Below are 43,253 nucleotides of genomic sequence, written 5' to 3'. Positions count from 1 at the left end.
GGCTTGACGCCTGGCCGCGCTGGCCCGCGCCCGGCAGTAGCGGCCGCGCCATTTTTTTGACGGGCCCAGGCGGTCCGTCGGGCGGGAAGCCTCGCCAGAACGGGCGATCCGGCCCTTCGTAAAACAATGCAAAGTCATCCTTAGGCGCTACTTCTGAAGAAGGACTTGTAGTGTGCGCCGCAACCTCCTGATTTATTAGGAGGTTTTTCTTTTTGCGGTTTTACATATTGGTCTAAGTCCTTGTTGTGATTGAAAAAATTGCAACCACGCGCTTGACCGCCCCTGTGCCATACCGTAGAGTGGGAAATAGTAGGAAATTGTGCAATTAAGTGGGGTAAAAGTGGTGTTTCAGGGAAGCAGCGCACTCACGCTGGATGCCAAGGGACGGATCTCGATTCCGACCCGGCATCGTGACGCGCTGATGTCGCAGGCCGATGGCCGGCTGACCCTGACCCGCCACCCCGACGGCTGCTTGCTGGTGTACCCGCGGCCGGAGTGGGAAAAGAAGCGCGAGCAGATCGCCGCCTTTCCCATGACGGCTCGTGCGTTGCAGCGGCTGTTGCTCGGCAACGCTCAGGACGTGGAACTGGATGGCTCCGGCCGGGTCCTGATCGCTCCTGAACTGCGCAACGCTTCCGGTATGACGCGCGATGTGATGCTGCTCGGTCTGGGCGCGCACTTCGAGCTGTGGGACGCCGCTACCCTGGCCAGCCGCGAGGCTGAAGACTTGGCCAAGGGTATGCCGGATGTGTTGAATCAGTTTTCGTTCTGAAAAATCTATGGAATTCGAACATCGGCCCGTTCTGCTGGAGCCGACGGTGGACGCACTACTGCTGCCCGACTTCGGCGGCAAAGGCGCGACACGGTCGCACATGCAGACCGAGCCGGATACGGCTACGCGGGCGGAACGCGGCGTGTTTGTCGACGGCACTTTTGGCCGGGGCGGGCACAGTCGCGAGCTGCTTGGGCGCTTGGGCAAGGAAGCCCGGCTGGTGGTGTTCGACAAGGATCCCGAGGCAATCGCTGTAGCCCGCGCGTTGGCGGCGGCGGACCCCCGGGTCACGGTTATCCATGGCGGCTTTGCCACCATGGCTGAAGAATTGGAGCAGCTCGGCATCGGCAAGGTCGATGGCGTGATGCTGGATCTGGGCGTGTCGTCGCCTCAGATCGATGATGCCGAGCGCGGTTTCTCGTTCATGCGAGACGGCCCGCTCGATATGCGGATGGACACCACTCGTGGTCCCACGGTGGCGGATTGGCTGGCGCAAGCCAGTGTGGATGAGATGCGGGAGGTCATAGCGGATTATGGCGAAGAACGGTTTGCTTTTCAGGTTGCAAAGGCGATTGCTGCTCGCCGCGCAACAAGGCCGCTGCGCACCACGCTCGAGCTTGCCGAGTGCGTCGCCAGCGCCGTCCGCACGCGCGAAAAGGGGCAGCATCCGGCCACACGCACCTTTCAAGCTTTACGGATTTACATCAATCGGGAACTCGAAGAGCTCGCGCGCACCCTCGCGGCAGCTCTAGACCTGCTTGCTCCGGGGGGGAGGTTGGCGGTGATCAGTTTTCATTCGCTTGAAGACCGCATGGTCAAGCAGTGCATCGTGGCGGCGGCTCGGCCGGCCGCCGCGCATGCACGCCTGCCGCTGCGTGAAAGCGAAATGCCCCAACCGATCCTGCGTTCCCTCGGCCGTGTCCAGGCCGAAGACGACGAGGTCTCGGGCAATGCCCGCGCCCGCTCCGCTGTCCTGCGCGTTGCCGAACGCACCGAAACGCCGCTGCCCCCCGAGGGCGGCTTCGCGTTCGTGAAGATCGGCTCGCTGCCCGGCAGCGACCTGGCCCCGCCGCCTCGCCGCGGCGGCAAGGGAGGGCGGCGCTAATGGGTCGTGTCAACTTGATCATTGCGGCTTTACTGATGCTGTCGGCCATTTCCCTGGTTACCAGCCGGTATCAGTCGCGTCAGCTCTTTGTGGAGCTGGGACGTGATCAGGCCCAGGAACGCGACCTGGAAACCAATTGGCGCCGGTTGCAGCTTGACCGCGCCGAACTCGCCCGCAACGCGCGGGTCGATGTGATTGCACGCGACGGCCTGAAGATGATCCCCATCGTTCCGGACCGCACGCTGTATCTGAATCAAGCGCCCGTCTCCACCGCTGGGGGCGCGCAATGAAACGCGTCCCCTTCTTCGACAACCCCGTGCTGCGTGGGCAACTGCCCACCTGGCGCGCGCGCCTGGTGCTGATCCTGCTGTTTGGCGGATTCACCGTGCTGGCTGGCCGCGCGCTCTTCCTGCAAGGGCTGTCGACGGAGTTTCTGCAGCAGCAGGGCGAACGCCGCTATGAACGCACCCTGACGCTGGCGGCCACGCGCGGCAAGATCATGGACCGCAACGGCGCGGTGCTGGCTTCCAGCGTGCCGGCGCGCGCCATCTGGGCGATTCCGGAAGACGCCAAGCAGGGTACGCCTGCGCAGATGGATACGCTGGCCAAGCTGCTGGACATGCCGGTGGCCGATTTGCGTCACCGGCTGGTCGATGAAGACAAGAACTTCGTCTACCTGAAGCGCCAGGTCCCGATGGACGTGGCCGACAAGATCAAACAGTTGGGCATGGCTGGCGTGCACCAGCAACCCGAGACCCGCCGCTACTACCCGGACGGCGACGTGATGGCCCACGTGGTGGGCTTCAACAGCGTCGAAGACCAGGGCCAGGAAGGCGTCGAACTGACGTTCAACCAGCAGCTGTCTGGCCGGCCCGGCAGCCGCCGCGTCATCAAGGACCGGCTGGGCCGGGTCATTGAAGACGTGCAGGCCGTGACGTTGCCGGTGGACGGCCGCGACTTGCGCCTGTCCATCGATACGCGTTTGCAGTACCTGGTGTTCAAGGAATTGAAGGACGCCATGGACAAGCACCAGGCCAAGGGCGCTACCGCCGTGGTCGTGGACGTGCATACGGGCGAAATCCTGGCGCTGGCCAACGTGCCGACTTTCGATCCGAACAAACGCGAGAGCTTTCACGGGTCCAAGCTGCGCAACCAGGCCATTACCGATACGTTCGAGCCCGGCTCGATCATGAAGCCGTTCACCGCCGCGCTGGCGCTGGACCTGGGCCGGATCACGACCTCGACGTTGTTCGAAACCGGCAATGGCCGCTTCAGCTATCAGGGCAGCACGATCAGCGACGTGAGCCGCAACGGCACGTTGGACGTGGCCGGCGTGTTGCGCAAGTCCAGCAATATCGGCATGACCATGATCTCGGAGAAGCTGGAATCCCGCGAAATGTGGGACCGCTTCACTGAATTGGGCCTGGGCCAGGCGCCTCAAGTGGGATTCCCCGGCGCGGCGCCCGGCCGCTTGCGCCCCTGGGACCGCTGGCGCCTGATCGAAAAAGCGACGATGGCTTATGGCTACGGCCTGTCCGTGTCGCTGCTGCAAGTGGCGCGCGCCTACACCGTGTTCGCGCGTAACGGCGACATGGTGTCGCTGACGCTGGTCAAGCGCGACAGCGACCCCACCAGCGTCAAGATCTATACGCCCAAGACGACCGCCATGGTGCGCGCGATGCTTGAAGCGGCCGCCGGCCCCGAAGGCACGAAGGCCGCGCAGGTGCAGGGTTACCGCGTGGCCGGCAAGAGCGGCACCGCGCGCAAGATTGTCGACGGCAAGTACAGCATGCAGCGTTATCGGAGCTCGTATGTGGGCTTCGCTCCGGTGTCGGATCCGAAGATCGTGGTGGCCGTGTCCATCGACGAGCCGACGGTCGGCGGTTATTACGGCGGCGCGATCGCCGCGCCCGTGTTCTCCCATATCGTGGGGGGGAGCCTGAGGCTGATGGGGGTGCGGCCGGACGCGCCATTTGAATCCACGATTGTTGCTGGTCTCAAGGAGCCAGGCAGATGAGCGCCAAAGGCTTCCTCTCCCACCCTGTCGCCACGGTTGCCGAAACCGTGGCGTGGTTGCATGCGCGCGTCTCGTTGACGGCGCACCTCAAGCTGGACTCGCGCGATATCGAGCCGGGCGACGTGTTCGTTGCCTGCCCGGGCCTGTCCAGCGACGGACGTCTCTATATAGATAAGGCGTTGGCGCTGGGCGCCAGCGCAGTGTTGTTCGAAGCCCCGGCCAGCGAAGCCATCCAGGCCGCTGGCGGCGATACGCCGATGTTGCCCGTGACCGGCCTGCGCGCCTTGCTGGGCGAGTTGGCCGACACCTGGTACGGCCGTCCGTCCGCCGCGTTGGCGGTGGTCGCGGTGACGGGCACCAACGGCAAGACTTCGTCGGTCCAATGGATCGCGCATGCGCTGAGCCGTAACGACAAGCCTTGCGGCACCATCGGCACCCTGGGCGCCGTACTGCCCGACGGCCGCACGCTGGGCGGCGACTTGACGACGCCCGACGTCCTGACCGTGCATCGCACGCTGGCGGCGATGCGCGACGCCGGCGCGAAGGCGGTGGCGATGGAAGCGTCGTCGATCGGTATTGAACAGGGGCGTCTGGACGGCGTGCGTATTGCGCTGGCCGCCTTCACGAACCTGACGCGTGACCATCTTGATTACCACGGCACGATGGAACACTACGAGGCCGCCAAGGCCCGCCTGTTCCGATGGCCGGGCCTGACGGCCGCCATCGTCAATGCCGATGACGCGGCCGGACGCCGGCTGATCGCAAGCCTGCCCGCCGGTACCGGCGCGATGGGCTACAGCCTGAGCGACGCGCCCGAGATCCCGGCCGCGATGCGCGCACGTGATCTTCAGGCGACGTCCCAAGGCCAGATCTTCACGCTGGTGTCGCCCCATGGCGAAGCCCAGATCGTGACGCGGCTGCTGGGGTCGCACAACGTATCGAATCTGCTGCTGGTGGCTGGCGTGCTGTACAAGCTCGGCCTGCCGTTCGCGCAGATCGCGCGGGAACTGGCCGCGACGGATCCGGTGGACGGTCGGCTGCAGACCGTGGAAACGTTGCCGGTCACGACTCAAGCCAATGCGGGCCGCGGCACGCTGGTGGTGGTGGACTACGCGCACACGCCCGATGCATTGTCGCGCGCCTTGACGGCACTGCGTGCAGTGGCGGTTGCTCGCTCTGGCCGCCTGATCTGCCTGTTCGGCTGCGGCGGCGAGCGCGATCCGGGCAAGCGCCCCGAAATGGGCCGCATCGCGGCGGAACTGGCCGACCACGTAGTGGTGTCCAGCGACAATCCGCGCACGGAATCGCCCGAAGCGATCGTTGAACAAATTCTGGCCGGCATCCCGAAAGCGGCAAAGGCCGATGTCCAGGTCGACCGCGCACGCGCCATCATGCAGACGATCTGGGCCGCATTGCCCGAAGACGTGGTGCTGCTGGCGGGCAAGGGGCACGAAACCTATCAGGACATCGGGGGCGAAAAGCTGCCTTTCGATGACCGCGAATGGGCGCGCCTGGCATTGCTGCTGCCGCAGGTCAAAGGCGTATCCACGGATACCCGCCGCATCGGCACGGGCGAATTGTTCGTGGCGCTGGTCGGCGAGAATTTCGACGCGCACAACTATCTTGATCAGGCCGAAGGCCGAGGCGCCTGCGCGGCTGTCGTGGCGCATGCCGTCGGCGACGCGAAACTGCCGCAATTGGTGCTGGGCGACACCCGCCTGGCGCTGATGCGCATTGGCGCGGCGTGGCGTTCGCAGTTCTCGCTGCCGGTCGTGGCAGTGACGGGCAGCAACGGCAAGACGACCACCAAGGAAATGATCTCGGCCATGCTGGCCGAATGGTGCGGCGAGGCGGGCCGTTTGGCCACCGCCGGCAACCTGAACAACGATATCGGCGTGCCGCTGACGCTGCTGCGCTTGCGTCCGGAGCATCGGGCGGCCGTTTTCGAGCTGGGCATGAACCACCCGGGTGAAATCGCCCAACTGGCCGCCATGGCGGCGCCGACGGTGACCCTGGTGACGAACGCGCAACGCGAACACCAGGAGTTCATGCACACCGTGGAAGCGGTGGCGCACGAGAACGGCGCCGCGATCACGGCGCTGCCGGACGACGGCATTGCCGTGTACCCGGGGGATGAACCGTATTGCGCAATCTGGGATGCGCTGGCGGAACCGCGCCGCGTGCTGCGCTTTGGTCTGCAACCCGGCCTGGATGTGTACGCGGAGAATATTCTTGCCGACGTGAGCGCCACGCGCTGTCGCGTCGTGACGCCTGTTGGCACGGCGGAGCTGTCCCTGCCGGTGCCCGGCTTGCATAACCTGCGCAATGCGTTGGCCGCGATCGCCAGCGCCATCGCGGCGGGAGTGCCGCTGGATAGCGCCGTGCGCGCCCTGGCGGGTTTTGTCCCCGTTGCGGGCCGCATGCAGCACAAGCAAATGAGTGACGGTACGTTGCTCATTGATGACACCTACAATGCCAACCCCGATTCGGTTCGTGTCGCCATCGACGTGCTGGGCCGCATGGCCGGCAAGCGCGTTCTGGTGTTGGGCGACATGGGTGAAATCGGAGACGACGGCCCGGCCCTGCATGCAGAGGCGGGCGTTTACGCGCGCGAGCATGGGCTTGACGCGCTGGTCACGCTGGGCGAAGCCAGCCGGGCGGCTGCGGCCGCATTCGGAGCTGGGGCGCACGCCTGCGCATCGGTAGACGAAGTGGTTGCCGCCTTGCGCGGTTTGCGCGCGTCCTGCGTATTGGTAAAGGGATCGCGCTTTATGCGCATGGAGCGGGTAGTGACGGCTTTTTCTTTGAATGACGGACAGGCGGCCAAGGCGCAGGGAGAACACCATGCTGCTTGAGATCGCCCGTCTGCTTTCCGATGATGTGCGCGCGCTGGGCGTGTTCGAATACATCACTTTGCGCGCCGTGCTGGCGTGCGCGACGGCGTTGCTGATCGGCCTGGTCGCCGGTCCGCGCGTGATCCGCAAGCTGACCGAGATGAAGATCGGCCAGGCCGTGCGTTCGTACGGCCCGGAGACGCATCTGGTCAAGACCGGCACCCCCACGATGGGCGGCGTGCTGATCCTGATTTCCATCGCCATCAGCACCTTGTTGTGGGCGGATTGGACCAACCGCTTCGTGTGGGTGGTGCTGCTGGTGACGTTCGGCTTCGGCTGGATCGGCTGGCGCGACGACTACCGCAAAGTCGTTTATCGCGATCCCGAGGGCATGCCCGCCCGCCAGAAGTTTTTCTGGCAGGCCACCATCGGCATGATTGCCGCGGTGTATCTGGCGTTCGCCGTGTCGGCTCCCGCCAATACCGAACTGTGGCCGCTGTTCAAGGCCTGGGTCGGAAGCGGCTTCACGATGGCGTTGCCGACGCGCGCCGACCTGATCGTGCCGTTCTTCAAATCGGTGAGCTATCCGCTGGGCGTGCTGGGCTTCGTGGCGCTGACCTGGGCCGTGATCGTCGGCACCAGCAATGCCGTCAACCTGACCGACGGCCTGGACGGCCTGGCGATCATGCCGACCGTGATGGTGGGCAGTGCGCTGGGCATCTTCGCGTACGTGGTCGGCCGTGTCGACTATTCCAAGTACCTGTTGTTCCCGTATATCCCCGGCGCCTCTGAATTGATGGTGCTGTGCGCGGCGATCGGGGGCGCGGGACTGGCATTTTTATGGTTCAACGCGTATCCGGCGCAGGTGTTCATGGGCGACGTTGGCGCGCTGGCGCTGGGTGGCGCGCTGGGCACCATCGCGGTCATCGTGCGCCAGGAAATCGTGCTGTTCATCATGGGCGGCGTGTTCGTGGTGGAAACGCTGTCGGTGATGATCCAGGTGACCTGGTTCAAGTACACGAAGCGACGTTATGGAACAGGTAGACGCATATTCCGCATGGCGCCGTTGCATCATCACTTTGAAGTGGGCGGCTGGAAGGAAACCCAGGTGGTCGTGCGTTTCTGGATCATCAGCATGATGCTGGTGCTGATTGGCCTCTCTACCCTGAAGTTGCGATGAATACGATGGAAACCTCCCGCGCTGACGCGCCGCTTGTCCTGATCCTCGGATTGGGCGAGACGGGTGTCGCCGCCGCACGCTGGTGCGCCCGCCTGGGCGCCCGCTTGCGTGTGGCCGACACGCGCGCCGAGCCGGGCGGACTGGCTGCGCTGCGCGACGCGCTGGCGCAGAGCGATGTGGAATACCGTCTGGGTTGCGACGCGTCTTTCGATACGGCGCTGCTGGACGGCGTGAATCAGGTCGTGCTCAGCCCCGGGTTGGCACCGGCCGAGGCGCCTGCTGCCGACCTGCTGCGCGAAGCCGAGGCCCGCGGCATTGAAGTGGTTGGCGAGATCGAATTGTTTGCGCGCGCGCTGGTCGACCTGGCCGAAACGCGCGAGTACCGTCCCCGCCTGCTGGCCGTGACGGGCACCAACGGCAAGACCACCGTGACCGCGCTGACGCGCGACCTGATCGACGCCAGCGGCCTGTCGGTCGTGGCGGCCGGCAATATCAGTCCCGCCGCATTGACGGCGCTGATCGACGCGCTGGACAACGACGCGCTGCCGCAGGTGTGGGTGCTGGAGCTGTCCAGCTTCCAGCTGGAAACGACCCGTTCGCTGATGGCCGACGCGGCCGTCGTGCTGAACGTTACGCAGGACCATCTGGACTGGCACGGCGGCATGGACGCCTATGCGGCGGCCAAGGCGCGCTTGCTGCAGATGGCGCGCATTGCCATCGTCAACCGCGACGACGCGCTGACCGTGCGCATGGTGCGGACGGTGAACGCGCTGAACGTGCGTACGTTTGGCCGCGACATGCCCGAATTGGTGGGCGACATGGGCCTGGAACTCGGGCAGGGCGTGTCCTGGCTGGTTGCGGCCGAACCCAGCGACTTCGATGAACCCGCGCCGCCCGTGCGCAAGAAGAAGGACGCGCCCGAACCGGTGCGCGCCAACGGGCGCATGAGCCGCCTGATGCCCGTTGATGCCTTGCGTATCCGCGGCATTCACAATGCCCTGAATGCGCTGGCTGCGTTGCAACTGGCGCGTTGTATGGACCTGGGCTGGGGCGCGATGCTGCGCACGCTGCGCGAGTACGCTGGCGAGCCACACCGCGCCGCCTTCGTTCGCCAGATCGGCGGCGTCGACTATATCAACGACAGCAAGGGCACCAACGTGGGCGCGACCGTCGCCGCGCTGGAAGGCCTGGGGCAACCGGTGGTGCTGATTGCAGGCGGCCAGGGCAAGGGACAGGATTTTTCGCCACTGATTCCCGTGGTGTCGCGCCATGCCCGCGCCGTGATGCTGATTGGCGCGGACGGGCCCGAGATTGGCCGCGTGCTGGCGCCGACCGGCGTCAATTGTGTCTTCGTCGATTCGCTGCATGACGCCGTGCGCGGCGCGGCGGAACTGGCGCAACCGGGCGACGCCGTGCTGCTGTCCCCCGCCTGCGCCAGCCTGGATATGTTCCGCAACTACCCGCATCGCGGGCAGGTGTTCGTGGAAGAGGTCGAAGACCTGGCCCGCGACCGTGGAGAGGTGGCATGAGCCTGATCGCCGACCTCACCGCCAGCGTCAATGCCGTACGGCCCGGCCGTACCAAAATGCGCAACTTCGATCTGCCGCTGGTCATCGCGGCGTCGACGTTGTTGCTGCTTGGCTTGCTGATGGTGTATTCGGCGTCGATCGCGCTGGCCGACGGCCCGCGCTACGCGTCCTACGGGCGCTACTACTTCGTGATCCGCCACGGCCTGTTCGTCAGTGCCGGGCTGCTTGCCGGCGCCGTGGTGCTGGCCATCCCGATCCGCGTCTGGCAACGCATGGCCGTGCCGCTGTTCGTGGTGGCGATGATCCTGCTGGTCGCGGTGCTGATCCCCGGCATCGGCCGCGAGGTCAACGGCGCCCACCGCTGGATTCCTCTGGGTCCGCTGAACTTCCAGCCGTCCGAACTGATGAAGCTGGCGGCGCTGCTTTACGCGGCCGACTACACCGTGCGCAAGCAGGAACACATGCAGGCGTTCGCCCGTGGCTTCCTGCCGATGGCTTTCGCCTTGGCTGGCGTAGGCATGTTGCTGCTGCTGGAGCCGGATCTGGGCGCCTTCATGGTGATCGTGGCGATCGCCATCGGCATCCTGTTCCTGGGCGGTATCAACGGCAAGTACTTCAGCAGCCTGCTGGCCGTGCTGGTCGGCACCTTCCTGATGCTGATCTGGCTGTCGCCGTGGCGCCGCGCGCGCCTGTTCGCCTACCTGGACCCCTGGAACGAAGACAACGCCTACGGCAGCGCCTATCAGCTGTCGCACTCGCTGATTGCGCTGGGCCGTGGCGAATGGCTGGGCGTGGGACTGGGCGCCAGCGTGGAAAAACTGCACTACCTGCCCGAAGCGCACACCGACTTCCTGATGGCGGTGGTGGGCGAAGAGCTGGGATTTGCCGGCGTCATGCTGGTGATCACGCTGTTCGCCATCATCATCTACCGTGGTTTCGACATCGGCCGTCAGGCCATTGCCATGGAGCGCACGTTCGCGGGCTTGGTCGCGCATGGCGTGGCCATGTGGTTCGGCGTGCAGTCCTTCATCAACATGGGCGTGTGCCTGGGCCTGCTGCCCACCAAGGGTCTGACCCTGCCGCTGATGAGCTATGGCGGTTCGGGCGTGGTGATGAACCTGTGCGCGCTGGCCATGCTGATCCGGGTAGACGTCGAAAACCGGGTCATGATGCGCGGGGGACGGGTATGAACGCCGTCCGCACCATCCTGATCATGGCCGGCGGCACCGGCGGGCACATCATGCCCGGCCTGGCCGTGGCCGACGTGCTGCGCGAGCGTGGTTGGCGCGTGCTGTGGCTGGGCAATCCCGACAAGATGGAAGGCAAGCTCGTGCCGCCGCGCGGCATCGAACTGGTGCCGCTGCGCTTTCAGGGCGTGCGCGGCAAGGGCGCATCGGCGCTGTTGAAGCTTCCGTTCCTGCTGTTGCGTGCCTTTGCGCAGGCGTGGTCGCGGTTGTCCGACGTGCGGCCGGACGTGGTGCTGGGCATGGGCGGCTATGTCGCCTTCCCTGGGGGCGTGATCGCTGCGCTGCGCGGCACGCCGCTTGTCGTGCACGAACAGAACGCCGTGGCCGGCACCGCGAATAAGTGCCTGGCCAAAATGTCGCGTCGCGTGTTGAGCGGATTCCCCGGCGTGCTGCCCAAGGGCGAAGCCATGGGCAACCCGGTGCGCGCGGACTTGTGCGCGCTGCCGGACCCGGCCGTGCGCTATGCCGGCCGCACGGGCCCGTTGCGCGTGCTGATCGTGGGCGGCAGCCTGGGCGCGCAAGCCCTGAACACGACGGTGCCGCCGGCGCTGGCGCGCCTGCCGCAAGACAACCGGCCGAAGGTCATCCACCAGGCCGGCGAGCAACATTTGCCCGCGTTGCAGCAGGCCTACGCCCAGGCGGGCGTGCAGGCCGACTGCCGCGCGTTCATCGATGACATGGCCGGCGCCATGGGCGACGCGGACCTGCTGATTTGCCGCGCGGGCGCCATGACGGTGTCCGAAGTGGCCGCGGCCGGCGTCGCGGCGCTGTTCGTGCCGTTCCCGCACGCCATCGATGACCATCAGACCGCCAACGCGCGCTTTTTGAGCGACGCGCAGGCCGCTTGGCTGCAGCCGCAAACCGCCTTGACGCCCGAGTGGCTGGCGGACTGGCTCGCCCAGCGTTCCCGACAAGAACTGGAAGCCGTTGCCGTCCGGGCCCGCGCGCATGCGCACCCGGAAGCGGCGGCTCATATCGCCGACGTCTGTGAACAAGCAGCGGGGCGTTCATCATGAAACACAGAATTCAACATATCCATTTCGTAGGCATCGGCGGCTCGGGCATGAGCGGCATTGCCGAAGTGCTGCTCAACCTGGGCTACACGATCAGCGGTTCCGACCTGAACGAGTCGGCCGTGACGCGCCGCCTGGCAGGTCTGGGCGTGAAGATCGCGATTGGCCACGTGGCCAGCAATGTCACGGGCGCGGGCGCCATCGTGACGTCCACCGCCGTGGCGGGCGACAACCCCGAAGTGATCGCGGCCCGCGCGTCGCGCATCCCGGTGGTGCCGCGTGCCATCATGCTGGCCGAACTGATGCGCCTGAAGCGCGGCATCGCGGTGGCCGGCACGCACGGCAAGACCACGACGACCAGCCTGGTGGCCAGCGTGCTCGCCGCCGGCGACCTGGATCCCACCTTCGTGATCGGGGGGCGCCTGAATTCGGCCGGCGCCAATGCGCGGCTGGGGCAGGGGGACTACATCGTGGTCGAGGCCGACGAGTCCGACGCATCGTTCCTGAACCTGCTGCCGGTGATGGCCATCGTGACCAACATCGACGCCGACCACATGGATACCTACGGCCACGACGTCGCGCGTCTGAAGAGCGCGTTCATCGAGTTCACGCAGCGCCTGCCGTTCTACGGCAGCGCCGTGCTGTGCTCGGATGACGCCAACGTGCGCGAGATCATGCCGTTCGTGTCGCGCCCCATCACGACTTACGGTTTGAATGAAGACGCGCAGGTGCGCGCCTATGAAGTGCAGCCGGAAGGCACGCGCATGCGCTTTAACGTGCAGCGCACGCACCTCGATACGCTGCTGCCGCCGTTGCAGGTGGAACTGAACCTGCCCGGCCTGCATAACGTGCGCAACGCGCTGGCCGCGATTGCCGTGGCGACCGAACTGGGCGTGTCCGACGAAGCGATTTGCGACGCGCTGGCCGCGTTCAAGGGCGTGGGCCGTCGTTTCACGCAGACGGGCGAATTCCCCGTGCCGGCCAGTCATGGTGGCGGCACGTTCACGGTGATCGACGACTACGGCCATCACCCTGTCGAAATGGCGGCGACGCTGGCCGCGGCGCGCGGCGCATGGCCGGACCGCCGCATCGTGCTGGCGTTCCAGCCGCACCGCTACACACGGACGCGGGATTGCTTTGAAGATTTCGTGCGAGTGCTGGGCACGGCGGACGCCGTGCTCCTGACCGAGGTCTACGCCGCTGGCGAACCGCCCCTGGTGGCGGCCGATGGTCGTGCGCTGTCGCGCGCCTTGCGTGTGGCCGGCAAGGTTGAGCCGGTGTTCGTCGAAGACGTGGCCGAGCTGCCCCAGGCCGTGGTGGACTTCGTGCGCAACGGCGACGTGGTGATTGTGATGGGTGCGGGGTCTATCAGCAAAGTCCCCGCCCAAGTAGGAGAACTGGCATGAGCGCGCAATTCGGCAAAGTGGGTGTCCTGTATGGCGGCCGTTCCGCGGAACGCGAAGTGTCGCTGATGTCCGGCAAGGGCGTGCAGCAGGCGCTGGCAAGCGCGGGCGTGGACGCGCACCTGTTCGATACGGGCGAACGCAGCCTGGCCGAGCTGGCCGCCGAAGGGTTCGACCGCGTGTTCATCGCCCTGCATGGCCGCTTTGGCGAAGATGGCACGATCCAGGGCGCCCTGGAATTGCTGGGCATTCCCTATACCGGCAGCGGCCCGATGGCTTCGTCGCTGGCCATGGACAAGACCATGACCAAGCGCGTGTGGTTGCAGCATGGCCTGCCCACGCCCCAGTTTGAAGTGGTGGATGCCGACACGGAACTGCGCCTGGTGCCCGACCGCCTGAGCCTGCCGCTGATCCTCAAGCCGCCACATGAAGGCTCGACCGTCGGCATCACCAAGGTGGTGGGCTACTCGGACATGAAAGAGGCCTATGCCGCGGCCGCCCGCTACGACAGCGAAGTGCTAGCCGAGCAGTTCATCACCGGCCGCGAGCTGACCGTGGCGGTGCTGGGTTCCGGTAAGGCCGCGCGTGCATTGCCCGTGATCGAGATCGCGGCGCCCGGCGGCAATTACGACTACGAACACAAGTATTTTTCGGACGACACGCAGTATTTCTGCCCGGCCACCTTGCCGCCCGAAGTGGCCGAGGAAGTCTCCGCGATCGCCGTCAAAGCCTACCGCGCGCTGGGTTGCGAAGGCTGGGGCCGCGCCGACTTCATGCTGGACCGCGACAACCGTCCGTGGCTGCTTGAACTGAATACCTCGCCTGGCATGACCAGCCATTCTCTGGTGCCCATGGCCGCGAAGGCCGTGGGGATCAGCTACGCCGAACTGTGCGTGGCGATTTTGTCCGAGGCCTCGTGCAAAGTGCACAGCGCCTCCCGTAACGCTTGACCTGGATACTCCGTGTGGAACGACGCTCGCACTACCAACCTGATCGCCAACACGCTAGCCGTGCTGGCGGTTTGCGCCATGCTCCTGGCGGGCGTGGTGTGGGTAGCGCAACGCCCGTTCTTCACGCTGTCGGCCATCGAACTGGAGTCCATGCCGGACACCGAGCTGCACTATGTGTCGCCGGGAGCGGTGCGGGCAGCGATCGCCGGCCGCTTCAAGGGCAACTTCTTCACGGTGGACCTGGACGACGCGCGCGAGATCTTCGAATCGGTGCCGTGGGTGCGCCATGCCACCGTGCGCCGGATCTGGCCCAATGTGCTGCGCGTCCGCATCGAAGAGCAGCAGCCTTTGGCGCTGTGGAACGAGAACCAGATGATCAACACCTGGGGCGAAGCGTTCACGGCGAACACGGGCGAGGTGGACGACGAAACCGTGCTGCCGCAGTTCTCCGGGCCCGAGGGCACCGAGCCGCTGGTCGTGCAACGCTACGCCGAATTGGCGCGCTGGTTCGCGCCGCTGGACATGCATGTCAAACAGCTGGAACTGAGCCCGCGCTACGCGTGGCGGGTCGTGCTGTCCAACGGCATGATGCTGGACCTGGGCCGCGATCCGGGCGCCGATGCGCCGGATCCGCACGGCTTGCCCGGCGCACTGCCGTTCGCGGCTCGCATTCAACGCTTTGTGCAGGCGTGGCCCGCCGTGTCGGGACGCCTGGAAGGGCGCACCATCACACAGGCCGACCTGCGCTATCCGAATGGTTTCGCCCTGGCGCTGGCTCCGTTGCCCGCGTCGGAAACCAAATCCAAATCCACACCGAAACCTCCCAAGAAACGCTAACGCCATGACCCGTGACATCAAGGACCTTATCGTCGCCCTCGATATCGGCACCAGCAAGGTGGTGGCTGTGGTGGCTGAAATTTTGCCCGAAGGGCGATTCGAAGTGCTTGGCCTTGGCCAGCACGAATCGCGCGGCATGCGCAAGGGCGTGGTCGTCAACATCGAGACCACTGTGAATTCCATTCAGCGCGCGCTTGAAGAAGCCGAGCTGATGGCAGATTGCAAGATTCGCGACGTCTACACCGGCATTGCCGGCAGCCATATCCGCAGCTTCAATTCCAGCGGCATGGTCGCTGTGAAGGACAAAGAAGTCACCGCCACCGACGTTGCCCGCGTCATCGAGACCGCCAAGGCGGTGAACATCCCGACCGACCAGCAAGTGCTGCATGTGCTGACCCAGGAGTTCATCGTCGACGGCCAGGAAGACATTCGCGAGCCCATCGGCATGAGCGGCCTGCGCCTGGAAGTGCGCGTGCACATCGTGACGGGCGCGGTCAGCGCCGCGCAGAACATCGTCAAGTGCGTGCGCCGCTGCGGCCTGGAAGTGCAGGATCTGATCCTGCAACCGCTGGCCTCCAGCCTGGCTGTGCTGACCGCCGACGAAAAAGAACTGGGCGTCGTGCTGGTGGACATCGGCGGCGGCACCACCGACGTCGCCATCTTCACCGGCGGCGCGATCCGCCACACCGCCGTGCTGCCGATCGCTGGCGACCAGATCACCAACGACATCGCGGCCATGTTGCGCACGCCCACGCCGGATGCCGAAGAAATCAAGCTGCGCTACGGCGTGGCCAAGCAGGTGCTGGCCAGCCCGGACGAGTCCGTGGAAGTGCCGGGCCTGGGCGACCGCGGCCCGCGTCAGGTCAAGCGCCAGGCGCTGGGCGCCGTGATCGAGCCGCGCGTGGAAGAACTGTTCACGCTGGTGCAACAGGTCGTGCGCGATTCCGGCTACGAAGATCTGCTGGCGTCGGGCGTGGTCCTGACCGGCGGGTCGGCGCAGTTGCCCGGCATGATCGAACTGGCCGAGGACGTGTTCCTGAAGCCGGTGCGCGTCGCGGTTCCCGAGTACGAAGGCAGCCTGGCCGACGTGATGCGCAATCCGCGCTTCTCGACGGTGATGGGTCTGCTGCAGGAAGCGCGCATGCAGCGCGTGCGAGGCCGCAAGGTCGCAGCGCAAACGGGCAATTTCAAGAGCCTGCTGGCGCGCATGAAGGAATGGTTTATGAATTAAAGGGTGCAGGTTGGGGCCTGCTCCTTGGTGCTATCCGCGGCGGTATTGCGGGGAACACCAGAAAGAGGAGGCGTCTCAAACCCGTGGCGGACCTATGTAGTCGGCATCGGCTTTGAGGCGATTCACAAAAGATAGGCTGTTGGGGAATTTTTGTGATTTGCAAAATCGGACTTGTGAGGGAGTCATCATGATGAACTTTGAGATGCTTGAGAACAACACCAAAGGGACCGTAATCAAGGTCGTTGGTGTGGGCGGTGCGGGCGGCAATGCCGTCGCGCACATGATTCGCAACGGCGTGCACGGCGTGGATTTCATCTGCGCCAACACCGATGCGCAAGCGCTGGCGGCAACCAATGCCCCAGTGCAGATTCGTCTGGGCCGTACCGGCCTGGGCGCGGGCGCCAAGCCCGAGCAGGGACGTGCGTCGGCTGAAACCGCGCGCGAGGAGATCCGTGCCGCGCTGAACGGCGCGCACATGGTCTTCATCACCGCCGGCATGGGCGGTGGCACCGGCACCGGCGCAGGTCCGGTCGTGGCCGAAGTGGCGAAGGAACTGGGCATTCTGACCGTGGGCGTGGTCACCAAGCCTTTCACGTTTGAAGGCAACAAGCGCCTGAAGATGGCCGAGGACGGCATTTCCGAACTGGCCAAGCACGTGCATTCGCTCATCGTGGTGCTCAACGAGAACCTCTATGAACTGATGGACGAGGACGCGACGCAGGAAGACTGCTTCCGTTCGGCCGACGATATCCTGCACAACGCGTGCGCGGGCATCGCCGAAATCATCAACGTCGAAGGTAACGTCAACGTCGACTTCGAAGACGTCAAGACGATCATGGGCGAACAGGGCCAGGCCATGATGGGCACGGCATCGGCTTCGGGCGCTGACCGCGCACGCGTCGCCGCCGAGCACGCCATTGCTTGCCCGCTGCTGGAAGGCGTGGACCTGAACGGCGCTCGCGGCGTGCTGGTCAACATCACCGCCAGCCGCTCGCTGAAGATGCGCGAAACGCGCGAAATCATGGAAACGATCCGCAGCTACGCTTCGGACGACGCGACCGTGATCTTCGGCACCGCCTACGACGAGACGATGGGTGAAAACCTGCGCGTGACCGTGGTGGCAACGGGCCTGGGCCGTGCGCAAGCGCGTCCGCAACTGGTTCAAAACACCGCTGAAGTGCTCCGCACCGGTACCGACAACATGCCCATGGGCACGATGCCGGCCGGCCAAGGTGGCGATTACCGCAACCTGGACATGCCGTCGGTCATGCGCAATCCGCGCAGCCAGGCGTCTGCCCAGGTGCGTGCGTTGGAAAGCTCGGGCATGGATCATTTCGACATCCCGGCATTCCTGCGCAAGCAGGCGGATTGAAGCAAAGAGCCGATTACAGGCTCTAAACGCACTCCCTCATCTCCGGCTTGCCTGTCCCCGCGGGCAAGCCGGAGGCGGAGCGGTCCGTGTTTCCCTTGCACGGTTCTAATAAGGGACGGAGGTATCGGTCGATCTCGCGCGCCTGATGGCGTCAAGGGTCGGACAGCGTTACAATACGTCAGTTACGCCGGCAATCTGTTCTCTTCGTGCCGGCTTCCTGGCTCTAACACCCAAGTCTCATGTTCCGACAGCGCAGCATTCAGAATCTAGTCCGCACGACAGGCGTCGGCGTCCACTCCGGACGGCGGGTAGAACTCACCCTGCGTCCGGCACAACCCAATACTGGCATCGTTTTCCACCGCGTGGACCTGCCGCAGGTCGTTGATCTGCCCGCGCAAGCCACTGGCGTGGGCGATACGCGCATGGCGTCCGTCCTGCAACAGGGCAATGTCCGCGTCTCCACGGTGGAACACCTCATGTCGGCGCTTGCCGGCCTGGGTATCGACAATCTGCATATCGACCTCACTGCCGAAGAAGTTCCCATCATGGACGGCAGTGCGGCAACGTTCGTTTATCTGCTGCGCTCGGCCGGTATCGTCGAACAGAACGCGCCCAAGCAATTCATCCGCGTCAAAAAGACGGTGGAAGTGCGCGAAGGCGAAGGCCGCAACGAAAAGTGGGCCCGCCTGGAACCGCACGAGGGCTATGCGCTGGCGTTCTCGATCGATTTCCGCCACCCCGCCATCGACTCCACGGCCAATTTCGCCGAGATCGATTTCGCGACGCACTCGTATGTGCGCGAGATCGCCCGTGCACGCACCTTCGGGTTCGTGAACGAAGTGGAAGCCTTGCGTTCGATGGGCCTGGCCCGCGGCGGCAGCCTGGACAACGCCATCGTCATGGACGAGTACCGCGTGCTGAACAGCGACGGGCTGCGTTACGACGACGAATTCGTGAAGCACAAGATCCTGGACGCCATCGGCGACCTGTATCTGTTGGGCAAGCCCTTGGTGGCGCGCTATGTGGCGTGCAAGTCGGGCCACGGCCTGAACAACCAGTTGGCCCGCGCGCTGCTTGCTCAGCAAGACGCCTGGGAAATGGTCACCTATGAATCGCAGGCAGAAGCGCCCCAGGCGTTTCGCCACGAGTGGAAGCTGGCGTAGGGGGCCACCCCTGCCTGCCTGCACCTGGAGGACGATGGCGGTTGCCATCCTCTAGCGCTTAAGGCGCAAACCGGCGGCAAGCCAAAGCATGACTCCGTCCGAGAACTTGGTTTCGCTTCGTTTCCGGGCGGGTTAGCCCCCGCACAACCCTTGCGCCTTCAGCTACTCTTGTGATGTCTCAAGAGCTTGGCGACCGCGTCGGCCAACGGGCCGGGGCGAAGGTTGTCGCGCAGCGTCTCGAAGGCTCCCAGGGCTTTGTCCCCCAAGGGTTGTGCCTCTTTGGGAGGGCGCGGCTGGCGGGCGCCGGGCTTCGGTAACCCCGCTTGTACCTTGACGGCAATTTCGTTAAGGTTCCAGCCTTGGTCTGCCAAGGTACGCGCGATGCGCGGCGCCAATTGACGCATCTTGGCGGCATGGGCGGCACTGGGCACCACCAGATGCAGGCACTGGTTTTCCAGTTTGCCCACTTGGCAGACAGCACCCAGCGGGGCGGGCAGAATCGCCGCCACCGCATACTGAATTTGCAAGTGCTTGCGGGCAGTCGCCAGTACCCCGGCGCCCCGCATGTCATGACCCAGCCATCCGAGTGCGGTATTTTCTTTCCGCCGGCTGGAACCGGAACGTTGACGGGTTGAAGCAGGTCTATTCATCCCGGCTCTAAAGAATTAGGAAGCAACCTTGAAAATCGTGATTATGCACGCCCGCGACGGGCGGGACGGGCATTTCACCCTGGGAGGCGCGCGACTGGCGTTGTTTCTGGGGGCCGCGCTCGTGACGGCAGCCATCTTTGGCGCCGCGCTACAACGATACCTTACTCCGATACTGCCCACCGTACAGACGGTGGGCTGGCCCTTGGCGGGGCAGCCGGGCCGGGACACCGACTTCCTGCGTGGAAACATGAACCTGCTGGCTGCCAAGGTGGGCGCCTTGCAGGCCAAGTTGGTCAGCATCGACGGGTTGGGGCAACGCGTGGCCAAGGTCGCTGGCGTGGCCTATACCGATCCGGAACTGGCCAAGCAACTGGCCCTGGCGCAGCCCGAAGCGCTGACCCAGCCCGAAGCCACCCAGGTCATGGACGATCTGTTCACCGACCACCCGCCTCCCAGCGCGGCCTCGGCCGAAGCCCTGGGGCGCCAACTGGACGAAATCCAGGCACGGCTGGCGCAGCAGTCCGACAACCTGAAACTGCTGGACGCGGCGCTGACCAAGCGATCGGCGGACCAGGCGCGCATGCCCACCGCCATGCCGATCACCGATTACCCCTATCTGACTTCGTCTTACGGCTGGCGCCGCAACCCGGTGACCGGGCGCACGGCCATGCACGAAGGGCTGGATTTCGCGGCCCCTTCGGGCACGCCGATCCTGGCCGCCTCGGGCGGCGTCGTGCTGGAAGCCAAGTTCCAACCGGGTTTCGGCAACATGGTCGAGATCGACCATGGCGACGGCCTGATCACGCGTTATGCACATGCCTCGTCGCTGATGGTCAAGCAGGGGCAATTGGTTGACCGCGGCCAGCAAGTGGCGCGCGTGGGCAGTTCGGGCCGCTCTACCGGCCCGCACCTGCACTTTGAAGTCCGTCTTGCCGGCCAGCCGCTGGACCCGCGCTTGTTCCTGGGGTCGCAGCAGCATGCCCCGCCTGCGGTGGCCCAGGCCGCCGCCACTGAACCTGCGGCGCGCTGACCGGTCCAACAGGACAACAACAGCACCCTGGCCATAGATCCAGGCTATTACGCTCCAGGTGCGTTAAACTGGTTCGTTTCCCAGCGGACCCCCGCTTAACCAATAACATCAAAGTCACGGGTGACGCTGCCCTGGCCCTTTGCAGGCGCGGCGTGGCACGTGCGGCCGACATACGCATGGTTTCTCTGCTCAAAAAACTCATAGGTAGCCGCAACGACCGGCTGCTTAAGCAGTATCGCAAGCTGGTAACCCAGATCAATGGGCAGGAGCCCAAGATTTCCGCGCTTTCCGATGCGGAGCTGGCGGCCAAGACTGACGAATTCCGATCCCGATACGCCCAGGGCACTACGCTGGACGACCTGCTGCCCGAAGCGTTCGCGGTTGTGCGCGAAGCCGGCAAGCGGGTGTTCGGCATGCGCCACTTCGACTCGCAGTTGTTGGGCGGCATCGCGCTGCACAGCGGCAAGATCGCCGAAATGCGCACGGGGGAAGGCAAGACGTTGATGGCGACGTTGCCCGTCTACCTGAACGCGATTGCTGGCAAGGGCGTGCACGTCGTGACGGTGAACGACTACCTGGCCCGCCGCGACGCCGAATGGATGGGGCGCCTGTATCACTTCCTGGGCATGACCACCGGCGTGGTGGTGCCCCAGCAGCCCAACGATGAAAAGAAGGCCGCTTATGCTGCCGACATCACGTACGGCACCAATAACGAATTCGGCTTCGACTACCTGCGCGACAACATGGAATACCGTGTTGAGGACCGCCGCCAACGCGTGCTGTTCTACGCCATCGTCGACGAAGTGGACTCGATCCTGATCGATGAAGCCCGCACGCCGCTGATTATCTCGGGCCAGGCCGAAGACCACACCGAGCTCTACATCCGCATGAACGCGGTGCCGCCGCTGCTGACGCGCATGGCCAGCGAGCCCAAGCCGCAGGAACCGGAACCCGAAGGCGACTACTGGGTCGACGAAAAGAGCCAGCAGGTCTACCTGTCCGAAGCCGGGCACGAGAACGCCGAAGCGATCCTGGCCCGCCTGGGCATCCTGCCAGAAGGCGAGTCGCTGTATGACCCCCGCCATATCGCGCTGATGCACCACCTGATGGTGGCCCTGCGCGCCAACAACCTGTTCTTCCGCGACCAGCAATACGTCGTGCAGGACGGCGAAGTGGTGATCGTCGACGAATTCACCGGCCGCCTGATGGTGGGCCGCCGTTGGTCCGATGGCCTGCACCAGGCCGTCGAAGCCAAGGAAGGCGTGAAGATCCAGCACGAAAACCAGACGCTGGCCTCCATCACGTTCCAGAACTACTTCCGCATGTACGAAAAGCTGTCCGGCATGACCGGTACGGCCGATACGGAAGCGTACGAATTCCAGGAAATCTACGGGCTTGAAACGGTCATCATCCCGACCAACAAGCCCATGATCCGCAAGGACCAGAACGATCAGGTCTTCAAGACCGATCCGGAAAAGTACAACGCGATCCTTGAAGACATCCGTGACTGCCACGAGCGCGGCCAGCCCGTGCTGGTGGGCACCACCAGCATCGAAAATTCCGAGCTGCTGTCGGGCCTGCTGAAAAAGGCCAAGCTGCCGCACGAAGTGCTGAACGCCAAGCAGCACGCCCGTGAAGCCGAGATCGTTGCCGAAGCCGGCAAGCCGGGCCACATCACCATCGCCACCAACATGGCCGGTCGGGGTACCGACATCGTGCTGGGCGGCAGTGTGGACAAGCAGGTTGACCTGATCCGCGCCGACGAATCGCTGTCGGAAGCCGAAAAGACCGCGCGCATCGACAAGATCCGCGCCGAATGGAAGCCGCTGAACGAGCAGGTGAAGGCCGCCGGCGGCCTGCGCATCATTGGCACCGAGCGTCACGAATCGCGCCGTATCGACAACCAGCTGCGTGGCCGCGCCGGCCGCCAGGGCGACCCGGGTTCGTCCCGTTTCTACCTGTCGCTGGAAGACTCGCTGATGCGCATCTTCGCGGGCGACCGCGTGCGCGCCATCATGGAGCGCCTGAAGTTGCCCGAGGGCGAGCCCATCGAGGCGGGCATGGTGACGCGTTCGATCGAAACCGCGCAGCGCAAGGTGGAAGGCCGCAACTTCGACATCCGCAAGCAATTGCTGGAATACGACGACGTCGCCAACGATCAGCGCAAGGTGCTGTATTCGCAGCGTAACGACGTGCTGGAAGCCGCAAGCGTCAGCGCCACGGTGAACAACCTGCGCGACGCGGCCGTGGTCGAAATGTTCAACACGTACGTGCCGCCGGAATCGGTCGAAGAGCAATGGGACGTGCCGGGTCTGCAAAAAGCGCTGGAAGCCGATTGGCACCTGCACTTGCCGCTGACCGAGATGCTGGAGAAAGAATCCAACCTGACCGACGAAGACCTGCGCGAACGCGTGGTGGCCGCGGCGCGCGATGCGTACCAGGCCAAGGTCGACCAGGTGGGTGTTGAATCGTGGTCGCAGTTCGAGCGTTCGATCATGCTGCAATCGATCGACACGCACTGGCGCGAACACCTGTCGTCGCTGGATTACCTGCGCCAGGGCATCCATTTGCGCGGTTACGCGCAGAAGAACCCCAAGCAGGAATACAAGCGCGAAGCCTTCGAACTGTTCTCGGGCATGTTGGACCGCATTCGCGACGACGTCGTGCGTGTGTTGATGACGGTGCGCGTGCAATCGTCCGAGCAGGTCGAACAGGCCGAAGCGGAAGCGGCGCAATCGCATGTGCAAAACGTGCAATACCACCACTCCGACTACGACGAAGCGCTTGCCCAGACGGAATCTGACGACGGCGCGCAGCCCGTGCGCAACGCGCTGCCGAAGGTTGGCCGTAACGACCCGTGCCCGTGCGGCAGCGGCAAGAAGTACAAGCAGTGCCACGGCAAGCTCGTCTGACCCGGGGATAACGCCATGCTGCATTCCGTTGGCCGTACCGAATTCGACCATGCCGTCGTCATGGTGCGCGACCGGCTGGATGCGCTGGCGCCGCACTTCGAGCGCCAGGGCTTTCACCTGAGCGACAAGGCGGTGCATAACCTGGGGTCGTGCAATCGGCTGATCGTGCTGGAAGGCACGTATATCGAACTGCTGGGCTGGCCGCCGGGGGCGCCGCCGGCCCGCAAGGAAATCGCCGACTCGCCGTTCGGGCTGGAAGCGCTGGTGTTCCGCACCTATGACGCCGAAGCTACCTACGAACGGCTGAAGGCGGCGGGGTTTGCCGTGAATCCCGTGCAGGAACTGACGCGTCCCGCCATGCTGGACGGCCAGGAAGTGCAGGCCCGTTTCCATACCGTGCGTTTTGCCGAGCAACCCTTGCCCGGCATCCGCATGTATTTCTGCCGCCATTTGACGCCCGAGTGCGTGTGGTCGCCCGATTTGATGGCGCACAACAATGGCGCGCGCAGCCTGTTGCGTATCGGCGCCCGTTCGGCGGATGCCCGGGCCGTGGCCGAACGACTGGCTTTAGTGGCCGACGTGACGGCCGAGGCCGCGACCGGTGGCTGGGACGTGCCGTTGGCCAATCTGCGCATCCAGGTGCAGCAGGATGCCGCGGCCACGACGCCCACGCTGACCACGCTGACGCTGGAAAACCGCGACGGCGCGCACTACACGCTGGATACCGGCCTGTAATTCCGGTCCGCAAGCGTTCATCCGGGCCCGCTTGGGCCCGTTTTTATTTGCCTTTGCCTGATCTTCCGCCCTGGGATTGCGGGCGGATTGCCTGCGCGCGTCCGGGCAAACCCGAGTTGCCTGGCAAAGTGTATGCACTTTAGTATGCACTTCATCTTCCCTGGAAAAATCTCCGCGGCATGACGCAAACCTCTTCAGCTACCCGACCCGCCGCCCGCACGTCCGCTGGCCAGGCCGAGCTGTACGGCGCGGTCAAGGCGATGGCGGTGCGCTTTGAGTTCAAGCCGGGCGAACGCATCAACGAGGTCGAGTTGGCGCGGCGCTTGAACGTCAGCCGCACGCCGCTGCGAGAAGTGCTTAACCAGTTGATGGTGGAAGGCTTTTTGACTCGGTCCGTCAACCGGGGCTTCATTGCGCGCCTGCTGGACGCCAAGCAGATCCATAGCCTGTACGAATACCGCGCCGTGCTGGAAGCGGGCATCGTGCGCGCCGCTTGCGAGCGTGCCAGCGATGAGGAATTGGCCAGTCTGCGCCAATTCGTCGAACGGTCCCGCGATGTGCCCGAGGACAGCGACGCGACGCGCCTGCTGGAACTGGACGAAGCCTTCCACCTGCAGTTGGCCCGCTTGTCGCGCAACGAAGAGTTCGTGCGCGCGCTGGAAAGCGTCAACGCCCGCATCCATTTCGTGCGCTGGATCGACATGCAGCAGGGCCGGCGCAGCCACACCCAGGGCGAACACCTGCGTCTTGTGCAGGCGTTGGAGCAGCGCGACATTGACGCCTTGCCGGGATTGATGGGCGCGCATATTGGCCGCCGGCTGGACCAGATCACCGACGTGATACGGACGGGTTTTTCAACGATTTACATGCGGGACCAGGCCGAACCCGCCACGGCAGCGCCGGCCAACACGATGACAACAGGGGAAAAACAATGACTCACACGATGAAGCGGATACTGGCGGCGCTATGCGCGGCGGCGGCTGCGGGGGGCGCCATGAGCGCGGCGCCCGCTGCTGCCGAGGAACGGCCGTTGATCCTGGTGGTGCCGTATCCGCCCGGCGGCAGCACCGACATCCTGGCGCGCATTCTGCAGCCGCGCTTGTCCCAGCAATTGGGCGGGCGCGCCGTGGTGGTGGAAAACCGTCCCGGCGCGGCCAGCCAGATCGCGACGGCCTTTGTGGCCCGCGCCGAACCCGACGGCAACACGCTGCTGGTCAGCTTCGACAACCACGGCATCAATCCCGCCGTGAAGCCCAAGCTGCCGTACGACACATTCAAGGACTTCGTGGCGATTTCGCAGACGGTGCGGTTTCCGCTGGTGATCGGCGCGAACCCCAGCGTGCCGGGGGATAACCTGAAGGCCTTCCTGGCGGCAGCCGCCAAAGAATCGCCCAACAAATTCAACTATGCGTCCACGGGCGTCGGTTCGCTGAACCACCTGGCGCCGGAAGAGCTCAAGCGTCTGTCGAAAGTGGAGCTGCTGCACGTTCCGTATGGCGGCGGCGGGCCGGCCATCCAGGCGGTGGTGGGCGGGCAGGCCAACATGACGTGGCTGAGCTTCGCGGCGCTGCGCGGCCAGATCCAGGCCGGCAAGATCAAGCCGCTGGCGGTGGCGGGTGAAAAGCGCCTGCCGGAACTGCCCAATGTGCCGACGGTGGCCGAGTCCGGGTTCCCGGGGTTCGTCGCCTATTCGTGGAGCGGCATGTTCGCGCCGAAGGGCACGCCCGATGCGACGGTCAAGAAGTTGACCGCCGACTTCAAGGCCGTGCTGGCCGATCCGGAAATCAAGAAGAAGGTCACCGAGGCGGGCTTCGAGATCGTGGCGTCCGACGGCCCCGCGCTGGATGCGTACGTGAAGTCGGAGTACGACCGCTGGAGCGCCTTCATCAAGAGCAGCAACATCAATCTGGATAACTGAGTGGCGGACGGCCGGGAGGTTCACCGCCCGGTCCCGTCCACGATACACGTGGAGATGATATGGAAAACTTGACCGGCGCCGAAGCCATGGTGCGGATGCTGCAGCACAACGGCGTCAAACACATTTTTGGCCTGTGCGGCGACACCAGCCTGCCGTTCTACGACGCGCTGTACCGCCTGGACCACGGCATGCAGCACATCCTGACGCGCGATGAGCGTAGCGCGGGCTACATGGCTGACGCCTATGCCCGCGTGACCGGCAAGGTCGGCGTGTGCGAAGGCCCCAGCGGCGGCGGCGCCACCTATCTGCTGCCCGGCCTGGTTGAGGCCAACGAATCGTCGATTCCCGTGCTGGGCATCACGTCCGACGTGGCGGTGGGTTCGCGCGGCAAGTACCCCTTGACGGAGCTGGACCAGGAGGCGATGTACCGCCCCTTGACGAAGTGGAACCGCACGATCGACCGCGCAGACCAGATTCCGGGCATGGTGCGCGCGGCGTTCCGCGCCATGACCACCGGCAAGCCGGGCTCGGCGCATCTGTGCTTCCCGTACGACGTCATGAAACAGCAAGTGGACGCGTCGGATATCTGGGCGCAGCCCGAGCACGGCCAGTTTCCGTCCATGCGCTTTGCGCCGGACCCGGCGGATGTGGCCCGTGCCGCGCAGCGCCTGATCGGCGCGCGTGCCCCGGTCATCATCTGCGGCGGCGGGGTGGTCATTGCGGGCGCCAGCAGCGCCTTGCAAACCTTGGCTGAAACGCTGAAGGCAGCCGTTTGCGTGACGGTCAGCGGGCAGGGCAGCCTGGCGGATACGCACCCGCTGAATGCCGGCGTGGTGGGCTCCAACGGCGGCGTGATGGCTACGCGCGACGTGGTGGCCGCAGCCGACGTGGTGCTGTTCGTGGGCTGCCGCGCCGGCTCGACGTCGACCGAGCACTGGCGCTTCCCGAACCGCGACGTGCCCATCCTGCACATTGATATCGATCCGATGGTGATCGGCGCCAACTACCTGACCGAAGTGGGTCTGGTGGGCGACGCCAAGCTGGCGTTGGAAGCCCTGGGCGCCGAAGTGCAGGCCCGCCTTGCGCACCGGAATTCCGATGCGGTCGATGGCGCGGTGCTGGCCGGCCGCGCCAAGGCCGCGCGCCTGGCGCAACTGGAACCGCTGGCCAACAGCCTGGATACGCCGATTCGTCCTGAACGCGTCGTGCAGTCGCTGAACCGCCTGTTGCCTGACGACGCGGTGGTGTGCGCGGATCCCGGCACGCCTTGCCCGTATTTCTCGGCCTATTACGACGTGTCGCGCCCCGGCCGCCATTTCATTACCAACCGCGCCCATGGCGCATTGGGCTTTTCGATGTCGGCCGCGCTGGGCGCGTGGGTCGGCCGGCCGCAATCCAAGTGCGTGTCCGTGATGGGCGACGGCAGCTTCGGCTTCACGGTGGGCGAACTGGAAACCATCGTGCGGCACAAGGCGCCGCTGTTGATGATCGTGTTTTCGAATTCGGTCTACGGCTGGATCAAGGCCAGCCAGAAGGCGGGCTACGACGAGCGCTACTACAGCGTGGACTTCAACCGCACCGACCATGCCCGCATCGCCGAAGCCTATGGCGTGAAGGCCTGGCGCGTGGAAGATCCGTCCAAGCTGGACGCCGCCATCAAGGCCGCCATGGAGCATGACGGCCCGGCGCTGATCGATGTGGTCGCGCAGCCCCTCCAGGATGCGGCGGCGCCGGTCAGCCAGTGGATGGGTTGATCGAAGACGCATGGCAAGGGGCCCTTCGGGGCCCTTTTTCATGGGCGTGGCGTCTTTCCGCCAGGACGACGTCTGCGCCATGGCGCCAGGCGGGCGTGGCGGAGCCGAAGAATTCGATTCCGAAGGGCGGCTAGCGCTCCTATACTGGTGCGCTTCGGCGCAGCGGCGCATGCCGGTGGCGCGACACGCAACGGGAGCGACAGCATGGACCTGGGGATCGGCGGCAAAACGGCATTGGTCTTTGGCGGCAGCCGCGGCATGGGCCGGGCATGCGCGCTGCAACTGGCGCGCGAAGGGGTGGCGGTGACGATCGCCGCCCGCAACCCGCAAACGCTGGAGCAGGCCGCTGCGGAGATCTCGCGGGAAACGGGGATCGGCGTGGGCTGGGTGTCCGCCGACCTGACGCAGCCGCAAGGCCGGGACGCGGCGATCGCCGCATGCCCCCACCCGGACATCCTGATCAACAACGCCGACGGCCCCTTGCCCGGAGACTTCCGGGATTGGACGCGAGAGGACTGGATCGCGTCGCTGGATGCCATGATGCTTGGGCCGATCGACATGATCCGGCGGGTGGTTGACGGCATGATCGAGCGCCGCTTCGGCCGCATCGTGAATATCGTGTCGCGCAGCGTGAAAGCGCCGCATGCCGAGCTGGGCTTGTCCAACGGCGCGCGCTCGGGCTTGATTGGCTTCGTGGGCGGGCTGGCGCGTCAGACCGTGCGGCACAACGTCACCATCAACAACCTGCTGCCGGGTGCCTTCGCCACGGACGCGCAGGTCAGGCATATCCAGGGCATGGTGGAGCAGTCCGGCGGCAAGACATTCGACCAGCTCTGGGACGAGCGCGGGCGCGCGAACCCGGCGGGGCGCTACGGGCAGCCCGAAGAGATCGGCGCGCTGTGCGCCTATCTCTGTTCCGCGCATTCCGGCTACATGACGGCGCAGAGCATTCTGATCGATGGCGGCGGCTACCCGGGCACGTACTAGACGGGATGGGGCCGGCGCCGGGCGCGGCCCGCGGCTGGACGCCGCCAGGCGCAACAGGCAAGATTGCACCACTGCGTTGAGGACACCATGGACCAGACCGACATCAAGATATTGGCGTTGCTGCAGAAGGACGCCACCTGTTCGGTCGCTGAAATCGCCGAGCAGGTGAACCTGTCCGTGACGCCATGCTGGCGTCGCATCCAGAAGCTGAAGGATGACGGCGTCATCGCCCGCAACGCCATCCTGCTGGACCCCCGCGCGCTGGGTCTGAACCTGACGGTGTTCGTGTCGATCAAGACCAGCCAGCACAACGAGAAATGGACGCAGAGCCTGATCAACGCCGTCATGGCGCTGCCCAACGTCGTGGAATTCCACCGCATGGCAGGCGATATCGATTACCTGCTGAAAGTCGTGGTCGAGGATATGGCGGCTTATGACCGCTTCTACCGCCGGCTGATCGGCGCCGTGGACCTGTTGGACGTCAGCGCCAGCTTCTCGATGGAAGTCATCAAAAGCACCACGGAATTGCCGCTGGACGCGGTCTAGCCGCCAGCGCGCAAATTTTTTTCCGCGCACGCGGGGTGTGGCGGATGCAAATTTCTTTCGGCGTGTTTCGAAGGCCCAATCGCGCAATTCTTTTGCGTGGCAGGCGGCGTAGGATATCCCTCATTCCCGCTGGGGAATGAATCGGGATATCAGAGGACCCTATGTCGTTGGTGGTACCCGCCGGCTGTGCCGGTCTGGCAAAAACGCGGCAAGCGCTATCGGTGGACGACCTGCTGACCGGATGGAACGGCGTGGACGATTTGTGGGTGTTCGCCTACGGATCCCTGATCTGGCATCCCGGGTTTGCTTGGCGTGAGCGCCGCCTGGCGACCGTGCGCGGGTATCACCGGTCGCTCTGCCTGTGGTCGCATGACCATCGCGGGTCGCCGGACAATCCCGGTCTGGTGTTTGGCCTGAACCGCGGCGGCTGCTGCCGTGGCGTGGCGTTCCTGATCGCGGCGAGCGACGTTCCGACGGTGTTTCAGGCGCTGTGGCGCCGTGAAATGGTGACCGGCGCCTATACCCCCCGTTGGCTGACCTGCCACACCGAGGCCGCACCGGTGCAGGGGCTGGTCTTCCTGCTGAACCGCACCTGCCACGAGTACGCGGCCGACCTTAGCGATGACCGCTTGCTGGCGTCGGTGCGCAACGCCGTCGGCCAATCCGGGCCTTGCCTGGACTACGTGGTGGAAACCGAGCGCGCGCTGCGCGCCCATGGCATCGATGATTGGCGGCTGGGGGATCTGGTCCGCAAATTGGGCCAGGCCTTTTAGGGGCGCCGCGCCCCTAGAAGTGCCAGCGGCCGAAGACGAACAACACGTTGCCCGCGCCGGACGAGCCGGGGATGTAGGTCGCGTAGAGCATGGCATCCTTGTAGCCGGCGCCCACCAGCGGCAAGATCCCGGGGAACGGCACGTAGCTCATGATGTCGTGGCGCGCCGTCAGGAAGACGGTGTAGCCCGCACCCAGGCGGAGGTTCTCGCTGACCTGTCCGATCTTCAGGAAACCGTAGCCGGCGATGGGTTCGACCTTGCTGTGCGAATCCAGGAACGCCATCGCGTACAGGCCCTGCCAGTCCCCGTCTTCGTCGTAGATGCTGCGGCCGTAGCCGCCGCCCCAGGCCAGTTCGTTGAAGCTGTCGATTTTCTCGCGGCTGTAGGTGGCGCGGTTGTGCCACGAGTAGCCCGTCACGTAGAGGTCGTGGCCACCTTCGGTCCAGATCTGGTCCAGGCGGTTACAGGCCGACTGCGCCCACGAGGGCAGGTCTTCACAAGCGTCGGCGGTAGCGGCGAAAGTCGAGAGCAGCACGAAAAAGAGCGCTGCCCGGAATTTGGCGGTCATGCGGGTACAAGGGAAAAGATGACAGTTCCATGACTTTACATGGAGTCAGCGGGTTTTCCCTGTCAGTTGGCTGTCATGGGACAGCGTTTGCCGTGCCCGGCCACGGAGAATGGCGGGCAGGCAATCAAGCCAATATGTGACTGTCGCGGCGAGGCTACAGCAGGAAGAACGTGGCCAGGCCCAGGAAGATGAAGAACCCAAGCGAGTCGGTGGCGAACGTGAGCAGCACCGATGAGCCCATCGCCGGATCCTTGCCGAAGCGGGCGCGCACCATCGGGACCAGCACGCCGACGGATGCGCCGACCAGCATGTTGCAGACCATCGCCGCCATCATGACCAGTGCGATCGACATCGAACGGGAGATCACCCAGGCGAACAGCGCGGCCACCAGGCTGCCGCACAACCCCACCAGCAAGGTCACGAAGAGTTCGCGCTTGACCAGTTGCCACAGGTTGCGCCCGGTGATCCGGCCCATGGCCAGCGCCCGGATGATGAGCGTCATGGTCTGGTTGCCCGAGTTGCCGCCGATGCCGGCGACGATCGACATCAGGAAGGCCAGGATCACGATCTGGCTGACCGTGCCTTCAAACTGGGAGGCCACGAAAGAGGCCGTGGCGGCGGTACAGAGGTTAAGCAGCAGCCACGGGGCGCGGTTGCGCAAGGCGGTGCTGACCGGTGCGAAGATGTCTTCTTCTTGCAGACCGGCGCGCGACAGCGCCTGTTCCTGCGAGTCTTCGCGCATCACGTCCACGACGTCGGCGATGGTGACGCGGCCGATCAGGCGGCCCTGGTCGTCCATCACGGGGGCGGACACCAGGTCGTAGCGTTCGAACGCGCCGGCGGCGTCGGCATCGGAATCCAGCGGATTCAGCGCCAGGAAATCCGAATTCATGACGGCGCGCACTTCGGTTTCGGGTTCGCTGACCAGCAGCCGCGACAGCGGCAGGATGCCTTGCAGCTTGTCTTGGCGGTCCACCACGAAGATCTGGTCGGTGTGGTCGGGCAGTTCGTGCAGGCGGCGCAAATAGCGCAGCACCACTTCCAGCGTGACGTCCTCGCGCACCCGGACCATTTCGAAGTCCATGATCGCGCCTACGCTGTCTTCCGGATAGCCCATGGCCTCCAGCAACTGCGCGCGTTCCTCTTCGGTCAGCCCCTTTTGCACTTCGGCCACCACGTCGGGCGGCAGGTCGGGCGCCAGGTCGGCCAGTTCGTCGGCGTCCATGTTGCCGGTGGCGGCGACCAGGTCCTGGCGGTCCATCGCTTCGATCAGCGATTCCCGCACCCAGTCTTCGACTTCCAGCAGCACGTCCGCGTCGTGCTCGGGACTGACCAGCTTCCAGATGGCCTGGCGTTCGTCCTTGGGCAGCGATTCCAGGATGAAGGCGATGTCGGCCGGATGCAGGCCGTCAAGCAGCGTCTTGAGTTCCGCCTCGTGCTGACGGTGCACCAGGTCTTCGACCAGGGTGGCCTTGGCGTCGCCTTCTTCCTGGCGATGCACCAGATCGGCCACCAATTGCTGGCGGCGCAGGCGTTCCTGCACTTCGGCCAGGGCGGTCTGGGCGTCTTCCGGGTCGAGGCGGCGGGGCGTCGCGGGCGGTTTCTGCGCGGCGGCGGACTGCGTCATGCGTTACGGCTCAAAGAGTGGGAAGGGGGCGGCTGCGCCGCGCTTCGTCGGTGGCGACGTAGGTCAGCGTGGCTTCGGTGACCTTGACGACTTCGGCGTCCAGGCGCTGACGTTCGGCGTAGACCTCGACCGACACCGTGACCGACGTGGTGCCGGTCTTGGCGATGGATGCGTAGAAGCTGAGGAGGTCGCCCACGAACACGGGCTCTTTGAACTGGAAGGCATTGACCGCGACGGTGGCCACGCGACCGGCGGCGCGGCGGGCGGCGGGTATTGATCCGGCGATGTCGACCTGAGCCATGATCCAGCCGCCAAAGACGTCCCCGTGGATGTTCGCATCCGCCGGCATCGGCATGACGCGCAATACCGGGTCGCGATGGGCGGGCAAAGTCGTAAACGGGGTTTTGGTGCTGGAGGTCATGCGGCCGACTCCAAAGCAAGGGAACCAGCCGATTATGCAGGAAAAACGAGACAGCGGCGTGCGTGGCAGAGCCCGCCGCGGCGCATTGCCGCGGCAGGCTGGTGATCAGGTCGCCAACTTCACGATACCGTAGCCGCCAACCAACAACCAGGCGTACAGGATTAGGCCCAGGGCCATCACGCGGGGACCGGCTTTCTTGATCTGGGCGAAGCGCGTTTCGATGCCCAGCGCCGTCATGGCCATGGTCAGGGCGAAGACGTCCAGGCGGCGGACGGCGGCGATGGCGTCGGGCGGGATGATGTTCAGCGAGTTGATGATGGCCAGCACCAGGAAGCCGACCGCGAACCAGGGGATCGCCAGCTTGGCGCCCTTGGCTTGGCCACCGGCCTGGCTGGCGGCGCTGCGCAGATACATGCCCAGGACCAGCAGGACCGGCACCAGCAGCGCCACCCGGGTCATCTTGACGATGGTGGCGACTTCCGTGGTGGCCGGGTCGATGTTGCTGGCGGCGCCGACGACCTGCGCCACTTCATGGATCGTGCCGCCGATGTAGATGCCAAGCGCCTGGGTATCCAGATTGAGCCAGCCGGCGTGGTAAAGAATGGGGTAAAGGAACATGGACAGGGTGCCGAACAGCACCACGGTCGCGACCGCGACGGCGCTTTTGTGCGGGGCGGCGCGCAGCGTGGGTTCGAACGCCAGCACGGCGGCCGCGCCGCAGATCGCGCTGCCCGCGGCGGTCAGCATGGCGGTGTCGCGGTCCAGGCCCAGCATGCGCTGGCCTACGACCGTGCCGATCAGCAACGTGCCCAGCACGACGGCCACCGACACCGCCAGACCGGGCAGCCCGACGGCGGCGATCTGCTGGATGCTGATGTTCAATCCGTAGAAGGCCACGGCGATGCGCAGCAGGCGCCGCGCGGTGAAATTCACGCCCGCGCTCCAATCGGCGGGCATCGTGCCGCGCAGGAAGTTGCCGTACAGCATGCCGCATACGATGCCCACGACCAGCGGCGAAAAGCCCAATTGGCGGATGGCCGGCAGGTCGGCCAGCTGCATCACCGCGCCCGCCATCAGGCCGACGAACAGCACGCCGTTGAGCTTGTCGCGCCAAGGCGTGGCCGAGGCGGATGCTGCGCCAGCCGATGCTGCGGCAGCCGATGCTGCGGCAGCCGACGCTGCGGCAGCCGGCGTTGCCGCGCCTGCGGCGACGACGGGAAGAGGGGCGGTGGTGCTGGAAGAGGTGCTCATGACTGGCCCTGTGGGCATATCTAAATAACTACACGAAATATTAAATCTCGGCCTATTATTTGAAAAATCTTTATTTTCGATATGTACTATCGGTAAATCTGATAATAAGGCCGCCATGACTCCGGACCAGCTACTGACTTTTGCCTGCGTGGCCGACACCGGCAACATCAGCCGCGCCGCGCAGGTGCTGCATTTGTCCCAACCCGCCGTGTCAGGACAGTTGCGCATGCTGCAGGAATGGTTCGGCGAACCGCTATACCGCCGCAGCGGCCACGGCATCGCGTTGACCGAGGCCGGCGAGCGCCTGGCCGAACAGGCGCGGCAATTGCGCCAGGTGTATCGCCAGGCGCAGGCGGTGCGCGAAACTTGGCGCGGTCTGGAGACGGGCGCCTTGCGCCTGGGAGCCAGTACCACGCCCGCCAGTTATCTGCTGCCGCGCCTGGTCGCGGATTTCCGCCAGGCTTTCCCGTCCGTCAGCCTGCACCTGTCCGACGGCAATACGCGGGAAATCGTCGAGCGGCTGCCCGCGCTGGACCTGGCTTTCATTGAAGGGGACGTGCCCACCGGGCTGCCGGCGGATACCGCCGTGCATGCCTGGCGGCAAGACGAAGTCGTCGCGATTGTGCGGGCCGACCACGCGCTGGCGGGCAAAGGGGCGGTGACCTTGCGAGATCTGGCCGCGTCCCCGCTGGTCATGCGTGAACCGGGGTCAGGCGTGCGCAGGCTGGTCGAACGCGCCTTCGCGGACGCGGGGCTGGCGCCGTCGGTGGGGCTGGAACTGGCGGGTGTCGAAGGCGTGAAGCAGGCGGTGCGCGCCGGCTTGGGGGTCGGGTTCGTGTCCGTCATGTCGATGCGGCATGAAGACGGGGCATTGGCGGCGTTGCGCCTGTTGCCCAAGCCGCTGACGCGCACGCTGAGCATCCTGGTGCCGCATGCCGACGCCGCCGCCCGCGCCACCGGCCGCTTCCTGGCGATGTGCCTGGCGGTCGGGGCGGGGGACGGCGGGTAGGGTCAGGCCTTGGCCAGGCGCTTGAGCGCCAACTGGACCCAGTAGGTGCCGCCCAGCGGCAGCAATTCGTCGTTGAAGTCGTAGCTGCCGTTGTGCAGCATGCAAGGGCCCAGGCCGTGTCCGCTGTCGCGGTGGTCGCCCGTGCCGTTGCCGATCCAGACGTAGCAGCCGGGCAGCTCCTGCAGCATGAACGCAAAGTCTTCCGCGCCCATCGTGGGTTGCACGTGGTCGTTGACGTTGGCCTCGCCCACGATGTCGCGCAGCACGTCGGCACAGAACGCGGCTTCTTCGGCGTGGTTGATGGTGGGCGGATAGTTGCGCTGGAAGGTGAATTCCACTTCGCAATCCATGGCCGCGCAGGTGTGGCGCGTGATCTCTTCCATACGGCGTTCGATCAGGTCCAGCACTTCCAGCGTGAACGTGCGCACGGTGCCGCGCAATTCGGCATGGTTGGGCACGACGTTGTCGGCGCTGCCGGCGTGGATCTGCGTGATGCTCAGCACGGCCGCGTCCAGCGGATTGCGGTTGCGCGTGATGATGGTCTGCAGCGATTGCGCCAACTGCACGGCCGCCATGACCGGGTCGATGCCCAGATTGGGCATGCCGGCGTGCGTGCCCTTGCCCTTGACCACGATCGAGAATTCGTTGCTGGACGCCATGATGGGGCCCGGCGTCAGGCCGAACTGGCCGGGCTTCATGCCGGGCCAGTTGTGCATGCCGAACACGGCTTCCATCGGGAAGCGCTTGAACAGGCCGTCGTCGATCATGCGCTTGGCGCCGCCGCCGCCTTCTTCGGCGGGCTGGAAGATCACATAGACAATGCCCGCGTAATCGCGGTGCTGCGCCAGGTATTGCGCTGCGGCCAGCAGCATGGCGGTGTGGCCGTCATGGCCGCACGCGTGCATCTTGCCTTCGTTCTTGCTGGCATGCGCGAAGGTGTTGACCTCTTGCATGGGCAGCGCGTCCATGTCGGCGCGCAGGCCCACGGCGCGGTCACCGGGCTGGTTGCCGCGGATGATGCCGACGACGCCCGTGCCGCCGAGTCCGCGGTCGACTTCGATGCCCCATTCTTCAAGCTTGGCCGCCACGACGTCAGCCGTGCGGAATTCCTGGAAGGCCAATTCGGGATGCGCGTGGATGTCGCGTCGGATCTTGGAGATATCGTGATGCCAGGCGACGATGGGTTCGAGCAGTTTCATGGGGGAAGTCAGGCGGAAAAAGGGAACGCAACAAGGTTATCATCAATCAAAAATCTATTTAATGGAGACAACTACCATGACACGTCCGTGGCTAGCCCATTACCCGCAGGGGGTGCCGGCAGAAATCTCCACTGAGGGTTATTCCTCACTGGCCGACTTGCTGGACCGGGCCTGCAAGCAATACGCCTCGCGCATCGCCTGCACCGCGATGGGCAGCGATATCACTTATGCACAACTGGACCGGCATGCGCGCGCGTTTTCCGGCTGGCTGCAAAGCCTGGGTCTGCCCAAGGGCGCCCGGGTCGCGTTGATGATGCCGAACGTGCCGGCGTATCTGGTCGGCATGCTGGGCACGCTACGCGCCGGGCTTGTCGTGGTGAACGTGAATCCGCTGTACACGGCCGACGAACTAGAACGCCAATTGCAGGACAGTGGCGCGTCCGTCATCCTGATCCTGGAAAACTTCGCGCACACGCTGCAGGCGGTGAAACAGCGCGGGCAGCTCAAGCATATCGTGGTGACCGGGCCGGGCGACCTGCTGGGTGGCCTGAAAGCCCCCATCGTCAACTTCGCCGCGCGGCACATCAAGAAGATCGTGCCGGCCTGGCGAATCGACGGCGCGCGCATGCTGCCGCAGGTGCTGGGCGAGGGCGCGGGCCTGCCGTTCACGCCGCCCGCGCTGACGATGGACGACGTGGCGGTGTTGCAATACACCGGTGGCACCACCGGCGTGCCCAAGGGCGCCATGCTGTCGCACCGCAACCTCACGGCCAACGTGCTGCAGACGGAAGCCGTGGCGCAGCCCGTGGTACATGACCTGGCGGGCAGCCAGTTGACCATCATCAGCGCGCTGCCGCTCTACCACGTGTTCGCGATGACGGTGTGCGGCCTGTATGGTCTGCACGCGGGCATGCGCAACGTGCTCATCATCAATCCGCGCGACCAGCCTTCGCTGATCAATGCGTGGCGCAAGGTGCCGATCAATCTGTTCCCCGGCGTCAATACGCTGTTCAACGCGCTGGCGCACAACCCGGATTTCGCGAAGCTGGATTTCTCGGCCTTGCGGCTGACGCTGGGCGGCGGCATGGCTGTGCAGCAACCGGTGGCCGAACGTTGGCTGAAGATCACCGGCCGCCCGTTGATCGAAGGCTACGGCCTGTCCGAGACCTCGCCCGTTGCCACGGTGAATCCCACCAATGCCACGGCGTATTCGGGTTCCATCGGCTTGCCGCTGCCGTCCACCGACGTGGCCATCCTGGACGACGCCGGCCGCGAAGTGCCGCTGGGCGAGCGCGGCGAAGTGGGCATCCGCGGGCCGCAGGTCATGCTGGGGTATTGGCAGAAGCCCGAAGAGACGCAGCAGTCCATGACGGCCGACGGGTTCTTTCGCACGGGCGACATCGGCATCATGGATGAGCAGGGCTACACGCGCATCGTGGACCGCAAGAAAGACATGATCGCGGTATCCGGCTTCAAGGTTTATCCGAACGAGGTCGAAGCCGTGGTGGCGCAGTTGCCGGGCGTGCTGGAATGCGCGGCCATCGGCGTGCCCGACGAACACTCGGGCGAAGCCGTCAAGGTCTTCGTGGTGAAGAGCGATCCGTCGTTGACCGAGGCGCAGGTGCAGGACTGGTGCCGTGAAAAGCTGACGGGTTATAAGCGCCCGCGCTTCGTGGAATTCCGCGAAGAACTGCCCAAGAGCAACGTGGGCAAAATCCTGCGCCGCGAACTCCGGCCCGATGCGCAGGCGGCCGCACCCGCGGGCAAGGCTGCCGCGTAAAGCGGGCTAGGCCGAGCGTAAATTCCGGCTTAGCCGGGATTGTCCAGGTGGGGCGCGATCATCTCGTGCAGGGCGCGTTCGATGGCGGGGTTGCCCGCCACGACGCGTCCACCAATCGGCCACGGGTCCAGCTTGTGCATGTCCGAACACGCGCCGCCCGCTTCACGCAGGATCAGCGTGCCGGCAGCCACGTCCCAGGGCGCCAGGCCCATTTCCCAATAGCCGTCGTAACGCCCGCAGGCCGTCCACGCCAGATCCAGCGCGGCCGCGCCCATGCGGCGCACGCCACGCGCGCGCTTGATGGCGTCGTTCAGCATCGGCATGTACTGGCCGGCAAACGAAAAATCACGGAACGGAAAGCCCGTAGCCAATACTGCGTCTTCGATTGTCTGCGTGCGCGAGCATTTGATGCGGCGGCCGTTCAGCCACGCGCCGATGCCATACACCGCGGTGAACAGTTCTTCGCGGTTGGGGTCGTACACCACGCCGATCACGGGCGTGTCTTCCGTCAGCGTTTCGGTGGCCGAGACCGCGGTGCCCGCGTGGGCGATCAACGCGATGGACACGGCGTAGTGCGGAATGTCGTGCAGGAAATTGGTGGTGCCGTCCAAGGGGTCGATATACCAGGTGGCGATGCCCTTGGGCTTGCCGCCCGTCTCTTCGGCCACGATGCCGAACTTGGGCGTGCGGGCCTGTAGCTCCTGGATAATGACGGCTTCCGCTTCGCGGTCCGCTTGAGACACGAGATCGTTGCGCGCCTTGCGGTCGATCACGAGATCGGCGCGGTGATGCGCGTAGGATTGCAGGATGGCTGCACCGCCATGAGCCGCAGTGACGGCCGCATCGATTGCGGCGCACAGGTCTATGGGCGAAGCCTGCGAACGGGGCTGATCATAGGTATCCATGTAAACCAGTGTAAGCCCATGTATGCGTCAAATTTGAGGCAAGGGCCTGAAACACGGGCGTCGCGTGGTGTCCATCCAACGCCTGCCCGGCAGACGCTCAACAATTCGCTTTTGTCTCAACCTTGATTGTTTTCCAGGATTCCATGCCCGCGCCCTATGTCCCCTTGATGCCCGCAGAGGTCGGTTTCAACGCCGACGGCAAGCTGTACAGCTCCTTGTATGGCGACGTCTATCACTGCCCGGCGGGCGCGGCGGGGCAGGCGGAACACGTGTTCCTGCACGGCAACGGCTTGCCCGGCCGCTGGCGCGGCCGCAAGCAATTCACCGTCTGCGAAACCGGCTTCGGCATGGGCCTGAATTTCCTCACCTTATGGAAGGCGTGGCGCGACGATCCGCAACGGCCCGCCGCGCTGCACGTGGTGTCGATGGAAGCGCATCCGTTCGCGCAGGAAGATTTGTCCGCGTTGCTGGCGCGAGAGGCAGCGGCGGCGCCGCTGGCGGAGCTGGGGCAGCGGCTTGCCGCGCAATGGCCGGCGCTGTTGCCGGGGTTGCATCGCCTGGAATTTGAAAATGGCGCCGTGACGTTGACGCTGGGTTTTGGCGACGCGCAGGTGTTGGCGGCGCGGTTGAGCGCACGGATCGACGCCTTTTTCCTGGATGGTTTCGCCCCTGAGCGCAATCCCCGGATGTGGGCGCCGCAATTGTTGCAAAACCTGGCCGCGCGGGCGGCCCCGGATGCGACGATGGCGACCTGGGCCTGCACCGGCGAGTTGCGGCAGGCGTTGCAGGATGCGGGTTTCGATGTACGGCGCGAGGCCGGCTATGGCGGCAAATGGCACATGACGGCGGGCACGGTCCGGGCCGAAGGGCGCATGGCCGCCGTGCCCGGCCTGGACGCGGCGCATGCCGTGGTGGTGGGCGCGGGACTGGCGGGCGCGGGGATTGCGCAGGCGCTGGCGGGTCGAGGCTGGCGCGTCACGGTGGTGGATGCGGGCCGGGCGCTGGGCGCACCGGCGCATGCGGGCCATCTTGCGGCGGCGCTGACGCCCGTGGTGGCGCGCGACGACAACGCCCGGGCGCGGTTGTCGCGCGCGGGCAGCCAGCGCGCCCTGGCCCGATGGCAAGGGCTGCCGGGCGACGCCGCGCCTCGCGTGTGCGGCACCGTCCAGGTCGAGCGCGATGCGGGTAAATCCGCCGCGCTGGCCAGTACCCTGGAAACGCTGGCGTTTCCGTCCGGTTGGGTGCGCCAGGTGGACCGCGACGAGGCCAGCGCCCTGGCCGGCCTGCCGCTGGCGCGCGGCGGCGTGTTTTTTTCCCAGGGCATGCTGGTGCAGCCCAACCGCCTGATCGATGCATTGCTCGAGACGTCCGGGGCGGCCCTGTTGCCGGGCAAGGCCGCGCGCGTCGAGCCGGTCGGGCAGGGGTGGCGCGTGATGGACGAGCAGGGCGCTGAACTGGCGCAGGCTCAGGTCGTGATCCTGGCCAATGCGGCGGGCGCGCGCAACATGCTGGCCGACAGTGGCCTGCTGGACCCGCTGCCGCGGGTCGCGCAGATGCATGCGCTGACGGGCGAGGTGACGCTGGTGCCGGCGGCGGCGCTGTCCGGAGGTCCCCGTTGCATCGTCGGGGGCGAAGGATATCTGCTGCCCGACGTGGGGCCCGGCTGCGTGGTGGGCAGCACCTACGTCCACGACGCCGCCGAAGCGCGTGTCAGCGCCGACGGGCAGCGCGTCACGCTGGCCAAGGCGGCGGGACTACTAAGCGGTCACTTCCCGGACTTCGATGCGCTGGTGCCCGGTAGCCTGCCCGGCTGGGCCGGTTGGCGTGCCGTGCTGCCGGGGCGCTTGCCGGCCGTAGGCGAATTGCCCCATGCTCGGGGCGTGTGGCTGGCTGTCGGTTACGCCTCGCGGGGGCTGTCCTGGTCGGCGTTGATGGGCGACCTGATCGCCGCCCGCCTGGCTGGCGAGCCGTCGCCGCTGGAAACCGATCTGGCCCAACTTATTTCGCCAAGGTGAAAAAAAGTCAGGCCGGTGACGGGCCCCGGGGTCAGGTGGCGTAGAATTGCAGTAATTGCCAGGATTTGGCGCCAAATAGGCCGCTTTGGGCTCGAAATTGGCGTTTCGGCGGCTCGTGGGCATCAAGACCAATGGGCGCTGGCCGAGGGCTTTATGCCCCTTTTTTGGATGAGATCGCCTTCCAAAAGAGGGACCGAGTTTATTTCAAAGCTCAAATCCGTCAAAATAGCGTCTTTTGATGGTTTTTGGCTTAAGCCGGGGGATGCTCTGTGCCGCCCAAGTTCGACTTTGCCCATACTACCCAGCTCGATAACATTGAGCTGCTGACGTCCCGCCCCAGTCGCTTCGATTTCGATGCGGGCGATGGGTTGCACCTGGTAGTCGAGGCGCATGCGCCTGGTGTTTTTCGCCTGCGCTGCGGCGAGGCGAACCACCTGAATGAAGATAAGCCCAGCGCGCGTGCGCGCGCCGTGGCGGAGATGCTGCTCGCGCGCCAAGAGGCCGTGGGCGAAGCCGCCATTGCCCCTCGCGAAGGCGGGGATGGCTGGCGCATTACCCAGGGCGACGTTGCCCTGGAGCTCCAATCCAACCCCGTGCGCGTGGCGCTCTACCGCAACGATGAACGGGTGTTCGAGTCCGAGGTTTCCGCGCATACGCCCGCATTCGGGCACAACGCGCTGGACCAGGACGATGACGCGGTCTGGTCGGCGGGGTTCACCCTGCAGGGCGACGATCGCGTCTTCGGCCTGGGCGAAACTCCGGGCGACCTGAACCGCCGCGAAGAATCGGTCGTTTCCGATGATCCCGAGCACCGCGCCTTGCCGTTGGCCTGGAGTCCGCGCGGCTGGGGCGTCTACGTCAACACGATGCGTCGCGTCGAGCACACGGTAGGCGTCGCGCCTGCGGATTCAGCCTACGTGCTGACCGTGGACGATGCCGTCCTGGACTTGTTCCTGTTTGCCGGCGAGCCTGCGGAAATCCTGAACCAGTACACCGCGCTGACCGGCCGCGCCGGCCAGCCCGTGCTGTGGGCGATGGGCGCGTGGTTGCAGCAGGCCACGGGCGAGATGCCGACGCAGACGGTGGCGTTGGTTGCCCGCATGCGTGAAAACCAGATCCCGGTGGACGCCGTGACCTTGGCGCAGCCGGCAGCCTGGGGCTTCCAGTCCGACAAGGCCGTCTTCGAATGGGATGCCCAGCGCTTCCCGGACGCCAAGCAGATGCTGGCGCTCTTCCACAAGCACAACGTGCATGTTTCTGCCTCCGGTTTCCCCGGCGTGCTGAAGTCCAGCCCGCTGTTCGAAGAGCTGGAAGACCGCGGTTGGCTGCTGACCAAGGACGACGGGTCGGCCCAGGTGTTCGACGGTAACGCCGCCACCTCGGGGCAACCTTATGGCCTGCTGGACCTGACCTATCGCGACATCTACAACCAGTGGGTCGAACGCCATCGCCTGTTGATCGAAGACGGTTTGGACGCGCCGGCGTGCGACGCCCAGATCGCCATTCCCGACGGCGTGACCGCCCGCAACGGCGAAACCGGCCCGGCGCTGCGCAGCATGTATCCGCTGCTGGTGCGCCGCGCGCTGTTCGATGCCGTTGCCGGCCTGAAGGTGCCGCCGGAAGGCGTGGTGCCCAGCTCCGACCTGTTCCCGGCCGCGCAGCGCCTGCCGTGGCAGGTGGGGCCGCAGGTGGAAAATACCTGGGATGGCCTGCGCCATACCCTGCGCACTGCTTTGTCCATCGGCGCCAGCGGCGTGCCCGTGCAGGTGCACGGCATCGGCTCGGCCTCGCGCGATCGCTCGGGCATGACCTCCGAGCTGTACCTGCGCTGGCTGACCATCGGCGTGTTTTCGGCGAACTTCTCGTTCCAGGGCGTTGAAGGCCTGATGCCCTGGGACTTCGGCGAAGAAACGCTGGCCCAGGCCAGGACCTGGATGCAGTGGCGTTATCGCCTGGTGCCTTACGTGCTGGGCGCCATCGAAGACTCGGCCCGCACCGGTTTGCCGGTGCAGCGTTCCATGGCGCTGTCGTTCCCGAACGACCCGCACGCGCATGAATGGGACCTGCAATACCTGTTGGGCCCGGCCCTGCTAGTGGCACCCGTGACGGAACCCGGCAAGCAGGTGCGCGTGTACCTGCCCAAGGGCGAGGCGTGGTGGGACCTGAACACGGGGCACCGCTACGAAGGCGGCACGACCTGGACGATCGACTGCGAACTGGGCCAGTTCCCGGTTTTCGGCCGCGAAGGGCACATGCTCTGTCTGGGACCTGCCGCGCAGCATACGGGCGAGTTCAACTCGGCCCGCATCCTGGACGAAGTGTGGATGTTCGGCATGCCGGTGCATAACCCGGTCGTCATGCGCAACAAGATCCGCGTGATGCAGATGCAGGGCTCCAGCTACATCAAGGGGCTGGAAGGACTGCGCATTTCGCCGTCCGAAGGCCTTGAGGTCAAGCGCCGGGGCGCGGAAGTCCGCATCTCCCGCGCACGTTGACGGTAGCGTGGCCGGCTGACCCGCC

The 43,253-nt window shown here is 65.4% G+C and carries 36 protein-coding genes; 28 read left to right on the top strand and 8 right to left on the bottom strand.

Annotation, left to right across the window (positions count from 1 at the left end; genetic code table 11):
• Positions 1–343: 343 nt before the first annotated feature.
• From mraZ to lpxC, 15 genes are all read left to right on the top strand, one after another.
• Positions 344–772 carry a division/cell wall cluster transcriptional repressor MraZ gene (gene mraZ / locus ACE039_RS11905; protein ID WP_006226256.1) on the top strand — a complete coding sequence of 143 codons (429 nt, stop codon included), beginning with the start codon at positions 344–346 and terminating at the stop codon, positions 770–772.
• A 7-nt stretch (positions 773–779) separates the two neighbouring features.
• Positions 780–1,877 (top strand): 16S rRNA (cytosine(1402)-N(4))-methyltransferase RsmH, encoded by a 1,098-nt coding sequence (gene rsmH / locus ACE039_RS11900; RefSeq protein WP_105555528.1) that lies wholly within the window; start codon positions 780–782, stop codon positions 1,875–1,877.
• Positions 1,877–2,167: a cell division protein FtsL gene (gene ftsL, locus ACE039_RS11895; protein WP_105555527.1), complete on the top strand. Its 291-nt coding sequence runs from the start codon at positions 1,877–1,879 to the stop codon at positions 2,165–2,167. Before rsmH ends, ftsL begins: the two co-directional genes overlap by 1 nt.
• Positions 2,164–3,894 (top strand): peptidoglycan D,D-transpeptidase FtsI family protein, encoded by a 1,731-nt coding sequence (locus tag ACE039_RS11890; RefSeq protein WP_105555526.1) that lies wholly within the window; start codon positions 2,164–2,166, stop codon positions 3,892–3,894. The genes ftsL and ACE039_RS11890 overlap by 4 nt, the downstream gene beginning before the upstream one ends.
• Positions 3,891–6,749: a bifunctional UDP-N-acetylmuramoyl-L-alanyl-D-glutamate--2,6-diaminopimelate ligase MurE/UDP-N-acetylmuramoyl-tripeptide--D-alanyl-D-alanine ligase MurF gene (gene murF / locus ACE039_RS11885; RefSeq protein ID WP_485822451.1), complete on the top strand. Its 2,859-nt coding sequence runs from the start codon at positions 3,891–3,893 to the stop codon at positions 6,747–6,749. The genes ACE039_RS11890 and murF overlap by 4 nt, the downstream gene beginning before the upstream one ends.
• The gene (mraY, locus tag ACE039_RS11880) at positions 6,739–7,908 is read left to right on the top strand and encodes a phospho-N-acetylmuramoyl-pentapeptide-transferase (protein WP_105555524.1); all 1,170 of its coding nucleotides are present in this window, start codon (positions 6,739–6,741) and stop codon (positions 7,906–7,908) included. The genes murF and mraY overlap by 11 nt, the downstream gene beginning before the upstream one ends.
• Positions 7,905–9,437 (top strand): UDP-N-acetylmuramoyl-L-alanine--D-glutamate ligase, encoded by a 1,533-nt coding sequence (gene murD, locus ACE039_RS11875; protein ID WP_485822450.1) that lies wholly within the window; start codon positions 7,905–7,907, stop codon positions 9,435–9,437. The genes mraY and murD overlap by 4 nt, the downstream gene beginning before the upstream one ends.
• Positions 9,434–10,627 carry a putative lipid II flippase FtsW gene (gene ftsW / locus ACE039_RS11870; protein WP_105555522.1) on the top strand — a complete coding sequence of 398 codons (1,194 nt, stop codon included), beginning with the start codon at positions 9,434–9,436 and terminating at the stop codon, positions 10,625–10,627. Before murD ends, ftsW begins: the two co-directional genes overlap by 4 nt.
• Positions 10,624–11,700, top strand: a complete 1,077-nt coding sequence (murG, locus tag ACE039_RS11865) for an undecaprenyldiphospho-muramoylpentapeptide beta-N-acetylglucosaminyltransferase (protein WP_485822449.1) — start codon at positions 10,624–10,626, stop codon at positions 11,698–11,700. Before ftsW ends, murG begins: the two co-directional genes overlap by 4 nt.
• On the top strand, positions 11,697–13,103 hold the full coding sequence (gene murC, locus ACE039_RS11860; protein ID WP_105555520.1) for a UDP-N-acetylmuramate--L-alanine ligase: 1,407 nt from the start codon (positions 11,697–11,699) through the stop codon (positions 13,101–13,103). Before murG ends, murC begins: the two co-directional genes overlap by 4 nt.
• Positions 13,100–14,050, top strand: coding sequence for a D-alanine--D-alanine ligase (locus tag ACE039_RS11855; protein WP_105555519.1), 951 nt, complete (start codon positions 13,100–13,102; stop codon positions 14,048–14,050). The genes murC and ACE039_RS11855 overlap by 4 nt, the downstream gene beginning before the upstream one ends.
• Positions 14,051–14,062: 12 nt before the next feature.
• Positions 14,063–14,887, top strand: a complete 825-nt coding sequence (locus tag ACE039_RS11850; RefSeq protein ID WP_105555518.1) for a cell division protein FtsQ/DivIB — start codon at positions 14,063–14,065, stop codon at positions 14,885–14,887.
• Between the two features lie 4 nt (positions 14,888–14,891).
• Positions 14,892–16,118 (top strand): cell division protein FtsA, encoded by a 1,227-nt coding sequence (ftsA, locus tag ACE039_RS11845; protein ID WP_006217473.1) that lies wholly within the window; start codon positions 14,892–14,894, stop codon positions 16,116–16,118.
• 187 nt (positions 16,119–16,305) lie between these two features.
• Positions 16,306–17,490 (top strand): cell division protein FtsZ, encoded by a 1,185-nt coding sequence (ftsZ, locus tag ACE039_RS11840; RefSeq protein ID WP_035213763.1) that lies wholly within the window; start codon positions 16,306–16,308, stop codon positions 17,488–17,490.
• A gap of 239 nt (positions 17,491–17,729) precedes the next feature.
• On the top strand, positions 17,730–18,653 hold the full coding sequence (gene lpxC / locus ACE039_RS11835; RefSeq protein WP_105555517.1) for a UDP-3-O-acyl-N-acetylglucosamine deacetylase: 924 nt from the start codon (positions 17,730–17,732) through the stop codon (positions 18,651–18,653).
• 158 nt (positions 18,654–18,811) lie between these two features.
• On the opposite strand, the gene ACE039_RS11830 is transcribed toward lpxC, so the two are convergent.
• Positions 18,812–19,219 carry a DciA family protein gene (locus ACE039_RS11830; RefSeq protein WP_448710232.1) on the bottom strand — a complete coding sequence of 136 codons (408 nt, stop codon included), beginning with the start codon at positions 19,217–19,219 and terminating at the stop codon, positions 18,812–18,814.
• Positions 19,220–19,346: 127 nt separating this feature from the next.
• On the opposite strand from ACE039_RS11830, the gene ACE039_RS11825 reads away from it, so the two are divergent.
• From ACE039_RS11825 to ACE039_RS11785, 9 genes are all read left to right on the top strand, one after another.
• Positions 19,347–20,333: a M23 family metallopeptidase gene (locus ACE039_RS11825; RefSeq protein ID WP_313456777.1), complete on the top strand. Its 987-nt coding sequence runs from the start codon at positions 19,347–19,349 to the stop codon at positions 20,331–20,333.
• Positions 20,334–20,509: 176 nt separating this feature from the next.
• Positions 20,510–23,245, top strand: coding sequence for a preprotein translocase subunit SecA (gene secA / locus ACE039_RS11820; protein ID WP_485822448.1), 2,736 nt, complete (start codon positions 20,510–20,512; stop codon positions 23,243–23,245).
• A 15-nt stretch (positions 23,246–23,260) separates the two neighbouring features.
• The gene (locus ACE039_RS11815) at positions 23,261–23,980 is read left to right on the top strand and encodes a VOC family protein (RefSeq protein WP_485822447.1); all 720 of its coding nucleotides are present in this window, start codon (positions 23,261–23,263) and stop codon (positions 23,978–23,980) included.
• A gap of 179 nt (positions 23,981–24,159) precedes the next feature.
• Positions 24,160–24,915, top strand: coding sequence for a GntR family transcriptional regulator (locus ACE039_RS11810; RefSeq protein WP_105555513.1), 756 nt, complete (start codon positions 24,160–24,162; stop codon positions 24,913–24,915).
• On the top strand, positions 24,912–25,898 hold the full coding sequence (locus ACE039_RS11805) for a tripartite tricarboxylate transporter substrate binding protein (protein ID WP_448710228.1): 987 nt from the start codon (positions 24,912–24,914) through the stop codon (positions 25,896–25,898). Before ACE039_RS11810 ends, ACE039_RS11805 begins: the two co-directional genes overlap by 4 nt.
• 59 nt (positions 25,899–25,957) lie before the next feature.
• A complete protein-coding gene (locus ACE039_RS11800; protein WP_485822446.1) occupies positions 25,958–27,652 on the top strand; it encodes a thiamine pyrophosphate-binding protein in 1,695 nt (564 codons plus the stop codon).
• Between the two features lie 204 nt (positions 27,653–27,856).
• Positions 27,857–28,639, top strand: coding sequence for an SDR family oxidoreductase (locus tag ACE039_RS11795; RefSeq protein WP_105555510.1), 783 nt, complete (start codon positions 27,857–27,859; stop codon positions 28,637–28,639).
• Between the two features lie 87 nt (positions 28,640–28,726).
• The gene (locus ACE039_RS11790; protein WP_105555509.1) at positions 28,727–29,185 is read left to right on the top strand and encodes an Lrp/AsnC family transcriptional regulator; all 459 of its coding nucleotides are present in this window, start codon (positions 28,727–28,729) and stop codon (positions 29,183–29,185) included.
• A 161-nt stretch (positions 29,186–29,346) separates the two neighbouring features.
• Positions 29,347–29,958, top strand: a complete 612-nt coding sequence (locus tag ACE039_RS11785; RefSeq protein WP_448710230.1) for a gamma-glutamylcyclotransferase — start codon at positions 29,347–29,349, stop codon at positions 29,956–29,958.
• 13 nt (positions 29,959–29,971) lie between these two features.
• Here the strand turns inward: ACE039_RS11785 and pagP are convergent, their stop codons facing one another.
• From pagP to ACE039_RS11765, 4 genes are all read right to left on the bottom strand, one after another.
• Complete coding sequence (pagP, locus tag ACE039_RS11780) at positions 29,972–30,526, bottom strand: lipid IV(A) palmitoyltransferase PagP (RefSeq protein ID WP_485822445.1); 555 nt, start codon at positions 30,524–30,526, stop codon at positions 29,972–29,974.
• A 154-nt stretch (positions 30,527–30,680) separates the two neighbouring features.
• Positions 30,681–32,153, bottom strand: a complete 1,473-nt coding sequence (mgtE, locus tag ACE039_RS11775) for a magnesium transporter (protein ID WP_105555506.1) — start codon at positions 32,151–32,153, stop codon at positions 30,681–30,683.
• A 10-nt stretch (positions 32,154–32,163) separates the two neighbouring features.
• Complete coding sequence (locus tag ACE039_RS11770) at positions 32,164–32,574, bottom strand: acyl-CoA thioesterase (RefSeq protein ID WP_105555505.1); 411 nt, start codon at positions 32,572–32,574, stop codon at positions 32,164–32,166.
• A gap of 105 nt (positions 32,575–32,679) precedes the next feature.
• The gene (locus ACE039_RS11765; RefSeq protein ID WP_485822444.1) at positions 32,680–33,825 is read right to left on the bottom strand and encodes a YeiH family protein; all 1,146 of its coding nucleotides are present in this window, start codon (positions 33,823–33,825) and stop codon (positions 32,680–32,682) included.
• 115 nt (positions 33,826–33,940) lie between these two features.
• On the opposite strand from ACE039_RS11765, the gene ACE039_RS11760 reads away from it, so the two are divergent.
• Entirely contained in the window at positions 33,941–34,834 is an 894-nt protein-coding gene (locus ACE039_RS11760; protein WP_310034835.1) for a LysR family transcriptional regulator, read from the top strand.
• Positions 34,835–34,836: 2 nt separating this feature from the next.
• On the opposite strand, the gene ACE039_RS11755 is transcribed toward ACE039_RS11760, so the two are convergent.
• Complete coding sequence (locus ACE039_RS11755) at positions 34,837–36,033, bottom strand: M20 aminoacylase family protein (RefSeq protein WP_313456746.1); 1,197 nt, start codon at positions 36,031–36,033, stop codon at positions 34,837–34,839.
• 76 nt (positions 36,034–36,109) lie between these two features.
• On the opposite strand from ACE039_RS11755, the gene ACE039_RS11750 reads away from it, so the two are divergent.
• Positions 36,110–37,813 (top strand): AMP-binding protein, encoded by a 1,704-nt coding sequence (locus ACE039_RS11750; protein WP_485822443.1) that lies wholly within the window; start codon positions 36,110–36,112, stop codon positions 37,811–37,813.
• 29 nt (positions 37,814–37,842) lie between these two features.
• On the opposite strand, the gene ACE039_RS11745 is transcribed toward ACE039_RS11750, so the two are convergent.
• A complete protein-coding gene (locus ACE039_RS11745) occupies positions 37,843–38,718 on the bottom strand; it encodes an inositol monophosphatase family protein (RefSeq protein ID WP_105555501.1) in 876 nt (291 codons plus the stop codon).
• Between the two features lie 143 nt (positions 38,719–38,861).
• Here ACE039_RS11745 and mnmC point away from each other — a divergent pair, with 143 nt between their 5' ends.
• Positions 38,862–40,733, top strand: coding sequence for a bifunctional tRNA (5-methylaminomethyl-2-thiouridine)(34)-methyltransferase MnmC2/FAD-dependent 5-carboxymethylaminomethyl-2-thiouridine(34) oxidoreductase MnmC1 (mnmC, locus tag ACE039_RS11740; protein WP_485822442.1), 1,872 nt, complete (start codon positions 38,862–38,864; stop codon positions 40,731–40,733).
• 122 nt (positions 40,734–40,855) lie between these two features.
• Here the strand turns inward: mnmC and ACE039_RS11735 are convergent, their stop codons facing one another.
• Entirely contained in the window at positions 40,856–41,125 is a 270-nt protein-coding gene (locus ACE039_RS11735) for a hypothetical protein (RefSeq protein WP_448708814.1), read from the bottom strand.
• Here ACE039_RS11735 and ACE039_RS11730 point away from each other — a divergent pair.
• Positions 41,048–43,228, top strand: a complete 2,181-nt coding sequence (locus ACE039_RS11730; RefSeq protein ID WP_448708813.1) for a glycoside hydrolase family 31 protein — start codon at positions 41,048–41,050, stop codon at positions 43,226–43,228. The genes ACE039_RS11735 and ACE039_RS11730 overlap by 78 nt on opposite strands.
• The last annotated feature ends 25 nt before the right edge of the window (positions 43,229–43,253 follow it).

The organism is Achromobacter maghribensis, assembly GCF_057334215.1.
This window is presented reverse-complemented; position numbering and strand designations above follow the sequence as displayed.

Excerpts from the sequence above, each read along its gene's own strand:
- rsmH (WP_105555528.1), top strand. The coding sequence starts at position 780 with ATGGAATTCGAACATCGGCCCGTTCTGCTGGAGCCGACGGTGGACGCA.
- ftsL (WP_105555527.1), top strand. The coding sequence starts at position 1,877 with ATGGGTCGTGTCAACTTGATCATTGCGGCTTTACTGATGCTGTCGGCC.
- ACE039_RS11890 (WP_105555526.1), top strand. The coding sequence starts at position 2,164 with ATGAAACGCGTCCCCTTCTTCGACAACCCCGTGCTGCGTGGGCAACTG.
- murF (WP_485822451.1), top strand. The coding sequence starts at position 3,891 with ATGAGCGCCAAAGGCTTCCTCTCCCACCCTGTCGCCACGGTTGCCGAA.
- mraY (WP_105555524.1), top strand. The coding sequence starts at position 6,739 with ATGCTGCTTGAGATCGCCCGTCTGCTTTCCGATGATGTGCGCGCGCTG.
- murD (WP_485822450.1), top strand. The coding sequence starts at position 7,905 with ATGAATACGATGGAAACCTCCCGCGCTGACGCGCCGCTTGTCCTGATC.
- ftsW (WP_105555522.1), top strand. The coding sequence starts at position 9,434 with ATGAGCCTGATCGCCGACCTCACCGCCAGCGTCAATGCCGTACGGCCC.
- murG (WP_485822449.1), top strand. The coding sequence starts at position 10,624 with ATGAACGCCGTCCGCACCATCCTGATCATGGCCGGCGGCACCGGCGGG.
- murC (WP_105555520.1), top strand. The coding sequence starts at position 11,697 with ATGAAACACAGAATTCAACATATCCATTTCGTAGGCATCGGCGGCTCG.
- ACE039_RS11855 (WP_105555519.1), top strand. The coding sequence starts at position 13,100 with ATGAGCGCGCAATTCGGCAAAGTGGGTGTCCTGTATGGCGGCCGTTCC.
- ftsA (WP_006217473.1), top strand. The coding sequence starts at position 14,892 with ATGACCCGTGACATCAAGGACCTTATCGTCGCCCTCGATATCGGCACC.
- ftsZ (WP_035213763.1), top strand. The coding sequence starts at position 16,306 with ATGATGAACTTTGAGATGCTTGAGAACAACACCAAAGGGACCGTAATC.
- lpxC (WP_105555517.1), top strand. The coding sequence starts at position 17,730 with ATGTTCCGACAGCGCAGCATTCAGAATCTAGTCCGCACGACAGGCGTC.
- ACE039_RS11830 (WP_448710232.1), bottom strand. The coding sequence starts at position 19,219 with ATGCGGGGCGCCGGGGTACTGGCGACTGCCCGCAAGCACTTGCAAATT.
- ACE039_RS11825 (WP_313456777.1), top strand. The coding sequence starts at position 19,347 with ATGCACGCCCGCGACGGGCGGGACGGGCATTTCACCCTGGGAGGCGCG.
- secA (WP_485822448.1), top strand. The coding sequence starts at position 20,510 with ATGGTTTCTCTGCTCAAAAAACTCATAGGTAGCCGCAACGACCGGCTG.
- ACE039_RS11815 (WP_485822447.1), top strand. The coding sequence starts at position 23,261 with ATGCTGCATTCCGTTGGCCGTACCGAATTCGACCATGCCGTCGTCATG.
- ACE039_RS11810 (WP_105555513.1), top strand. The coding sequence starts at position 24,160 with ATGACGCAAACCTCTTCAGCTACCCGACCCGCCGCCCGCACGTCCGCT.
- ACE039_RS11805 (WP_448710228.1), top strand. The coding sequence starts at position 24,912 with ATGACTCACACGATGAAGCGGATACTGGCGGCGCTATGCGCGGCGGCG.
- ACE039_RS11800 (WP_485822446.1), top strand. The coding sequence starts at position 25,958 with ATGGAAAACTTGACCGGCGCCGAAGCCATGGTGCGGATGCTGCAGCAC.
- ACE039_RS11795 (WP_105555510.1), top strand. The coding sequence starts at position 27,857 with ATGGACCTGGGGATCGGCGGCAAAACGGCATTGGTCTTTGGCGGCAGC.
- ACE039_RS11790 (WP_105555509.1), top strand. The coding sequence starts at position 28,727 with ATGGACCAGACCGACATCAAGATATTGGCGTTGCTGCAGAAGGACGCC.
- ACE039_RS11785 (WP_448710230.1), top strand. The coding sequence starts at position 29,347 with ATGTCGTTGGTGGTACCCGCCGGCTGTGCCGGTCTGGCAAAAACGCGG.
- pagP (WP_485822445.1), bottom strand. The coding sequence starts at position 30,526 with ATGACCGCCAAATTCCGGGCAGCGCTCTTTTTCGTGCTGCTCTCGACT.
- mgtE (WP_105555506.1), bottom strand. The coding sequence starts at position 32,153 with ATGACGCAGTCCGCCGCCGCGCAGAAACCGCCCGCGACGCCCCGCCGC.
- ACE039_RS11770 (WP_105555505.1), bottom strand. The coding sequence starts at position 32,574 with ATGACCTCCAGCACCAAAACCCCGTTTACGACTTTGCCCGCCCATCGC.
- ACE039_RS11765 (WP_485822444.1), bottom strand. The coding sequence starts at position 33,825 with ATGAGCACCTCTTCCAGCACCACCGCCCCTCTTCCCGTCGTCGCCGCA.
- ACE039_RS11760 (WP_310034835.1), top strand. The coding sequence starts at position 33,941 with ATGACTCCGGACCAGCTACTGACTTTTGCCTGCGTGGCCGACACCGGC.
- ACE039_RS11755 (WP_313456746.1), bottom strand. The coding sequence starts at position 36,033 with ATGAAACTGCTCGAACCCATCGTCGCCTGGCATCACGATATCTCCAAG.
- ACE039_RS11750 (WP_485822443.1), top strand. The coding sequence starts at position 36,110 with ATGACACGTCCGTGGCTAGCCCATTACCCGCAGGGGGTGCCGGCAGAA.
- ACE039_RS11745 (WP_105555501.1), bottom strand. The coding sequence starts at position 38,718 with ATGGATACCTATGATCAGCCCCGTTCGCAGGCTTCGCCCATAGACCTG.
- mnmC (WP_485822442.1), top strand. The coding sequence starts at position 38,862 with ATGCCCGCGCCCTATGTCCCCTTGATGCCCGCAGAGGTCGGTTTCAAC.
- ACE039_RS11735 (WP_448708814.1), bottom strand. The coding sequence starts at position 41,125 with ATGCGCCTCGACTACCAGGTGCAACCCATCGCCCGCATCGAAATCGAA.